The sequence below is a fragment of the Collimonas sp. genome (assembly GCF_035566375.1).
Lineage (GTDB): Bacteria > Pseudomonadota > Gammaproteobacteria > Burkholderiales > Burkholderiaceae_D > Collimonas.
In genome coordinates, this window is record NZ_DATMRK010000047.1 from 114,334 (window position 1) to 172,004 (window position 57,671).

Consider the following 57,671-nt stretch of genomic DNA (forward strand, 5'->3'; position numbering starts at 1 on the left):
GAACGGCGTTTTTTTACGTCTGGACATTGTGCGCTGCACTCCGGCTGAAGTGCAGCACGCGCCCTTATTTCTTCTTCGGGATGAACAGATCGGTAATCGTGCCCAAGCCCATCTCGGCCGCAAACATCGGCGTCTCCGACAACGTCGGATGCGCATGGATGGTCAGCGCCAGATCTTCCAGGTCCGCCCCCATTTCCATCGCCAGCACGGTTTCCGCCAACAGTTCGCCGGCGTTCACGCCAACGATGCCGGCGCCGATGATGCGCTTGGTGGTCGGATCCCACAACAGCTTGGTCATGCCGTCGTCGCGGCCCATTGCCAATGCACGGCCGCTTGCCGCCCATGGGAAATTAGCTTTTTCGAAAGGAATGCCTTTGGCCTTGGCTTCGGTTTCAGTCAATCCCATCCAGGCGATTTCGGGATCGGTGTACGCCACTGACGGGATCGTCATCGCGTCGAACTCGACCTTATGACCGGCGATCACTTCAGCGGCAACCTTGGCTTCGTTGGTGGCTTTGTGCGCCAGCATAGGATCGCTGCAGATGTCGCCGATCGCAAAGATGTGCGGGACGTTGGTGCGCTGCTGTTTGTCAGCCGGGATGAAACCGCGCTCGTTGACGATCACGCCAGCTTTTTCGGCTGCGATATCCTTGCCGTTAGGACGGCGGCCAACGGCCATCAGCACCATATCGTACAGTTGCGGTTCCGGCGCGGCTGGCGAACTGCTGTCGGCGCCTTCAAACGTTGCACGCAAACCTTCTTTCAGGGCCTCCAGCTTGGTGACCTTGGTTTTCAGGTAAATCGCTTCGTAGCGTTTTTCGATGCGTTTTTGCAGTGGCTTGACGACATCGCGGTCGGCTGCCGGAATCAAGCCGTCGGCAAATTCGACCACGGTAACTTTGGAACCCAGCGCGTCATACACACAAGCCATTTCCAGGCCGATGATGCCGCCGCCGATGACCAGCAGTTTCTTTGGAATCTGGCGCAATTCCAGCGCGCCGGTGGAATCGATCAAACGTGGATCGTCGTAAGGGAAACCGGGAATTCTGGCGACCGAGGAACCGGCGGCGATAATCGCATTCTTGAAACCGACCACTTTCGGGCCGTCGGCGGTTGCTACCGTGATGGTGTTGGCCGAGCTGAATTCGCCCTTGCCGGTCAGCACTTGCACTTTGCGGGCCTTGGCCAGGCCAGTCAAGCCGCCAGTGAGTTTCTTGATGACGCTTTCTTTCCAGCCGCGCAAGGCGTCGATATCGATTTCGGGCGCTGACATCTTGACGCCGAAATGCGCCATTTCCTCGGCTTCGGTAATCACCTTGGCCGCATGCAAGAGCGCTTTGGATGGAATACAACCGACGTTCAGGCAAACCCCGCCGAGGCTAGGATAGCGCTCGATCATCACCACGCTTTGGCCCAGGTCGGCAGCGCGGAAAGCTGCGGTGTAACCGCCAGGGCCCGCGCCCAGCACCATGGTGTCGCATTCGATATCGACCTTGCCGGCAAAACTGACGGCGGCCGGAGCGGCGACAGCAGGGGCGGCAGGAGCGGCAACTGCTGCGGTGGCCGCTGCCGGCGCGGCTGCTGCACCTGCGGTTTCCAGCAATACGATCAGCGAACCTTCGCTGACCTTATCGCCTACCTTGATCTTGACTTCTTTAATGACACCGGCGTGGCTGGATGGAATTTCCATGCTGGCTTTGTCGGACTCGACGGTGATCAACGATTGGTCGACCTTGACAGTGTCGCCCGCCTTGACCATCAATTCGATGACGTCGACTTCCTTGACGTCGCCGATGTCCGGCACTTTGATTTCGATGGTGCTGACAGCGCCGGCAGCTGCAGGCGCCGCTGCCGGGGCGGCGGCTGGAACCGGAACCGCAGTCGCTGCTGCGACCGGTGTCGCCGCTGCAGCGGGCGCGGTGGCCGCGGCGCCGGCTGCTTCCACCACCAATATCAACGAACCTTCACTGACTTTGTCACCCACCTTGACCTTAATTTCCTTGATGACGCCGGCCTGGCTGCATGGGATTTCCATGCTAGCCTTGTCCGACTCCACGGTGATCAACGACTGATCGACCTTGACGGTATCGCCCACCTTGACCATCAGTTCGATGACTTCTACTTCTTTGACGTCGCCGATATCCGGGACCTTGACTTCAACCATACTCATAGCGTTTGCTCCATGCTCGCTCCTCCGCTGGGAGGAATAAATGTGTGATGTGGTGTGCTTGCGCGACGCGCGGTTTAGGACTTCATTTCAAAACTGTGAATCCGCATCGGTGTGGCAGAGCTCTTGTCGAATTCAACGCCGGCATGAATCCCGACCTCGGCGATACGTTCGGCGTTGACGTCCTGGTCATACACCGCGTACATCGCGCCCAAGGCAAAATTGCGGCCGCTGCCGATGCCCCAGAAACGATCGAAACTGAAAACTTCGCGATACGAATACACACCGAAGATACCGTAAGGATTGGCGACCAAAGCAGTGATCTGCGATGACTCGTAAGGATCGTCTTCATCCTCTTTGGTGTTCAGGAAATACTGATCCTTGAGGATGGTGTGCACCTTGGAAAAAGTTTCAAACACCTCATCGCGATGATTCAGCTTGCAGTCTTCCCCCATCGCCGTCAGCAGCTTGCGCATCACTGGAAAATGGGCGGCGGTGCCGGCCAGCGTGATATACGATTCGCCAATCTGGAATATCTTGTTGTTGACCTCGTAAGCATGCGACAAACGGGTATCGCCGAAAGTCACCAGCGAATCCGATGCAATCGCAATCTGCCTATTTTTTTTGACGACAACGCAGGTAGTCATAATTGCTCTCCATCTGTATGCCAATTCACAGCAAGCGGCGCCGGGCGAAAGAATTTCCTTTCATCCGGCGCCGCCTGGCATTACAACAAGGTCTTGCGCATGTCGGCCAGGACGTCGGCCAGATAGACGCTGAAGCGCGCGCCCATGGCGCCATCGACCACGCGGTGATCGTAGGACAAGGAGGTCGGCATCATCAGGCGCGGCACGAATTGCTTGCCGTCCCAGACCGGTTTCATCGATGCTTTCGACAAGCCCAGGATCGCCACTTCAGGAGCGTTGATGATCGGCGTAAAGGCAGTACCGCCGATACCGCCCAGGGAGGAAATCGTGAAGGTCGCGCCTTGCATGTCGGCCGGCTTCAGCTTGCCGTCGCGCGCCTGGGCAGACAACTCACCCATTTCCTGAGCGATCTGGCCAATGCCCTTTTTATCGGCATCCTTGATCACCGGCACGACCAGGCCGTTCGGCGTGTCAGCGGCAAAGCCGATGTTGTAATACTGCTTGAGGATCAGGTTTTCACCCTTGCCATCGAGCGAGGCGTTGAATGCCGGGAATTTCTTCAGCGCCGCGACGCTAGCCTTGATCACGAACGCCAGCATGGTCAGCTTGACCGGCGATTTGGCCTTGGCGAAACTATCGTTGGCTTGCTTGCGGAATTCTTCCAGCTCGGTGATATCGGCTTCGTCGAATTGCGTGACGTGCGGGATCATGACCCAGTTGCGATGCAGGTTCGGACCGCTGAGTTTTTTGATGCGCGACAGCGGCAGCAACTCGGTCGGTCCCTGCTTGCTGAAATCCAGCGATGGCCATGCCAGCAGATCTAGTCCGACGCCGCTACCGCCCTTGCCGGCTGAAGCAGCGGCGCTGCCGTTGGCTGCGCCGGAGATCACGCCCTTGACGTAATTCTGTACATCTTCGTGGGTGATGCGGGCTTTGATGCCGGTGCCGGCGACTTTACTCAGGTCAACCCCCAGCTCACGGGCGAATTTGCGTACCGATGGCGATGCGTGCGGAATGCTGCCGCTGGCATGGACCGGCGCAGCCGCTGGCGCGGGAGTTGGCGCAACTGCCGGCGCCGGTTTGTTTTCTGCTACCGGTGCCGGGGCTGGTGCCGGAGCGGCTGCCGCCGGCGCACTGGCTGGCGCCGCTGCAGCGGCATCGGCTTCCAACACCAGCACCAAAGTGCCTTCCTTGACCTTATCGCCCAGCTTGACTTTCAATTCCTTGATCACACCCGCATGACTGGATGGGATTTCCATGCTGGCCTTGTCGGATTCAACTGTGATCAGCGATTGATCAACCTTTACCGTGTCACCGACTTTCACCATCAATTCAATGACTTCAACTTCACTGACGTCGCCGATATCCGGGACTTTGACTTCCACCATACTCATCGCTTAGCTCCATTCATTCTGCCCGCTGCACATGCGAATCTGGCGGGCCTGAGTTTCTTTTCAGAAAATTCAGGTCCGCCAGACCCGTATATGTAGCCGTGGAAATTTTAATACTGGCTTGGTTACGTACTTTTGTTTGTTATTAAACTATCAAAACCAATATCTTATTGCGTGACCGGATTCGGCTTCTCCGGATTGATACCATACTTGGTAATGGCATCGGCGACAACCGAGGCTTTGATCTTGCCTTCGTCCGCCAACGCCTTCAATGCCGCCACTGCCACATAATAGCGATTGACTTCGAAGAATTCACGCAATTTGGCGCGGGTATCGGAACGACCGAAGCCATCTGTGCCCAACACCTTGTAAGTACGGCCTGCCGGAACGAAAGCACGCGCCTGCTCAGCGAAAGTACGCATGTAATCGGTAGAGACGATGATCGGGCCAGTGCTGTCTTTCAGGCATTGGGTGATGTGCGCCAGACGTGGTGTTTCGGTCGGATGCAACATGTTCCAGCGTTCCACATCCTGGCCATCGCGGGCCAGCAAGGTGAACGACGGCGCTGACCAGACATCGGCGTCGACGCCCCAGTCGCTGGCCAGCAAGGCAGCGCCTTCGATGACTTCGCGCAGAATCGTGCCGGAACCCATCAGTTGCACATGCAACTTGCTCTTCTTGCCACCTTCCTGCAGTAGATAGAGACCCTTGATGATGCCCTCTTCCTGGCCTTCCTTGAGACCCGGATGGCTGTAGTTCTCATTCATCAGGGTCAGATAATAGAACACGTCTTCCTGATTGGTGACCATGCGCCGCAGGCCGTCATGCATGATGACTGCCACTTCATGCGAGAAGGTCGGATCGTAAGGAACGCAATTCGGAATGGTCGACGCCAGCACATGGCTGTGGCCGTCTTCGTGCTGCAAACCTTCGCCGTTCAGCGTGGTACGACCGGCAGTGCCGCCCAGCAGGAAGCCGCGGGCGCGCATGTCGCCTGCTGCCCAAGCCAGGTCGCCGATACGTTGCAGGCCGAACATCGAGTAGTAGGTGTAGAACGGAATCATGACCCGGTTATTGGTCGAGTACGAGGTTGCCGCAGCAATCCACGAGCTCATGCCGCCGGCTTCATTAATCCCTTCCTGCAGGATCTGGCCAGCCTTGTCTTCACGGTAGTACATCACCTGGTCTTTATCGACCGGCTCGTACAACTGGCCGACCTGGCTGAAAATACCGATCTGGCGGAACAGACCTTCCATACCGAAAGTACGCGATTCGTCGACCATGATTGGCACTACGCGCTGACCCAGGCTTGGGTCGCGCAGCAGGGTGTTGAGGATGCGCACGTAAGCCTGGGTCGTCGAAATTTCACGGCCTTCCGCGGTCGGTTCCAGCGCGCCCTTGAATGCCGACAACTCCGGCACCACCAGCACTTCGTCAGCTTTCTGACGGCGTTGCGGCAGGTAACCGCCCAGCGCTTTGCGGCGGGCGTGCAGGTATTGCATTTCCGGGGTGTCGTCGGATGGCTTGAAGAACGGCACGTTTGGCAACTGGTCGTCGGAAATCGGCAATTGGAAGCGGTCGCGCATGGCCTTGATAGCTTCATCGTCCAGCTTCTTGGTGTTGTGCGCCGTGTTGCGCGCTTCGCCCGACTTGCCGAAGCCATAGCCCTTGATGCTCTTGACCAGCAGTACGGTCGGCTGGCCCTTGTGTTCCTGCGCCACTTTGAAGGCAGCGTAAATCTTGTGCGGATCGTGGCCGCCGCGGGTCAGGTGCCAGATGTCGTCGTCCGACATCTTGCTGACCAGCTCCAGCAATTTCGGATGCTTGCCGAAGAAATGCTTGCGTACGAACGCGCCGTCCTTGGCCTTGTAATTCTGGTATTCGCCGTCGACGGTTTCCATCATCACGCGTTGCAGGATGCCTTCCTTGTCGCGCGCCAGCAGATCGTCCCAGCCTGCGCCCCAGATGACCTTGACCACGTTCCAGCCGGCGCCGCGGAAATCGCTTTCCAGTTCCTGGATGATCTTGCCGTTGCCGCGCACCGGGCCGTCCAGGCGCTGCAGGTTACAGTTGACCACCATCACCAGGTTGTCCAGGCGCTCGCGCCCGGCCATGCCGATGGCGCCCATCGATTCCGGTTCATCCATCTCACCGTCGCCGCAGAAAGCCCAGACCTTGCGGTTGGCAGTATCGGCGATGCTGCGTGCGTGCAGGTACTTCAGGAAACGCGCCTGGTAGATCGCCATCAGCGGGCCGAGACCCATCGATACGGTCGGGAATTGCCAGAAATCCGGCATCAGCTTCGGATGCGGATAGGAGGACAAACCGTTGCCGTCGACTTCGCGGCGGAAATGCAGCAGTTGATCTTCGGTCAGGCGGCCTTCGAGGAAAGCGCGGGCGTAGATGCCTGGCGACGAGTGGCCCTGGATGTACAACAGGTCGCCACCGTGGTTTTCGGACGGCGCATGCCAGAAATGGTTGAAGCCGATGCCCAGCATGTTGGCCAGCGAGGCAAAGCTGGACAGATGGCCGCCGAGGTCGCCGTCGAGGCGGTTGGCCTTAACCACCATCGCCATCGCATTCCAGCGCATCCATGAGCGCAGGCGCTCTTCGATCTCCAGGTCGCCCGGGCAAGGCTCGCCCATGTGGGCCGGGATGGTGTTAACGTAAGCGGTGTTGCTGGAAAACGGGATCTGGGCGCCGCGACGGCGTGCCAGATCGACCATTCTTTCCATCAGGTAATGGGCGCGCTCAGGGCCTTCAGTTTCAATAACAGCTTCGAGTGCATCAAGCCACTCTTGGGTTTCAATGACATCTGGATCGTTGGCGGCTTGGGCCAAAACCTGGTCGAGCTGGGCTGACATGCTGAGTCTCCTGAATTTGTGCGCTTGTCCAATTTGTCATCGGACTGGCGGGTTGGGTCGCAAGCATCTACGTCACTTTGTAGAGGGCTGCCAAATTCTAACAGGAGTTTTTTTGATTTCCAAATAGCGATATTCGATTTCACAATATGAAAATATGCTGCATAGCAAGGCAAAATCCTGTTAAAAAATACGGATATTCAACTATTTCATGGAGCTGAAAAACAGAATATCGCACTCAATTTCAATGACGCATTGCAACAATAATTACATATAAACATCGCCTAGATACGACTTATAGCTAATTCGATATAACAACTGCCGTAAATCTAAATAAAAAAGCGCTGCCCCGGAATTGGTCAGCGCTTTTTTCATGCCTGGATCGATTCAGCTCCTGCTTTGCTTAAGCCGTTTTGCCACCCTTTTTCTTGGCGCCGATACGGCTTTCCTTGCCGGCCAGTAAATTACCGATGTTCTTGGCATGGCGATAGATCAGCAATGCTGTCATCACCACAATAGCCAGCAAAATCATGTCCGGCCCTTCCATCAAGGCGTAAAAGAAAGGTGCGAACACGCTGGCAATCAGGGCCGCCAGCGACGAGTAGCGGAACGCATAAGCCACGACCAGCCAAGTCGCTACGGTGGCCAAACCCAGCAAAGGATTGATGCCAATCAGAATGCCGAACAAGGTGGCCACACCTTTACCGCCGGCAAACCGGAAAAACAGCGGCCACAGATGGCCCAGAAAGACCGCCACTGCGGCTAGCGCAACGGCGCCGTCGCCGAGGCCGAATTGCGGCCCGAATTTTTGTGTCAGCCACACCGCCAGCCAGCCCTTGAAGCCGTCGCCGAGCAAAGTCAGGGCTGCCGCGGTTTTATTCCCACTGCGCAGGACATTGGTGGCGCCCGGGTTATTCGAACCATAGGTACGCGGATCTCCCAGCCCGAACAATTTGCTGGTGATGACGCCAAACGAAACCGAACCGATCAGGTAGGCGGCAATCGCGAATAACAATATGTACATGCGTGTCTCTTTCTTTGGTCTTAATTGATTTTAGCTTAGCGCTTATTCGTCCAGCGCACACTGGACCGCCTTTGCCTGCAACAGATCAGCCACGCTTTGCGGCGCCATACCGATCAGGTAACCACGCCGGCCACCGTTAATATATATCTTCTGCAGGGCCAGGATGCTCTCTTCTATATATACCGGCAACGCCTTGCGGGTGGCGAATGGGGAGGTACCGCCGATCAGATAGCCGGAATGGCGATGCGCCACCTCCGGCTTGCAAGGCTCGACCGACTTGCAGCCGATTTGCCGCGCCAGGTTTTTGGTCGACACCTTGCGGTCGCCATGCATCAGGATGATCAAGGGTTTGGCCGCCTCGTCCTGCATCACCAGCGTCTTCACCACATGATGCTCCTCCACACCCAGAGCCCGCGCCGACACCGTGGTGCCGCCATGTTCTTCATATGCATAGGGATGTTCGGAAAAGACCGCGCCATGCTTGCGCAAGAATTGCGTCGCCGGGGTCTCTGAAATATGTTTTGTCATACTGGGTATTTGAACGCAGCGCCCGATGCAGGAGCGTCTGCTTGCAAATCATGTTTTCGTAAAACTTGATGCAGCGACAATCCCTGCCGCTGATCCACGCTGATCGGACTGACAGCGCTTAAGGCTGCCTACGGCTGCTTAGGCTCATCGGAAGCAGGTTCGCCGCTTGCAGGCAGTTCGGACTCTGCCGCATCTTCTGTCTCAACGTCGGTGGAAGAGCCTTTCTCCAGCTTGCGCTTCAGCTTTTCTTCCTTCTTTTTTTTCTTTTCTAATTCCTTTTGCCGTTTTTCATACTGAAAATTCGTTTTTGCCAATTGCGCCCCCTAAATAGACTCTTGAATGATGTGATACAGGATACAGGAGAATAATTGAGAGGATGCAGAATTCAATTCTAAGAAAATTGCTTAAATATCAATCAAGCAAGGCGATTTCATCGGCATTGACCAAATCCGGCCTCGAAAATTCAGCCGCGCGGATGATGCGCCGCATGCAGTGCCTTCAAGCGTTCGCGCGCCACATGGGTATAAATCTGGGTGGTCGATATATCGGCGTGCCCCAGCAGCAGTTGTACTACGCGCAAATCGGCGCCGTGATTCAACAGGTGAGTGGCAAATGCATGGCGCAAGGTATGCGGCGACAAAGGCGCATTGATAGCTGCCTTGGCTGCGTACTTCTTGATCAAGGTCCAAAACATCTGGCGCGTCATGGCGCCGCCGCGTGCCGTCACGAATAAAGCGTCGTCCATCTGACCGTTCATGATCTGGCCGCGCGCGTCTTTCAGGTAACGTACGATCCAGTTCCTGGCCTCCTCGCCAAACGGCAGCAAGCGGGTTTTATTACCCTTGCCGGTAATCCGCAACACACCTTCGTTCATGCCGACTTCCAGCGATTTCAGCAACACCAGTTCGGATACCCGTAAGCCGCTGGCGTACATAAGCTCCAGCATGGTGCGGTCGCGCAAGCCGAGCGGCGTGGCGACATCGGGGGCCGCCAACAGCGCTTCCACCTGGGCTTCCGACAAAGTCTTGGGAAAGCGCGGCGCTTGCTTGGCGGAGCGCAAATGCAGGCAAGGATCGGTGCTGATACGGTTTTGCCGCAAGGCCAACAGATAAAACCGCTTCAACACCGCCAGGCGGCGATTCGAGGAAGTTGCCTTGCTAGTGTCATGTTTGGCCAGGAAATAAGCATTCAGATCGCCGGCATGGATCGCAAACAAGGACTTGGCGTCCGGCTGCGCCTGCAACCACAAGGCGAATAGCGTCATGTCGCGGCGATAAGCCTCCAGCGAATTTTTGGCAAGGCCGTCTTCCAGCCACAAGTTGTCGCAAAATTCGTCAATCGCGGTTTGATGTTCGGTGCTTAGCGCCGGTTTGGCCGGTTCGGCCGGTTTGACTTGTGTTACATCAGCCTTGGATCTCCTCACAAGCCGGCCACGCCTTCGTGCTCCAGCAGCCAGCGCTTGACCCGCAAATGGAAACCATCCGCTTCGTCGTGATGAGAGAAGCCGCCTATGCCGCCAGCCGCAGTCACGCGGTGACAGGGAATCACCAGCGGAAACCAGTTGGCGCCGCAAGCTTGCCCCACCGCGCGCGGCGCCGATTCCACCAGCTTGGCAACCTGACCATAGGTCAGCACCTCGCCGCGTGGGATCGCCGTAATCGCCTTCCACACCTTGTGCTGGAAAGCGGTGCCCAGCGGCGCCAGCGGCAGGTCGAAGCGAAAATCCGCTTGCTCGAAATAACGCTGAATCTGCTCGACGGCGCGTGCCGCCAAGGCGTCTGTGGCGTCTTTTTCGTGAAATGAAGGGGGCAGATAGACCAGTTCGTGCAGCAAACCGGCTTCCGTGCGAATCCCCATCGCACCGAATGGCGCGGCGACTACTGCGGTGAAATGTTGCGCGGGAAGCTGGCCGCCAGCGCGCTTCAACGGATTATCGGAAATTATATTCATGCGTAAGCATAAAATAAAAAAGGCGCATCTGTCGATGCGCCTCAAATTACTTCGTATGCACTCCTGGCTGTTTAGACAGCTTCATTTGGAACGCACGGTCTCCTCAGTATCCCCGGTATCAATACCGTTCTTTTATGCACCACCACCTATAAATCCTGTTGATTCAACCTCGCAGTTTGTTTCTGCTGCTTAAAAAATCTGAATTCTGTGCCACATAAAACCACTTATCGGAAACCGTAGCTGCTTCATTACAGCTGTTTTCAGGTCCGGCAATATCAAATTGTGGTCGCACTGTAACAGGTGTTAACGGGATTTAACAAATAATTTATATGAATCATTTTGACTAAACAACATAGGTTTTCACTAAACCATTGTCAAATCAATATTCATAAAATTGCCCACCAGAAATACACTTAACAGCTTCCTTATCTACTTCCTTATCAGCTGAGACGGGGCAACAATCATCCGTTCGGTAAAATCCATCCGGCTGACTCGCGATGCCACATACTGATTGACTCCAAGCGGCGGATGGCTCATTTCAGCAATACCTTAGCGGGCTGTTTACCACGAACGCATGCACCTCTGCCATTGCCGCCGGCGTTATAGAATCTCGAACGCGCCGCAGTGCACCTCACTTTCATCCACCACGCCATGTATATCCTCAACCTGCTACTCCCCGATTTTTCGCTGATCCTGCTAGGAACAGTCTTACACCGCATCAGCAACTGGGGTGATGAATTCTGGACCGGAGCGGAAAAGCTGGTGTATTTCCTACTTTTTCCAGCGTTGCTTTTTTACTCAACTGCGCGCACCCCGCTCAGTTTCGACACCAGCGGCAAAATGCTGGCGGTCGGCATGAGCGCGCTGTTCGGCGCCATCATCCTGACCTGGCTGGGCAAACCGTGGATCAAGGCAGCGCCCATGGATTATGAATCCGGCATGCAAACCGGCTACCGTTTCAACTCATACATGGCGCTGGCTCTGGCGGCCAGGCTGGGTGGCGAGCAAGCTACCGGCATGATGGCGTTGCTGATCGGCTTTGGCGTGCCCTTGTGCAATCTGGCGGCAGTACATGCCTTGGCGCATAAAAGCGGCGGCTTGTTCAAAGAGCTGGCGCGCAATCCCTTGCTGATCGCTACTGCTTGCGGGCTCTTATATAGCCTGTGCGGATTGCCGATGCCGGAAGTAGCGGGAGCAGTCCTGTCGCGGCTCGGCAATTCCGCGCTGGCGCTCGGCTTGCTGTTGGTTGGGGCTGGTCTGCGCTTAAGCGGCGTGCGTCACGCCAAGGCGCTGACCGGATATTTCCTCGCGATCAAGCTGCTGGCGCTGCCGACCATAGCCTGGCTGCTCGGACAGTGGCTGCGACTGGCGCCATCGCAACTGCAGATCGTCGTCCTGTTCTGCGCGCTGCCTACGGCATCCAGCGCTTACATTCTGGCGGCCAGAATGGGCGGCAACGGCCCCTTGGTAGCATTCATGATTTCTGCCGGCACCATGTTGTCGGCCTTGACCCTGCCGTTCTGGCTGTCGCTGTTGCAACATTAATTGGCTGATGCGTCACACGCCGTGTTGCTGTAACGCCCACGCCACATGCTCGCGCACCAGTTCGGAAGAATCGTCCCTGCGCAGTTGCAAGGCAGCGATGATCTCCGGCGTACTGACGCCTGCCGCTGCAGTATTGCCAAGACCGACCGCCATATTGCGCAACCAGCGCTGATAACCAATGCGGCGGATCGGGCTACCTTCCATGCGGCTATTGAATTGCTCCTCGCTCCAGCCGAATAATTCCACCAGGGTGGCCTGATCCAGGCCATTGCGGACGTCGAAATCGCCTAATGTGGAAGGCTGCGCAAACTTGTTCCATGGGCAGAACAGCTGGCAATCGTCGCAGCCGTAGACGCGGTTACCGATCAAGGGCCGCAGCTCCAGCGGAATGCTGCCTTTCAACTCGATCGTCAGGTAAGAGATGCAGCGGCGCGCGTCAAGGCGATACGGACCGATAATTGCCTTGGTCGGGCAGACATCGATACAGGCGCTGCATTGCCCGCAGTGCGAACTGATGGGCTGGTCGACCGGCAACGGCAGGTCGGTCAGGATTTCACCGAGAAAGAAAAACGAGCCGGCCTCGCGATTCAGCAACAGCGTATGTTTGCCACGCCAGCCCAGGCCAGCCTTCTGCGCCAGCGCCACCTCCATCACCGGCGCCGAATCGGTAAACACCCGATAGCCGAACTCGCCGATTTCGCCTGTGATGCGATCCGCCAGTTGCTGCAAGCGCGAGCGCAGCACCTTGTGATAATCGCGTCCGCGCGCATACAGCGACACGGTGGCAGTGCCGGCCGCGGCCGGCGCCAGCCGCGCTTGCTCGCGCGGCCGCCAACTGCCCTGGTCATCCTGGTATGCGCGCGGCAGATAATCCATGCGTACCGCAATCGCCCGGATCGCCCCCGGCACCAGTTCGGCAGGCCGGGCGCGCTTCATTCCGTGCGCTGCCATATAATCCATGTCACCGTGATAGCCAAGCTCCAGCCATGCCTCGAACCCGGCCTCCTGCTGCGCCAGATCGACGTCACTGATGCGAATATCGGCAAAGCCAAGCTCCCGCCCCCAAGCTTTTATGGTGGTGGCTAGCTCTACTAAATTGTGTTCCGTGACAACCATGGCGGGGCGATTCAAGAAGACTAAAGATTAAATAAAAGATTAGATACAAAGGACTATGTGACGAGATGCCCCATTTTACAACCCACCTGCACGATGAAGCTGGAACCAACGCTCTCGGCGCCGCACTGGCCAGGGCCTTGCTGCCCGGATTGGCGATCCATTTGCATGGCGACCTGGGCGCCGGCAAAACCGCGCTGACCCGCGCCTTGCTGCACGCCGCCGGCTACCAGGGCCACGTCAAAAGCCCTACTTACACCTTGGTGGAACCTTATGCCATTCAGATAGACAAACAGGCGGTCGAAGTGATGCATTTCGACTTGTATCGGATGGCCAGCCCGGATGAATTCCTGGACGCCGGTTTCCGCGAATACTTCAACCACAGCACCATCTGCATCGTCGAATGGCCGGAAAAAGCCGCCGCCGCGTTGCCGCCGCCCGACATCAGTGTATTACTCAGCGTTTCCAGTGTTTCCGATAGAGGACGTGATGTAGAATTGCAGGCGTTATCTGATAAGGGTAGTCAATGTCTCGCTCGACTGAAATTTGCACCAAATCTCTAAAATCAAGAATCCGCCGCACTGTACTCAAAGCCGGCGGCACCTTGCTCATTTCAGTGCTGGTTCCACTCTCGGCGCGCGCCGCACAGATTGTCGCGGTGCGGGTCTGGCCGGCAGAAGATTACACCCGTGTCACGCTGGAAAACGATTCTGAACTGAAAACCACCCACTTCCTGGTGCAAAATCCGGATCGCATGGTGGTCGACATCGAAGGCATCGAACTCAATCCGACCTTGAAGGAACTGGTCGCCAAGATCCAGCCTAACGATCCCTATATCAAGCAAGTCCGGGTTGGCCAGAACCGTCCTAACGTGGTGCGGCTGGTGTTTGACCTGAAGGAAGAAGTCAAACCACAGGTGTTTACCCTGGCGCCGGTGGGCGGTTACCAGCACCGCCTGGTATTCGATTTATATCCAGTCAATCCGCCCGACCCGATCGCGGCGATGATAGAAAAAGGCGAGTGGCCATCCTCCACTCCGGGGGAAATCACCCCGCCCGTTGCGCAAACCAAACCGCAGGAACAGCCTGAAGCACCGCAGATCGCCCGGGTCGATCCTAAACCAGAGAAAACGCCGGACAAGATGCAGGACAAGACCCCGACCCTGACGCGCATGATCACGATTGCGCTCGATCCTGGCCACGGCGGCGAAGATCCCGGCGCCACCGGACGCGGCGGCAACCGCGAAAAAGACGTGGTGCTGTCGATCGCCAAGCGGCTCAAAGCCAAAATCGAGCAACAGCCGAACATGCGGGTGATGCTGACCCGCGACGCCGATTTTTTCGTACCGCTTGGGGTACGCGTGCAAAAAGCCAGGAAAGTACAGGCCGACCTATTCGTCTCGATCCATGCCGACGCCTTTGTCACACCGACCGCGCGCGGCTCCTCAGTATTTGCCTTATCGGAAAAAGGCGCCAGCTCAACCGCTGCGCGCTGGCTGGCCAACAAGGAAAACTCGGCCGACGATATCGGCGGCATCAACATCAGGAGCCACGATCGGCAACTGGCCAGCGTACTGCTGGATTTGTCGACCACGGCGCAAATCAACGACAGCATGAAACTCGGCAGCGCAGTCTTGAGTGAAATCGGCGGCATCAACAAGCTGCACAAGGGTGCGGTGGAGCAAGCCGGTTTTGCAGTGCTGAAAGCGCCGGATATTCCGAGCATCCTGATTGAAACCGCCTTCATTTCCAATCCCGAAGAAGAAGCCAGGCTGACCGACAACGCTTATCAGGATCAAATGGCGGATGCGGTATTGAAAGGCATCAAGAAGTATTTTGCCCACAATCCGCCGCTGGCAAGGAATCGCCTGACCTGAGCGGCCGACTGAACGGCGAACTACAGGCCGCAAAATGATAAGGGCGCGCTGCAAAACGTTGCAGCGCGCCCTTGTTTCATTTTCTCATCCGGCCTCGGCAGTACTTATGCGCTGTTATGCGCTGCGCATTTTCTTGTAGAACTTCCACAATCCACCCAGCGCTACCGGCACCACCGCGGCGCCAACCCCAATCAACACAATCGTGCTCAGGTGATCGCGGATAACAGGGATATTACCGAAGAAATAACCCGCCGAGACCAGGCCGACTACCCAGATCAAGGCGCCGGTGATATTGAAGAACTGGAATTTGGAGAAAGTCATTTCGGACACGCCAGCCACAAACGGTGCGAAAGTCCGCACGATAGGCACGAAGCGCGACAGGATGATGGTCTTGCCGCCGTGATGTTCATAAAAGGCATGGGTCTTTTGCAAGGCCTTCTTGTCCAGCCATCGATAATCATGGGTGTAGACTTTATGCCCGATCAAGCTGCCTATCCAGTAATTTAGCGTGTTGCCGGTGGTGGCAGCGATAATCAGCAAACCCATCAGCGCCCAGATGTTCATCTCGCCGCTTGCGCAAAATGCGCCACCGATGAATAACAGTGTATCGCCGGGCAAAAACGGTAGCACCACCAGGCCGGTTTCGCAAAAAACGATCAGGAACAGCACTATGTAGATCAGGCTGCCATATTCCTTAATCAAGAAACCAAGGGATTTATCGACATGCAGGATGATGTCGACGAATTGCATAAAGTCCATAGTCCGTGTTCCTCAGTTGACCGCTTTTATGTTTGGAAAGTCTTATGCACACTGACTTTCTTTTGTTGAATAAAGTTCACCTATCTGGCAACAATGCCACCAGGAAGCCCGGACCGTTTTTCCCCAGGTGCGCCGGAATAATACACTACCGACGACAGCACAAAGGCAAATTTGGCAATTGTCTGCACGCCAGTTGGGGGCAAAGCCGGCCCCGGCTTCGGTATAATCGCGGCATGAATCCACCGCTCTCCCCTATCCGCGCTATCCAGCAACTGCCCGACAACCTGATTTCGCAAATTGCAGCAGGCGAGGTGGTCGAACGGCCATCCGCCGTGGTCAAGGAATTGCTGGAAAATGCGCTGGACGCCGGCGCCACCCAGGTCACCGTGCGGCTGGAACAAGGCGGCGTCAAACGCATCGCCATCACCGATAATGGCCGCGGTATTGCACCCGAACAATTGCCGCTGGCGCTGGCGCGTCATGCAACTTCAAAAATCGCTTCGCTGCATGATCTGGAAAATGTCGCCACGCTAGGATTCCGCGGCGAAGCGCTGGCGTCTATCGCCTCGGTGTCGCAACTGACCCTGACCTCGCGCACTGCCGACGCCGGTCACGCCTCGGAAATCGACGGCAGCACGCTGGCCGTGACGCCGTCATCCGGCGCCCAAGGCACCACCGTCGACGTCCAGGACCTGTATTTCAATACCCCGGCCAGGCGCAAGTTCCTCAAATCGGACCAGACCGAATTCGGCCATTGCGCTGAAGTAGTAAGACGCATAGCGCTGGCGCGGCCGGACGTGTCTTTTTCGCTGACGCATAACGGCAAGACCGTCGACCATTGGAACATCACTGAAATCGCCAAGCGCAGCGCCAGCATTCTAGGCAACGAATTTGCCAACGCCCGCCTGGCGCTGGATGAAGCCGCCGGACCGCTGCGCCTGCATGGTTTTGTCGGCTTGCCGACCGCCTCCAAGGCGCGCGCCGACGCTCAGTATTTCTACGTCAACGGCCGCTTCGTGCGCGACAAATTGCTGGTGCATGCGGTGCGCGCCGCCTATCAGGACGTGCTGCACGGCGACCGCTACCCTTCGTACGTATTAGGACTGGACCTGGACCCGGCGCTGGTCGACGTCAATGTGCACCCGTCGAAAATCGAAGTGCGCTTCCGCGACAGCCGGGCAGTTCACCAATTTGTATTTCATGCGGTGAGCCGCGCACTGGCGCAAACTTCCGCCACCTCGTTTGGCGCGACGCCAGCGCCGTTGGCCTCGCCCAGCAGCGGCATGCCGTGGATTCGCGGTTCGCAAGAACATCTGCAGGCGATCCTGCAACCCAGCCTGCAAGTGCCGCAGCAGCAAACCTCGTTCGGCGCCCAATTTGCCCCCGCGACCAACGGCGTGGCGCAAAGCACCGCCAATTACGGCGCATTGTTTACCGATAATGAACGCGCTGCCAGCTACCCTGCAACCCCGCAACTTGCCAATCAAACCTTGCCGAGCGATGACTTCCCGCTAGGCTTCGCACTGGCCCAGTTGCACGGCATTTACATCCTTGCGCAAAATACCAAGGGCCTGGTGCTGGTCGACATGCATGCCGCCCATGAACGGATTCTGTACGAACAACTCAAAGGCGCATTGGATGAAGACGCGATGCAAGTGCAGCCGCTGCTGATCCCAGTCACCTTCTTTGCCGACGCGGTTGAAGTCGGCACCGCTGAAGAAAATCAAGAAACCCTGCAAGCGCTGGGTTTCGATATCGCCGCGATCTCGCCCACCACGCTGGCGGTACGCTCGGTTCCGGCACTGCTGAAAAATGCCGATGCGCAAACGCTGGCGCGCGATGTGTTGCGCGACGTCCGCGAATTCGGCGGCTCGCGCGTCCTGGTCGAGCGTCGCAATGAATTGCTTGGCACCCTGGCCTGCCACACTGCAGTGCGCGCCAACCGCAGCCTGACAGCGCCGGAAATGAACGCCTTGCTACGGCAAATGGAAGCCACCGAACGCGCCGACCAGTGCAATCATGGTCGCCCTACCTGGAGCCAGCTGGCGCTGTCGGACCTGGATAAATTATTCTTGCGCGGCCAATAGGACAATACGAGGACAATACCAGCAGCATGTCATCACAATCAGCAACATCCACAGCCAAACCGCTGGTGGTCGCCATCATGGGGCCCACCGCTTCTGGCAAAACCGCCGCCGCGCTGGAAATCGCCCGCCGTATTCCATCGGAAATCGTCTCGGTCGATTCAGCGCTGGTGTATCGCGGCATGGACATCGGCACCGCCAAGCCCAGCCGCAGCGAACTGGCCGCAGCGCCGCACCACCTGATCGACATCATGGAGCCGACGCAATCGTATTCGGCCATGCAATTCCGCGACGACGCACTGCGCCTGTCGGCTGATATCCATGCGCGCGGCAAGCTGGTGTTGATGGTCGGCGGCACCATGCTGTATTTCAAGGCCCTGCGCGACGGCCTCGACGCCTTGCCGCAAGCCGATCCGCAACTGCGCGCCCGGCTGGATGCGGAAGCTGCCCTGATCGGCGTGCCCGGCATGCACGCCAAGCTGGCGCAACTGGATCCAATCACCGCCGCCCGCCTGAAACCAAACGACAGCCAGCGCATCCAGCGCGCCCTCGAAATCATCGAGCTAAGCGGCCAGACCATGTCCTCGCTGCTGACTGACCGGCCGGCGCCGGAATTGCCGTTCGATATTCTGCCTATAGCCTTGGAACCGTCGGACCGCAGCGTATTGCATGAGCGGATCGCCCGGCGCTTCGATCTGATGCTGGATTTGCAAAGCGGCGGCTTAAAAAGTGGTGGCTTAATACGGGAAGTAGAAGAACTGCGCGCCCGCGGCGACCTGCACCTCGGCCTGCCGTCGATGCGTTGCGTCGGCTATCGCCAGACCTGGGAATATCTGGATGGCCAGTACGGCTACCAGGAATTGCGTGAAAAAGGCATCGCCGCTACCCGTCAGCTGGCCAAACGCCAGTTGACCTGGCTACGCTCGATGCCGGAGCGGATCGTGATTGACTGTATCGGCGATCATGTTTCCGAGTCAGTGTTGGAGACTGTAGCGGCGGCCCTTAAGCAGCGATAACACCACACAATTACCCTTAAAAAGCATCGCAAACCTGTTTTTCTTGACAGCATTTAGCGAAATGCTTCATAATTTAGGGCTTCATTGGTGATATAGCTCAGTTGGTTAGAGCACAGCACTCATAATGCTGGGGTCGGTGGTTCAAGTCCACCTATCACCACCAAGAACACGTTTCAAGAAGTCCGGTAACGTACAGAAACCCGCCTCTAGCCTAGTGCTGATGCGGGTTTTTTGTTTGTTGAACGTTGATGAAATCACACCAACAAAGAAAACAGCGCGATTATTGCACTTACTACAGCACCAATGAGTGCGACAAATTCCCCCCCCGTCCAGACGGCTTGCTTCGGTTTTTCTATGCGGCCCCTTGATGTCGGACATGAAATTGCCCTTTCTAGTTCGAGCACAACTCTACCGGCCCCCAGCGCTTGATAAAAAAAAGCCCGCCAACCTTGCGGCTGCGGGCTAAATCCAAAACTTAGGGAGAGTTGGAGGAGACTCAACCGATATTGCGCCGTTGAATCAATTTTCAATACCCTTTTACAATTATTTGTATCAGCGAAATACAAAAAGCCCCGAACCGGTGAAGTTACAGGGCTTTGAAATCTGGCCGCAGCGATAAAGGGTGGCCCTTCACGCATTACTGATCAGGATTTCTTATTTTTTTGTCGACGCCACATAACCTGGCCTCAAACTGTTTGCTTTTGAATTTTCGCCCGCTCAGGACGCGGCATCCAAAAGTCTGAAACCAACCTTGAGTGTGACCTGATAGTGAGCCACCTTACCATCCGCTATATGCCCACGTGTTCCAATGACTTCAAACCAGTCCATGTGTTTTACCGTGAGTGCCGCCTTGGAAATCGCGTTATGGATTGCGTCATCAGTGCCGATCGCGGACGATCCAACCAGTTCGACTATCTTGTAAGTATGTGCGGACATACGAATCTCCTTTGTTAATTGCTGTTTTAAGGAAGATACTGCTGCCCGTTCACTTTACTCCTGCCATGCAGTAAAGCAATCCGCAACCATAACAACGACTACTTTTTTAGCTTGGCCTGGTCCGCTTGAACAAAAACGCCCCACCGGCTGGTGAGGCGTTGAATAGCGATATTGCGCCGGTGCGTGATACAGCGCGCCTAGGATGGCCTGTTTTAGCCAGGGAATGCGTGAAGGTCGCAGAAGTTGGTCCGAATTTTAGGTTCCCTCTGTTTTTCGTCTTCCAACAGACGACTTCTATGCAGCTCGTTTTTCCTGATTCTGTTCACTGATCCAGCGCTGTAGAAACTGGAGCGGCGATTTATAACCGAGGGTCGAATGCTGCCGCTTGCGATTGTAAAACACCTCGATGTATTCGAAGCTGGCCGCCCTCATTTCAGCCTGGGTGGTGTAGCGCAGGCCATGGTAGCGTTCGTTCTTGAAACTGTTGAACCAGCTCTCAGTCGGCGAATTGTCCCAGCAATTTCCCTTGCGGCTCATCGAACACGTCATACCGAACTCACGCAACTTGTCCTGGTAGGCCTGACTGGCGTACTGGCTGCCGCGGTCCGAATGATGCAGCACGCCGGGCGCAGGACGTCGGCGAAACCATGCCATCGTCAGCGCGTCTGCCACCAACTCAGTCGTCATGCGCGGCTTGAGCGACCAGCCGATCACTTCCCGATTGAACAGATCCAGAACGATGGCGAGGTACAGCCAGCCTTCATCGGTCCACAAGTAGGTGATGTCCGCCGTCCAAACCTGATTCGGCGCCGCCGGCGCGAAATCGCGGTCAAGCAGGTTTCTCGCCACTGGCAAACCGTGCTTCGATTCGGTCGCAGCCCGGTAGCGCCGCTTGTGGCGCGCATGAATGCCGTGCGTTCGCATCAACCGCTCCACGCGTCCCTTGCTCGCCGTGTAGCCCCGCCACCGCAACTCGCGGATCATCCGAGGACTGCCATAAGCACCTTTTACCTCGGCGTGGATGGCGCGGATCATGGCCAGCGTCGGCCGGCCGTCAGGCGCTTGCGATCGGGCGTGCCGCCACGCTTCCAGGCTCGGTAACCGCTGATGCTCACGTCGAGCGTATCGCACATTTCCCTCAGCGCGAATCGATTAGTCTGCGCATCGATCCAGGCGTACTTCACAGAACATCCTTCGCGAAGTACGCCGTTGCCTTTTTTATGATTTCGTTCTCCCGCTTGAGCTTGGCATTCTCGGCGCGTAAGCGCGACAATTCCATCTCTTCCGGTGTCACGACCTTGCTACCCGCGCCGTTCAACTGCCAGCCTTAGCGGCCTTGCCCCCGTTGCGCAGCGTTTGTTCGCTTAGACCAAGTTCCTTGGCTGTCGCCGCGAAGGATTCGCCGGCATTGACCCGTCTGACTGCCAGTTCCTTGAATTCCGCCGTGTATGAACTTCTTGAAATCTTCATTTCTTGCCTTCCCAAAGTAACGTCAATTTTACGTCACCTGTGGAAGACGAAATTTCAGGGGAAGCTCAATCTAGCCCCACCTGCATACTGATCAACCAAATTGGCCAAATCAATTCCGAGAATGTCGATATCCATGACAGACCTCCACACGTAAATTGGATGAAACGTTAGTCTGATCCTATTGGTGGTGTCGGGTCCATCTCAGTAAATCAACAAACAAATCAATTGTCGGGGGGAGCGTTTGCAGGGGCTGGGGTGTTGTTGTCTGCTATCTCCCGATCTTGAGATGTATGGCGCTTTCTACTCGCACCATAACAAACAAGAACTATCAAACAACAAGAACAATCTTGCACATTGGCAGGCGGCGGGAAGGCATCTTCGGAAGTTTTCTGCGCTCGAAAATCGCAGATTCCATCTCTATAATAGAGCCATCTGAGTGCCGTCTGTACGGGCTAGGGAGAGCTCAGAGAAACAATAATTTCTAAATCTGTGCATACACGTACATTTCGCTATCAACAGGAATCCCGTCAATTTCTCCTGGTCGATAAGTTGCCCGATAAAATTGCATGACAATTTGGCCTTCAATTTCTCGCGGTAGAGTTGAGCGCAACGAAGTCACAGAACTAACATGACCGAATCGATCAATAATCAATCTTAGCAACAGTGATCCCGAAGGCATTCTCTCTAGTGGAAACTCAACAAAATTCGGAGCGCCCCCAACAAGTTCCGGTTGCTTTGACAGATCGTGAAGCGAGTGATGAAGAGATAAACCCTCGGAATCATTATTTATTTTTTCAGTTGCAGCTTCCTGAGAGGTGCTTATTTTTGTCTCTGCAATTTCAGTCGGAATTGAATTGGTTATCGGAGAAATTGCCGGCTTCGTCCGATCCATTAGTATCTGCACCACGAGCGATTGCGGGATTTTATCGATCGCGCTATTTCGGTCTGTGCTTCCGCCTCCTTTCATAGCCAGAGTAGGCGGCATCAAAAAATAGTAGGTAAACACATGCAAAGATATTGAGAGAAAAGCGCAAACGACAACGATAGCCTTCGCGCGAATATTGCCCTGCTGCTGATCTTCCCTCGAGCCTGCCCAGTTCACAACAATCTTCCAGTTCCGCTGCGACACACGTTTCTTCCAAATTGCGCGCAGCTCACGCTATTCAGATACTTGCAATTAACATGAACAGCAATCTTCATATTGATAAACTTGTGCAACCACATGCACAAATTTTATGGAACATCCCGCACGGAGGCCGAAGGCAGGGGTTACATGGATGCCTGCGAATTCGAAGGAAAAAATACTCGTGCGCAGTGAAAACAGACATTTGAAGCTTATTAAATTACCCGATAGTGCATTCCCCGTTCGACAGGATTAAGAGTTCTAACCCAAACCTTTCTCAATGCCTATATGGGCAGTTTTCCTCCGTTGCAGCTACGTTCTTTGTCCGCGCCACGGACATTGTCTACGATTAAAACGTGACTCAATTAGCGCAATATAGATATGGCCCGGTGGCTGGCCACCTACTACTTTCCTTGTTGCGAAAAACCGTGGGTACGCTATTCACTACGCCATCATTCCGAACGAATTACAAAGAAAGATACATCTTTGTGGCGATACACTTACCAACAAGGTGATGCATTGCCTTTGGCACTTCCTTTTGCACCAGTACTATCAAGCGTTAAGGTAGTGCACGTTGTGTCACTATAGCCGTTTGACGGCGTAGCACTAACCGTAAACGATGTACTGATCGATCCTGTCGGGCCCGCAGCAACCGTGATGTCGTATTTTCTTGCAGCGGAGCTGCCGCCAGAATAATTCTGAAATCCGGCCAGTGGTGCTGTGGGGGGAGCGGCTACGGCAACATACGTACTATTGTTTGTAAAGTACCGTTCCTGCGTCTGTGCCATATTCAGCATATCGCCCTCCGCCGCCGACCGCGCTCCCCTTTTCACATAGTTCGTATAGGAGGGAATTGCAACTGCGGCAAGGATCGCGATGATTACCATCGTGATCATTAGCTCAATCAGGGTAAAGCCCGTGGCATGTCTTTTCATTCATCCTCCTAACGATTGATCTGTTTCCAATCCAGCCTGCCGAATTGACCTGACTTAATTTTTGCTTCGCAAATGGGTGTCCCGTTGCCGAATTGTGGCGGGTGACAACTCCAAACGTATTTGCTAAATCTTGACGTCGGCCCCTGCAAATTCATGATGAAACCCCACCCCGGTACGTAGTTCGGGCATGTTCCGGCCGCACACGCTGCTGTTGGCGGAGTAGGCATGCCTGACGGCAGTGAGATGCCAGGTGGTTGTTTGATATTAAAAGTCACAGGATTGTCGCTCGCGCCACCTGCGATTACATGGCCGGCTGCCGGCACCGAGACAACTTGTCCGCCAATCGTTGTTGAAATTAGCCCACTCGAATTGTTCGTGAAAACAAAGACGGGTTGCGAAAGTGCTCCACCGGACAAAAAGCTCACGTCATATTCTTGACCGACAGTATTTCCTGAACAAGGATCGGTAGATGGCATAAGAGTAGTAAACGTCAGCACTGAGCCTGAAAGTTTTGGCACAGATGAATGGACTCGCTCACCGCTGCCAGGTAGATCCAGGTACCAACCAAGTTGTTGTCCGGTGTTTGCGGGGGCAACAAGATCAGACGGACACAGCACCGTTGCACTCGTGGTTTGCGCTGTAGTTGAGTAATTGGGCTGACAGTTCGACATTATAGGAAAGCAGTTTGGACTAGCTGCAGTACATGTGTTTCCACTGCTATCGATATAAGTGATAATCCGTTGCTGCTGTAATGAGGAACGACTGCTCACTGTCGTCGAGCCGTCATCTTTATCCCAAATGCCATAAAAGGTATCAGTATTAAAAGGGGATTGCGCGTCCGTTTGATCTATCCATGATCCAGTGCCGAACACGACCAGGAATCCTCCGTTCGGATGCCTTGCCACTTCAACGCCAGTCGTGATTTGCTGTGCCTTGGCCGGTGTATCAGCAGTGACTGCAGTGAATAGTGGCTGCGGCGCCGTTGCAGAGCCAAACGAAGATTTCAGATTGGTTGGATCTGTCACATCAATTTTCCAGAGATTGCCGAATCGATCGCCTGCGTAGACGATATCCACTGTGCCGTTCTGATCCCGGTCGACGCCGGCGATCGAACCCAATCCGTTCGGCGGAGCCAGAGGCAGTGTGCCTTCATTGGGAGAGATCAAGGCGACCTTGAAGTAATTGGTATTTAATTTCCATGGCTGCCCGGCGCCAGGGCCATCAACGTACAGGACATAAAGATAGGCGCGTCCGGTTGTACTGACGCTGCCATCAGCGTAGGTGTTGTTATAGCCGCTGCCAAAAATAACCGCCCATTTACCATTATTCAACTTGCGAATGATGGGTTGACTGAAAGTAAAACCGAGATCGCTATCGTCTTTATCGGTAAATTCCCATAACACTTTCGAAGCGTCAAATGCAGTTGGATCCGTGACGTCCAGCGCATACATACCTTGACCACCGGCGTTCATGCCGCCGACCAGCATTGTTTTCCAGCCACCGGTGGTGAAATTAGCGTCGCCGACAACAGGACTGCCGTCGACGAAATACTTGTGGCTGTAATTCGGCGACATTAATTGACTCAGCTTTTGATAATTGGCGCTCGGTACATAGGCAAACAGTTCCGCGCCGCTGGTGGAAGTGACGACCGGGTTGCCATCGGTTCCAGTCGTGAACGACGCGTCGTACGCATGCAGCATGCCATCATTGCCGCCGACATAGACTGCCGGTTTGCGATTGGCGTTAGTCTGAGCAAAGGTCGAAAAGCCTGCACCGGACAAGAAAGTTGGCGCACCCACGAAGACCGGTTTCGAATTAATGATGTCGCCCAGCACGGAAGAACGGGAGCGCCATCCATTATTAGCGTTGGGGTTGGGTGTGGTGGTACCGGGTGAATTCGCTTCCTTGGACTGGTCACCGCGCAGCCAGTTGACGCGGTCGACGGCCAATCCATCAACAGTCCCGAACTCGTCTTTGTTCAGAAATGCTTGCTCCCCGGTAGATAAATTCGTCGTCAAGTTAGCCGGGTCGAAGGCTACGCCCGTGCGGGCGTTTGTAGTGGACTCAGTGGTTCCGTCCGGTTTCAAACCGTCGTTGAAGGTAAAGATCGAGCGGGCAGTTGCCGAAGGTAACTTGCTCGATGCAGTCCATGCTGGGGTGGCACCGATGGTTCCGCTGGTATCGATGCTCAACGCCTGCACATCACCCGTCCAGCCACCCGAATTGTAAATTGCGCGATAGAGATATGCGCCGGTACCGGTATCCAAGGAGCCCGCGGATTGCGCCAGCGCTGCCTCATCACCAATTTGCGCCGCAATTGTTGCGATAGCACCTTGCACCGAAGCAATCATCGCAGGGGGATTGCCTGCGTTCAGCAAATTTTTCGGCCAACTGACGTTGCCGCTTACGACCGGTGCGGGGCGTGAACTGCAAGTTGGTTGCAGGATCGTGCTCATGGCCGGATTATTACTGGCGAGCCAGTTTCCATTTGCGTCATAGGATGCCGGGTTCCCATACTTGCTGGCCAGCCAGAACTGCGACCGGTAAGCGCAATCCTGATTTTCCTGTACATCAATTACCATGCTCTGGACGGTCTGCATCCCGACTAAATCTGGCCTGATATTGTGGCTGGCCGCCCAGTAGGCCAAGCCGCCAATGTCATAGCTGGCGGAGCTGCCAGCACCCGTAACGGTAGTGGCAAGATTACTCATACCTTCAAGAGCACCGACCGCATTTGTCACCGTCGTCACATTGACGCCAGTATCACCACTCAGCGACCCGGTGTCCTTGAGATGTGCATTGCCATTTGCATCGGTATAAGCCTGGCATGCGCCGGTACTGTCTGTAGCATAAGTGCCACCCGGTAAACGCTTGTCACACCAGGTGTGTGAGTCACCCATTGTGATGATGTAGTTCTTCTGGCAGGAATACAGTACAGGATCGTCCCATTGTTTGATCACCGGAAAACCATCGCTGTTAGCTGATGTCGCTCCGTTGTAAAAATCCGTGGTCGGCTGCTTACCCCCCCGTAAATATTTTAACGACTCGTAATACAACTTGCCGATGTCATCGTAGGTTTTATAGGTATGCGATGAACTACCGAATTTGTTGATGTAATTGATAACACCGGTGTTGGTGGCGGCACCAATGTATGAATTCGCTGTTGCCGCATCGCCGGAATCTGGATTCTGGATTAGCGTTCCGTTAGTTGCAGACCATTCCGCATTGCCATTGGCAATTGTGCCTCCGGCAGGCGAGTATTTCTGCGGAGCAACGTATTTCAACTTGGAACGCATCACAGCATTATCAATATCATTGGCTTGAAAATAGGACATCACCCCGAATCGCATCTTGTCGCCATTTTCCTGTATGGCACCAGTAGGCTTCCATGCGCTGCCGAATTGCTTACAGTTGCGTTCTAGTCCGATTGTTGAGTCGCAAACTTTAACCCGGACGTTATAGGACTGCGTGCTACCAAAGCCAATATTGTATGAAGAGGTGTAATAGTATCCTGATGTGGTTGATATGCTGCCAGGATAGGACGAAACATAATAAACAGAGGCTGTTGTTTGTGGGGTGTAAGTAATACTGTAACTATTGTAGTAGGAAGTTTTCCCTATTTTGGTCGTCCCACTCCCTGGTGACGAGTCGACATAGACTTCACTGCTGCTCGAAAAGCTAAACCCGGAACAGGTTCGCGGACTGCTCCCTTTGTTAAAGGAGTTGCAAGTTGCTACATCTTTGTTCGCCAGCGTGCAAGTGACCGTGACCGGACTGCCTGAATTTACCTGGCAATTTGATGGAGTTTCCGTTATTTGAGCACCAATGACGGTCGTAACAAAATTTGAAACTGTGTTCGCACCGCCACCAGGGAAGAAGTTTTCTTGGCCAGAAAAAACACCGAAGGTTGCGCAGCTATAAGGCGAAGAACTCGTACCGCTGCCTGTCCAACTCGCGCAGCTACCGGTGTCACCATTCGGCAATGTCAAAGCGCAATCCATGGAACCACTGTAAATCTGCGGGCTGGTACAAGTTACAAGAGTGTTTGATGTGCTGGCAACAGTGGCAGTCGAAGTTGTTCCCGGCGCCACACTACTCACCGTGAGTCCATTGGCAAATGCGAACGTGGTGCAGGTGTAAGGCGAACCCGACGTGCCGTTGCCGGACCATGCAGTACAAGTACCACTGCTTCCATCCGATTTCAGAGCAATCGTAGCGCAACCGAACGTTGTGCCGTTCAGCGTCGGTCCGCTGCAATTGGCTACGTCAGATCCACTTGGATAGACCACCATCTTCGATCCATTCCCTTGATTTTTGATGGTCAACGCCGCTCCTGACGGATAGGGCGTGGTATTGCCATCCTCGGTAAATGTTTTGTCAGGGAAGTTGCCGGTGCCACCCTGCCCGCTTTGATAGCTGCGTTCCAGCACGGTCAATGTGGCGGTATCCTGGACGCGATTTCCTCCGGTCATCGCGAAACGGAATTCATCCAGCCCGGTCATGCTTACCCAGTTCAGGAAATTCCCGCTCCAGCTTGAACAAACATGACTTGTGGCAACGCCAGTCGGCGCGAACCAGCCGTTCGTCGCATCATAGCCGTAACACTTCTCAGAATCGAAATACCCGAGATACTGAGAATTGGCAGAATAATTGCTAGCCCCCTGATATGCCGCCGTATTGGCGGTCGGATATTCGACCGATAAAGCAAATATCACATTGGGTGGCACCCCGCCTTTAAGGCTGAGAGGCGTGTCCGCGAGCGTCCCAGCAAAAACAGCTGACGGAAACAGCAGCACAAAACAGAGCCATAAAATAAGGTTTCGATAGGTTTTCAATGTGATACTCCAAATCATGGATGCCGGGCTGGGCAGACTAATTTACAAAATCGGATGGCAAATAGATTTCTTGCAGAACCACTTTGGTATTTGGCAGGCGGCCGTGTGCCTGCGCGGTAATTCTGAATACCTTGCCGCAAGTTGAACCTGTCTGCGTTCCCAATGATGAGCAGACCAGCTCAATCAGGTATCGAGGTTGATCGAGAACATTGGCAATGGCGGGCGACGTTGTGGCTGTGCCAATTGCTACACTATTGGAGCCTGGTGCAGAGGCTCCAAAAAAATCGAGTAAATCAATCTGCGTGGCTGGCGGTGCGCTGGTAGAGTCGCACAAACCGTTAGAGCAAGAGGTATCGAACAAATAAAGGCTGACCGGCTTGTAGGGCCATTGATAAGCCCCGGTAATTTGTAACTCGGCATCGCGCAACGCGGCCTCTGCAGCAGCAAAAGCCACATCGGCATCACGGGCATTCCGGGCCATTTTTTCATCCGAACTGGTGGAACCGACCAAACTAATGCCGAGCAACATCAGCACAATCATAAAAATGACAGCCGTGATCAGGACGGTCCCACGCTGCCGCTGTTTGCTCTTACTGAAATTGATAGTGCGTGAATGCATTCTATCCACACCTTTCTATGGGCAGCTGTTGAAATTTCGAACAGCTATTTCGGTAGAAAGCATCTGTCGAATTCGGTTATCGGTTGGGACTGGAGGAGTAAACACTGCGCCAAGATCAGAATTGCCAGAAGCTGGGTATTGCGCATTGAAATGCTGGAAGGCTGTCGTAGGTGACGCGACGCCGACGGCGTTCGGGCTGCGCGCGACGATCGATACCTTTACACTGAGAATATGGTCAGAATTGACAACCTTGTTCCACGGAACATACTGATTGACAATACCATCGGCATCGGTATCTTCACCGTACAACAATTGCATACTCTCCACACCTGATACCAAGGCCATTGGACCAGGATGTGTGGTCCCTACTACCGGCGTTGGATTGCTGGTATTGCAAAAAAGTGTGGGCTCATTGTTGTTGTTGGGATCTTTTGCCACATACAACGTATCTTCCACAAGTTGATTTTGCGCCACCGGATAACCCTGGCAATCAAGCATAGCGGCTGTGGCAGCAGTAGAAGAAGCGATAGTGGCCCCGTTTTTGGTGAATGACTCACCGTAGAAGCGCACTCTCAATACGTCGCTCAAATTAGCAACTGCTACCTGTGTTCCCCCGGTGAAATCTGAGGAAGCCGGATTGACCTTTGTCGGATCGTTCAGACCTGACAGTGAACCTAAATTGGCGGACGTCGCCGCGCAAAGGGGAGCAGGCGTAGAACTTCCGACTGCCCATGCATTACGGTATCCGGATTTTTTCAATTCCCGGGAAAGCAGATCGAATGAGAAACGCGCCGTTTCGTTAAGTTGCGCTGTGTCCGTTTGCGCCCTTTGCACACCGTAACCACTCATGTATACCTGAGTCATCGCTAACATAATCACCAAGCCAATCGCAATCGCGATCATTAACTCGATGAGTGACATCCCGCGCTGCATCTTCATGCTCATATGTTCGTCCACTGACAGAGGAATCCGCTGGTGCTTAAGGCTTGTTGCGACGCCCCAATTCGCGACTCATTCCAGCAAATCTTGATCACGTATTGTCCTTTTCCACTGCAATTCCAGGTCGGTGGCGTGGTCGTCGTGTCTGGAGAGTTTCCGACGGGATTATCGTCCCGACATACCGTGCCGGTTCCTTGTTGCAGGACGGTCGCCAAACCTTGCTGCCACATCCCAAATGCTGTACTGACAAAATCTGTCCGCCCGCACCCGTTTGCCTGTATGCAATTGGTTACAACACTTGCCGAAGGACTGGAGAACACAGCATCGGAACCAGATGTTCCCAATGTCGACGGATTCGCCCGCAACGTTTCCGCCATCGCGTAGGCCTGCTCCGCTGCGATAGTCCTGTAATTCGAAGACGACCCAAGCTTGAGGCCATTCATGAAAACCCCCAGCATGCTGAACATGCCGAGTGAAATAACGACAATTGTTACGAGCACCTCAATTAGCGAGAGGCCGTAATTTTTAATGTTGATATAGGGTCTGGTCTTCATTGGCTTACTCACATTTACGGGCATGTTGACACCCTGGTCACCAAAGGTCTTCCGCTGGCACCTATCGCAATTTGCCGTCCGTTTTTCGACGACGCGGATGACGGAGGACAGAGCAAAAAATTACCCGACGTCCCTAATGGCATCAGCCCGCCATAGGGATTAAATGTGATGGGCGCCACACCACCGAAACCGCTGGCGGTCACTGCAGTGCTGCCGGACAGTGCAGGCGTATACTTGAGTACCACTTCCCCAGCATCCAGGACACCGTTGCGATTTGCATCGACAAATACGACACGACCTTGCGGCCATGTGGTGACAGTATTAGTGCAACTGGTGCCGTCGGTGCTTGGGCAGATGACGACCCATTGCCCGCGTGCACCAGCCTCACTGCGCGCAAGTCGCGCATCTGCCACCAAATCATTTGCTTGCGAAGTTAATCTGTTGCTACTAATGAAGGACACAAGATTCGGTGCAGCGATAGCTGCGAGGATAGCGGCTATTGTTATCGTGACGATTAACTCCAGGAGAGTGAACCCTGTAACATATCTTCGTAAAATTAATTTATTTGTCATTTTGCAAGAGGCATCAGATGCGTAAAAAGGTTACCCCGCAAGGCAAACCGAAATAAATTAAAAATTTGACATACAGAAAAATTGGAGCAACATAAATTTCCATATTGCTATAGCTGCCTTCATGGAAAAGCGCCGCAACTTCAGTCGGCCGAACTCAACATCTGTTGCACATGGAATTTTCTTTATTAATGCACCTATCGCTTCAAAGTAACCGCTTGCAAGGCTCAGATTCGAAGACGTGACCCTATTACCCGAATAACATTAACAGTGCTCTTTTTCCATTTGGTATCGATACTTATTTCACATTATTTTCCACAGTGAAATTCTTCCGATATTATAGGCAAGGCGTTTCCACAAGGTAACCATTTTGGATCCCGTCCATCGTCGCGGATATACCGCTTATCCATTTTCAATTTCCAACTTAGCAAGTTTAATTAGCAAGGCCAGCTATTGATTCATAAGGGCTTAAAACACAATACGTCTGGCTGAATGGCAAATGCTATAATCCGCGCTGCCCGCGATGGGCCGAGAGTCATGCGGAATACGGCTCAGCACTGCAGCCACAAACGCATGACGCTTCCGCGAGCCGACAATTATTGGCCGCCTTGTACCATCCGTATATACAGTCCTTGCTCAACTTCATGCATAGAAACTGCATGGTTTTCATCTAATGGAGTTTGTTATGTCGGTAACAACCCGTCTATTACGCCTGTTAACGATCTTTCTGTTTGCAACCCTTACATTCTCCGCAATGGCAATCGACCGCGATTTCCCCGCCTCGACCCTGCGCGGCAAATTGATCGTCACCGACTATCCGAACGTCACGATCAACGGCAACGCGCTGCGGCTGTCGCCGGGCTCGCGGATCTGGAATACCCAGCAACTGACCCAGACTCCCAACTCGCTGGGCAGCGATACTTATGTGGTGAATTACACCTTGAATGTCCAGGGCGATATCGACCGCGTCTGGATCCTGACTTCCGACGAAGTCGGCCAGAAAGTCGATGCGCAGCGCAATAGCCTGAAACGGTAGTGAAGAAGCAGTCATGGAAAAAACGATGCAAAAGAAAGTATTCATCAAGACCTTCGGTTGTCAGATGAACGAGTACGACTCGGACAAGATGGCCGATGTCTTGAACGCCTCCGATGGCTTGATCAAGACCGATCGCCCGGAAGACGCCGACGTGATTCTGTTGAATACCTGTTCGGTGCGCGAAAAGGCGCAGGAAAAAGTGTTTTCCGATCTGGGCCGCCTGCGTGAACTGAAGCGCAACAATCCCGATCTGTTGATCGGCGTTGGCGGTTGCGTGGCTTCGCAAGAAGGTGCGGCGATCGTCAAGCGGGCGCCGTATGTCGACATGGTATTCGGCCCGCAAACCCTGCACCGCTTGCCGGAGATGATCAGCCAGCGGCGCGCCACCGGCCATTCACAGGTCGACATCAGTTTTCCTGAAATCGAGAAATTCGATCACATGCCGCCGGCCAAGGTCGACGGTGTGACCGCATTCGTCTCGATCATGGAAGGTTGCAGCAAATATTGCAGCTACTGCGTGGTGCCTTACACCCGCGGCGAAGAAGTCTCGCGCCGCTTTGAAGATGTGCTGACCGAAGTGGCGGGACTGGCCGAGCAAGGCGTCAAGGAAATCACCTTGCTGGGGCAAAACGTCAACGCCTTCCGCGGCGCCATGGCGGATGGCGAAATCGCCGACTTTGCCTTGCTGATCGAGTACATCGCCGAGATCCCCGGCATCGAACGGATTCGTTTTGTCACCAGCCATCCGAAAGAATTCACGCAACGTTTGATCGACACCTACGCCAAGGTGCCAAAGCTGGTCGATCATTTATACCTGCCGGCGCAGCACGGTTCGGACCGCATTTTGTCAGCCATGAAACGCGGTTATACCGTGCTGGAATACAAATCGGTGATCCGGCGCTTGCGCCAGGTGCGTCCCAACATCACCATTTCGAGCGACTTCATCGTCGGCTTTCCAGGCGAGACCGATGCCGATTTCGAAGCGCTGATGAAACTGATTACCGACATCGGTTACGACAACAGCTTCAGTTTCATCTTCAGCCCGCGCCCGGGAACGCCGGCGGCCAATCTGCAAGACGACACGCCGCATGAAGTCAAGCTGAAGCGCTTGCAGCAGTTGCAAGCGGTGGTGGAAGAAAATATCGGCAAGATCAGCGCTGCCATGGTCGGCACCGTGCAGCGCATCCTGGTCGAAGGTCCGTCCAAGAAAAATCCGGCCGAATTCCAAGGCCGGAGCGAGAACAACCGAGTGGTCAACTTCGCCGCCGGCCCAAACGGTGCGCGCCTGATCGGCCAATTGATAGACGTCAAGATTACCGAGACCTACACCTATACTTTGCGTGGCGAAATCGCACTGGCAGAATAACGCTCACCAACCGCTCAAACAAGATAAACAAACCACAGCTTGAAAACTAAAACTCCTACCCAGCCGCACTACTTCATTCCCGAGCCTCTAGACAATACGCGGCTGGCGCATCTGTGCGGCCCGCTGGATGAAAACCTGCGGCAGATTTCTGCTGCACTGGATGTGTCGCTATTCCGCCGTGGCGACAGATTTATCGCCGCCGGCAGCAATGCCGAACGCGCCGTAGAAATACTCGATCAGTTTTATGCCATCGCCAATAAAGTGATTTCGGTGGATGAAATCCAGCTGGCTCTAGTCGAGCAAAGGGCCAGGCTAGGCTTGGGAAAGAAAACAAAAACCAGCAAAAGCAACGGTAAGGTCGACGGCGAAAGCGGCGATGAAACGGGGATCGATCCAGCCGACGCCGAGCTGACCGAGAGCGATATCGAAAGCCCGGTCCTGAAAACCCGGCGTAGCGATCTGCGCGGCCGCACTCCGCATCAAAGCCAATATATCCGCTCGATTCTGGAACACGACGTGACGCTAGGCATCGGTCCGGCCGGCACCGGCAAGACCTACCTGGCAGTCGCCTGCGCGGTTGACGCGCTGGAACGCGATGCGGTCAAGCGCATCGTGCTGACGCGGCCGGCGGTTGAAGCTGGCGAGCGCCTGGGTTTCCTGCCCGGCGATCTGGCGCAAAAAGTCGATCCCTATCTGCGCCCTCTGTATGACGCGCTGTATGACTTGCTAGGCTTTGACCGCACCCAGAAAATGTTTGAAAAGCAGGCGATCGAAATCGCGCCGCTGGCGTATATGCGCGGCCGCACGCTGAACCACGCTTTCATCATTTTGGACGAAGCGCAAAACACCACGCCGGAACAGATGAAAATGTTCCTGACCCGGATCGGCTTCGGCAGCAAAGCCGTAGTCACCGGCGACGTCACCCAGATCGACCTGCAACGCGGCCAGAAGAGCGGCTTGATCGACGCCGTGAATATCCTGAAAGATGTGCGCGGCATCGCCTTCACCCGCTTCAACAGCAGCGACGTGGTGCGTCACCCCCTGGTAGCGCGCATTGTCGACGCCTACGAAACCGCATTGCAAGCGGCGCCGGTCGCATCCACGCATGGCGTGATCGAAGCCGCCACGCCGCCAGCCGCTGCCGCCATGCCAGTGCCAACCGGAATTACCAAAACCGCTCGCAGCCGCCATGCCGCCAAAAAATAAACTTTCCTTATCAGTGCAATATCCCGATGCACGCCTGCAAGACAGTGTGCCGCGCCCACAATTGCGACGCTGGGTGCAGGCGGCTTTGCTGGCGCCGGCGGAACTGACGATTCGTTTTGTCGACGCCGACGAAGGCCGCGCCCTGAACCGCGACTATCGCGGCAAGGATTACGCCACCAATGTGCTGACCTTTGCTTACTCTGAAGACGAGGCTGAAGAAGATGACGGCGTAGAAGGTGGCGTGACCCAAGCCGACATCATCCTCTGCACCGACGTCTTGCAACGCGAGGCTGGGGAACAGGGCAAGAGCGTGGTGGAACATGCCGCGCATCTGGTGGTGCACGGGGTCCTGCATGCACAAGGTTATGACCATGAAGACGATGAAGAAGCGACCGAAATGGAAAGCCTGGAAATAGAAATATTAGGCAAGCTCGGCTGGCCCAATCCCTACGCCGATCGATAATTTCTCGCCTCCAATGAAACGCCGCCTCTGCGGCGTTTTTCTTTTTTGCAATCAATATTTGATATTAAGCGCTTAAAAATCAAAGACTTGCAGTAAAAACATTGCCACAAAAATATTACATTTCTCCTCTTATCTTTTTAATTAATAAGATTATGATGAAAGTCATGTAATGAACTGCTTTGGTCTGCGACTAAGCCATATGAAAAATATCATTGCATAGCAATCGGAGACAATCGTGAAACGACTCATGCTACCCCTTATGCTGCCCGTTATGCTGCTCGGATTGACCGCCCTTCCCTTTACACAGGCGGCCTAAATGTCATCCTCTACACTCAAAAAGCCTATCGTTCACCCGATCTGGCTGCGCGTCACCCACTGGCTCAACGCGCTGGCCGTGATCATCATGATCCTGAGCGGCTGGCGCATCTATAACGCATCGCCGATTTTCCCGTTTCACATTCCCAACCAATGGACCCTGGGCGGCTGGCTCGGCGGCGCCCTGCAATGGCATTTTGCGGCGATGTGGCTGCTGTTCTTCAACGGCCTGGTATATCTGCTGATGAATACCGCCAGCGGCCGCCTGTGGAAAAAATTCTTGCCGCTGCGTCCGGTCGAAGTGGTTCAGGACTTGATCAAGGCGCTGCGCGGCAAGCTGCAGCACGATCAGCTCGACCATTACAACGCGGTACAAAAGCTGGCATATGTGTCGGTCATCCTGGATTTGATCCTGCTGGTGATCTCCGGCCTGGCGATCTGGAAATCGGTGCAGTTTCCAATTTTGCGCGAACTTATGGGCGGCTTCGACAGCGCCAGGATCGTGCATTTCTTTGCGATGAGCTTTCTGGTCGCATTTATCGTGGTGCACATCGTCATGGTGGCACTGGTCCCACGCACACTGCTAGCCATGCTGCGCGGCCGCTAAGGGGAATGGAGATGATCATGTTCAAGAAAAATCTTCACTCGACGCTCGACACCGACGCCATATTGAAAGACGCACGGCGCGAGCTGGCAATGCCATCGCGCCGCCTGTTCGCCAAGCGCGCACTTACCTTGGGCGGCCTGTCGCTGCTGACCGGCTGCAACATCACCGACGAGCCCTCCGTCAACCGCATGCTGGAGCGCATCTCACGCATGAATGACGGCGTGCAAGGATGGCTGTTCGATCCGCAGAGACTGGCGCCGACTTACACCCAAGCCGAAATGACCCGTCCATTTCCGTTCAATGCGTTCTACAGCGTCGATGAAGTGCCGGAAATCGACGAGGCCGACTACCAGCTGGAAATAAGCGGACTGGTCAGCAACAAACGCCCCTGGACGCTGGCGCAATTGCACAAATTGCCGCAGAACGAGCAAATCACCCGCCACATTTGCGTCGAAGGCTGGAGCGCCATCGGCCGTTGGGGCGGCGTCCCGTTTTCTTATTTTCTCAAGCAGATCGGCGCCGACCTGAGCGCTAAATATGTCGACTTTCAATGCGGCGACGATTATCACACCAGCATCGACATGGCGACCGCATTGCATCCGCAAACCCAGCTGAGCCTGACCTACGACGGCCAGATCCTGCCGGCGAAATACGGTTTCCCTATGAAATTGCGGATGCCGACCAAACTCGGCTACAAGAATCCGAAACACATCATGTCGATCGAAGTAACGAATAAATACCCAGGCGGTTATTGGGAAGACCAGGGCTATAACTGGTTCGGCGGCTCGTAGGTGCTGATCCTGCAACCGTTTCTGTTTTTTTTGGCGCTTTTGCCACTTTTACTTGGAGACTCAAATGAAGAAAAACCTCACAACTCTGTTGGTTACCTGCCTGATGATGACTGCTGGCGGGGTCTATGCGCAAGATACGATGTCGAAGGACGCTGCGTCTAAGACTACGATGGCCAAAGACGAAATGACGAAAGATAAAGATGCCATGGGCAAGGACGGCATGGACAAACCCGGTATGGCTAAAGACCATATGAAAAAGAAAATGCACACCAAAAAAGATGCGATGAAAAAAGATGAGATGGGCAAGGACGCCATGGACAAAGATGGCATGGGCAAAGATGGCATGGGTAAAGATGAAATGAAGAAATAATTAGCGTTTTTGCATTGCCACGGATAATGCCTGCGGGCATTATCCTTTTTTTTTGTGCAAGAAAATCGCCTGCCAGGATCACAAAATGTCCTTGCCGGCACATGCGTTTCGTCGTCCTGTCACATATTTGTTGTATGCTATTGCTTCCCAAACAATGTGAAACCAAGGCTAACGCCATATGCCAGAGCACCCTAGTAGCGTCAAATCATTTGACGCTAAACCCCACCGGTCGTTATTTGAACGCCTGACCGCACTGATTTCTCCCGAACCTGAAAATCGCGCTGAACTGCTCGATGTGCTGCAAGATGCACACGAACGCAACCTGATCGACGCCGACGCTTTGTCGATGATCGAAGGCGTGTTCCAGGTCTCTGATCTTTCCGCCCGCGACATCATGATCCCGCGTTCGCAAATGGATATGATCGACGTCACCAAACCGATCGAAGACTGGATGCCGGAAGTCCTGTCGACCGCTCACTCGCGTTTCCCTGCCGTCGACGGCGAGCGCGACAAGGTGATCGGCATCCTGCTGGCGAAAGACTTGCTGCGCTACTACGCCGAAGATTCTTTCGATGTGCGCGACATGTTGCGGCCGGCGGTTTTTATCCCCGAATCGAAACGCCTCAACGTCTTGCTGCGCGATTTTCGCGCCAACCGCAACCACATGGCGATCGTGGTCGATGAATACGGCGGCGTCGCCGGCCTGATCACGATTGAAGACGTGCTGGAACAGATCGTCGGCGATATCGAGGACGAGTACGACTTCGATGAAGAAGAAGACAATATCCTCGCCATCCGCGACGGCGACCACGGCGGCCGCTGGCGGGTCAAGGCGCTGACCGAGATCGAACAATTCAACGAAACGCTTGAAACCGCGCTGGTCGACGAAGATGTCGATACGATTGGCGGCCTGGTCGCCAATCATCTGGGACGCGTGCCGCGCAAAGGCGACGAATTCACGATAGACAATGTGCGGTTTGAAGTGCTACGCGCCGATGCCCGTCAGGTGCACGTCTTGCTGGTCGAAAAATTGCCGCAATCGGCTCAGGAATAATCCTGAAAGGTCGGCCCGGCGCAATGCTGTTCCGACCCGCCCTATCTAAGAACAAGATCAACGCTGCCCATGAGTTTTCGCCCGACCTCGATTCCTAAACTCCCCCTGCTGCTCGTGCTGGCCGCCCTTACCGGCGCCATCAATGTGTTCGCCTTCGCGCCATACGGACTGTGGCCGCTGCAGCTGCTGACGCTGGCGCTGTTGGTGTTCTGCCTGATCCGTGTTCCAACCATCAAACAAGGGGCGCTGCTCGGCTGGGCTTACGGCTTTGGCTGGGTAGCGCACGGCGTCTACTGGATTTATATCTCGCTGCATGACTTTGGCGCTTTGCCAGGTTGGCTGGCAGCGCTGGCGGTAGCGCTGCTGGCAGCCATCATGGGCTTGTACACCGCCATGTGCGCCGCAGCCGGTCTCTGGCTGCGGCGCCGCTGGTCAGCGTCGCCGTTGTTGTTTGCGCTGGCGATTTTCCCGGCGCTGTGGGCGCTCACCGAATGGCTGCGCGGCTGGTTGTTCACCGGCTTTCCCTGGCTGGTTTCAGGTTATGCCCACACTGCCGGCCCGCTGGCAGGTTTTGCGCCGCTGGTCGGCGTGTATGGCATCGGCGGCATCGCGGCGTTGATCGCCGGCTGCCTGGCTTTGCTGCCGCAACATAAACTGCCGGCGGCCGCCGCCGTGCTGATACTGATCGCGGGTCTTGGCTTGCATCAGATCGACTGGACTGCGCCGCATGGCAAGCCGATTTCGGTGCGCCTGTTGCAGGGCAATGTGGCGCAAGAAGAAAAATTCGATAACGCTCAGATTGTGAATTCCCTGCGCCTCTATATCGATATGATCCGCGCCGCGCCGGCAGACCTGATCGCCACGCCGGAAACCGCGATACCGATCATGCAAACCGAGTTGCCGCCGGACTATGTGCCCGCCCTGGCAGATTTCGCTCAGCAAACCGGCAGCCACATCGCGCTCGGCATTCCTTATATCGACGGCCCCTATCGCTACTCGAACAGCGTGATCGGCATCTCGCCCCAGGCTAAGGACGCCGGCTTCCGTTATTTTCGTTACGATAAGCAGCACTTGGTGCCATTTGGCGAATTCGTGCCGCTCGGTTTCCGCTGGTTTGTCGACATGATGAACATCCCGCTCGGCGACTTTACCCGTGGGCCGGTGGTACAAGCGCCATTCGCGGTGAAAGACCAATGGGTATTGCCCAACATCTGCTACGAAGACTTGTTTGGCGAAGAAATTGCCGGCCAGCTGGCCGCTACCCACGCAGCCGGCAAACCGACCGCTACCATGCTGCTGAATATGTCGAACATCGCCTGGTTCGGGAATACGATTGCATTGCCGCAACATTTGCAAATCTCGCAAATGCGCAGCCTGGAAACCGGCCGCCCGATGCTGCGTGCGACCAACACCGGCGCCACCGCAGTGATCGATCCGCACGGTGTTGTCAGCATTCAACTGCAACCGTATAGCCGCGCCACGCTGACGGTGTCGGTGCAAGGCTACAGCGGCACAACGCCGTATATCCTGTTGGGCAATCGCCTGCTATTGGTTCTAGCCCTATCGATACTGGCGGCCAGCTGGTGGTACAGCCGCCGCAAAGCGCGCAAGCAGCCCTAAAGCCGTCAAAACCCGCTAAAATCGCTGGTTTTAGCGCTCTTCATCGCCTTCCGTATTTGACGCGCTGTGCTTGATTCGCTGTACTCAATCCGATTAACCGGCACTTTGCCGTATGGAAAAGCAACAAAACGATGCTTACATTTCAACAAATCATTCTCAAATTACAAGATTATTGGGACGCTCAGGGCTGCGCCCTGCTGCAACCTTACGACATGGAAGTCGGCGCCGGCACCTCGCATACCGCGACCTTCCTGCGCGCCATCGGCCCCGAACCATGGCGGGCCGCCTATGTACAACCGTCGCGCCGCCCGAAAGACGGGCGCTATGGCGAAAACCCTAATCGCTTGCAGCATTATTACCAATACCAGGTGGTGCTCAAGCCGGCGCCGGAAAACATTCTCGATCTCTATCTCGGCTCGCTAGCCGCGCTCGGTCTGGATCTCAAACGCAACGACGTGCGCTTCGTCGAGGACGACTGGGAAAATCCGACTTTGGGCGCCTGGGGCCTGGGCTGGGAAGTTTGGCTGAACGGTATGGAAGTGACGCAATTCACGTATTTCCAGCAAGTCGGCGGCCTCGATTGCAAACCGGTGCTGGGTGAGATCACCTACGGCATCGAACGGCTGGCGATGTACCTGCAAGGCGTGGAAAATGTCTACGACCTGGTATGGACCGAGCGGGTTGAAAACGGCGTCACCAAAAAACTCAGCTACGGCGATGTCTTCCATCAGAACGAAGTCGAGCAATCGACCTACAATTTCGAGCACGCCAACACCGAATTCCTGTTCCCGCTGTTCGGCAATTACGAAGCCGAGGCCAAGCGCCTGTTAGCAGTGCCGCTGGCGCTGCCGGCTTATGAAATGGTCTTGAAAGCTGCGCATACCTTCAATCTGCTGGATGCGCGCGGTGCGATCTCGGTGACCGAGCGCGCCGCCTATATGGGGCGGATCCGCAACCTGTCGCGCGCAGTGGCGCAAGCATATTACGATTCACGGGCAAAACTGGGCTTCCCGATGTGGGAAATCACCGAGGAAAATGCCGATCTGTTGTTGCAAGAATTTGGAGATGAATACATGGCGGCAGTTGCGCAGCGCGCGGGGGAAGCAGTATGAAGGACACGCTCTTGAATCAGACCCTGCTAATTGAAATTTTTACCGAAGAACTGCCGCCGAAAGCACTGGCCAAACTTGGCGACGCCTTTGCCAACGGCATTTTCAATGGCTTGAAAGCGCGCGATTTCCTGGACGACGGCGCCGTCGCCACCGCCTTCGCCACGCCACGCCGCCTGGCGGTTGCCATCAGCAATGTGCGCACCACCTCGCTCGACAAGACCATGCGTGAAAAAGTGCTGCCGGTTTCGGTGGCGCTGGATGCCGAGGGTCAGCCAAGCGCACCGCTGGTCAAGAAACTGGCGGCAATGGCAGCGCAAATCGGCAAGGGAGTGATCAGCCTGGCTGAACTGGAACGCGCGGCCGACGGCAAGGCTGAAAGTTTTTTCTACAGCTACACCGCCAACGGCGTGGCGTTGCCGGTCGGTTTGCAAGTGGTGCTGGAAGATACGGTAAGCAAATTACCGATCCCTAAAGTGATGAGCTATCAGCGTCAGCACGGCCACGCCGCGGGTCAGACCGTAAAATTTGTACGGCCGGCGCATAGCCTGGTAGCGCTGCATGGCGGCCAGGTATTGCCGCTGACACTGCTTGGCCTGGATGCAGATCGCCAGACCGAGGGCCATCGTTTCCTGTCGCAAGGCGGTATCGCGTTGGCCAATGCTGACAGTTATGCGGCCACGCTGGCCGGACAAGGCAAAGTGATCGCCAGCTTCAGCGAGCGCAAGGAAAAAATTCGTGCCGCTTTGTTGGCGGCTGCTGCAGGCAATCAGGTCCTGATGCCGGAAGCGCTACTGGACGAAGTCACGGCGCTGGTCGAATGGCCGGTGGTGTATGCCTGCAAATTCGAAGACGAATTCCTCAGCGTCCCGCAGGAATGCCTGATCCTGACGATGCAAACCAATCAAAAGTATTTTGCCCTGACCGATAGCGCAGGAAAATTGCGCTCGCGTTTCCTGATCGTCTCGAATCTGCAGACCGATGAACCGCAATACATCATCGAAGGCAATGAGCGTGTGGTGCGGCCGCGCCTGTCCGACGCTAAGTTTTTCTTCGAGCAAGACCAGAAAAAGAAGCTGGCCGACCGTGTGCCCCTGTTGGCCAATGTGGTCTATCACAACAAGCTCGGCAATCAGTTGCAGCGCACGGAGCGGGTCAAGGCCCTGGCAGCGGCGATTGCCGGACTGCTCGGCAGCGACCCCGCATTAGCCGAACGCGCAGCATTGCTGGCCAAGGCCGACCTGCTGACCGATATGGTAGGCGAATTCCCTGAGCTGCAAGGCGTCATGGGCAATTACTACGCACGCCATGACGGCGAAGCGGAAGACGTCGCGCTGGCTGTCTCGGAACACTATCAGCCGCGCTTTGCCGGCGACGCCTTGCCGACTACCGATACCAGTACCGCAGTAGCGCTGGCCGACAAGCTGGAAACCCTGATCGGCATCTGGGGCATCGGCCTGCAGCCAACCGGCGACAAGGATCCGTTTGCCCTGCGCCGCCATGCGTTGGGCATCTTGCGCATGCTGCTGGAAAAACGCCTGCCGATATCGCTGACGCAATTGCTGAGCAACGCCACACAGCAATTCGCCGGCAATCCCAACTTCAAGGATCCAGGCAGCGACGTGCTGCCGTTCCTGTACGACCGCTTGCGCGGCCTGTTGCGTGAACGCGGTTATGCGACTAACGAAATTGAAGCGGTGGTGGCGCAGCAACCGGATCGGCTCGACAACATCATCGAACGCCTCGACGCGGTGCAAGCGTTCGCCGCCTTGCCGGAAGCGGAAGCGCTGGCCGCAGCCAACAAGCGCATCACCAACATTTTGAAAAAGACCGAAGGTGTCGGCAACACGGTACAGCAAGATCTGCTGCGCGACAGTGCCGAACAGGGATTGTTCACAGCGATGAATGCGCTTAAACCCGAGGTTGACGCTGCCTTTGCCAAAGGCGATTTCAGCACTGCGCTAAAAGCATTGGCGCGGCTGCGGGAAAACGTCGACGGCTTCTTCAACGATGTGATGGTGATGGCCGACGACGAGCAATTGCGCAACAACCGCCTGGCGTTGCTGGCAAACCTGCATGTGATGTTGAACCAGGTCGCCGACATTTCCAAGCTGGCCGCTTAAAGTTAATTGGGGACAGAGCAACGCGCCGCAAGGTTTATTCAGGCGGCGCTCAAACTCTGTCCTGCAAATGGATAAATACCCCATGAAGCTGATCATTCTCGACCGCGACGGCGTCATCAACCATGACTCGGACGCCTTCATCAAATCGCCTGAGGAATGGGTGCCGATCAAGGGTTCGCTGGAAGCGATAGCACGTCTCAACCAGGCCGGCTACCGGGTTGTGGTGGCGACCAACCAGTCTGGCATCGCGCGCGGCTTGTTCGACATGCAGGCGCTGATGGCAATTCATCAGAAAATGCATGAGGCGGCGCAGCTGGTCGGCGCCGAGATCGACGCCATCTTTTTTTGCCCGCATGCCGCCGACGACAATTGCGATTGCCGCAAACCCAAGCCTGGCATGTTTCACGATATCGGCAAGCGCTTTGAGATCAGCCTGCGTGGCGGTGTGGCGACCGTAGGCGATTCTCTGCGCGACTTGCAAGCAGGTTTTATCGCCGGTTGCGCGCCTTATCTGGTACTCACCGGCAAAGGCGAAAAAACCCGCGACAAAGGCGGCCTGCCACCCGGCACATTGATTTTTCCGGACCTGGCTGCGGTGGTTGAATTCCTGTTGAAGAAACCGGTAGAGCTGTCGGTTTGACTGGCGGATTGAATCGGCGTCGTCCTGCAAAAGATTGTTTGTTAAAAAATACCTGGAGTCTGCATGTTGCGTTTTTCCCTGTTTTTGCGTTCCCTGTTGTTCTTCTTGTTGATGACGATCCTGACTGTAGTCTGGTCCTTGGCTTGCGTCCTGTTTGCCCCCTTCCCCTACGCCAGGCGTTATTACCTGACCGCGCGCTGGAATGTCATCGTGATCTGGATGGCTAAGGTCATTTGCGGGATTCGTTATCAGGTCAAGGGCTTTGAAAATTTCCCGGATGGGCCGGCGGTTGTGTTGAGCAAGCATCAGTCGGCATGGGAAACGATTTTCCTGCTACCGATGACGCCGCGCCCGCTGGTGTTCGTGTTCAAGAAATCGCTGACCTATATCCCGTTTTTCGGCTGGGGCATCGCCCTGTTGCGCATGATTCCAATCGATCGCAGCAAAGGCCGCGACGCCTTCGCCCAAGTGGTGGTGCAAGGACGCAAGCGGCTGGCGGACGGCCAGTGGATCATCATGTTCCCGGAAGGCACGCGGATTCCGGTCGGCCAAACCGGTAAATACAAGAACGGCGGCAGCCGCCTGGCGGTGGAAACCAATACCCCGGTAGTGCCGATCGCGCACAACGCGGGCGAATGCTGGCCGAAGAATTCTTTCATCAAGAAACCCGGGCTGATCACGGTGTCTATCGGCAAGCCGATTTATCCGGAAAACATGGATAGCAGCGAGTTGATGGCGAAAGTCGAAAATTGGATAGAATCTGAAATGCGCGTGATTTCACCGCATGTCTATTCCAAGCAAAAATAACGCTAACTTGCCAACATTGAAACTATCGCATCAAAAGCCAACTAAGCCGCGCCTGGGGCCAAATGCACGACCCCAGGGCAAGCTACCGCAGCAACAAGCGTTGCAACTGGATCTGTTTGCCGACGATTCAATCACCAGCACCCCGCCAGCCCCCAATCCAAGATCGATGCCACGCGCAACACCCGTGCCGCAGACACCGCCGGCGGGCGATACTGCCGTGCTGGCGCCCGGCAAGCGTCGCCTGCACTTTGGCGAGCATGTGCTCGATTACACCCTGTTACGCTCCAAACGACGCTCCATCGGTTTTCTGATCAGCGACGACGGCCTACGCGTCACCGCGCCCAAATGGGTCACGCTGGGTGACATCGAAACCGCCATCCGCGAAAAGAAACGTTGGATTTTTACCAAGCTGGCCGAATACCGCGATCGCTCGACCCGCCGCATGCAACCGCAAATGCAGTGGCGCGACGGCGAAACCCTGCCCTATATGGGCCGCAGCATCACCCTGCGGATTCACGCCACACAGAGGGCCGGAATCCATTTTGACCAAGCCAGCGAGCAACTGATCGTCTGCTTGCCGGCCGACGCCGGCGAGCAGCAGTTAAAGGATCGCGTACTGGGCTGGCTGCAACTGGAAGCCAAGCGCGTATTCGCCGAGCGGCTGCCGATATATGCCGAGAAACTGGGCGTCAGCTACCAGTCGTTCGCGCTGTCGTCGGCGACTACCCAATGGGGCTCCTGCACCTCAGAAGGCAAGATCCGCTTGAACTGGCGGCTGATGCATTTTGCGCTGCCGCTGATCGACTACGTGATCGCGCATGAGTTGTCGCATTTACGCGAGATGAACCATAGCCCGCGTTTCTGGGCCACGGTGCAATCGATTTTCCCCGAATTTGAAACTGCCAGGAAAACCCTGCGCGACAGCGCTCACGAAACTCTGCCGATTTTTTAGGGCAAGCGCGTCGTACTTATTACTGACTACTTTTTCCGCCGACTTAAAACATCGGCGAGGTCTGAGCAACCTCTCTCTTCCCAACTATCGAGAAAAACCATGCGAATCCTCCATACCATGCTGCGCGTCGGCAATCTGCAACGTTCCATCGATTTCTACACCAAAGTATTGGGCATGAAACTGCTACGCACCAACGACAATCCTGAGTACAAATACACGCTGGCTTTTGTCGGCTACGGCAGCAATCCCGATCATGCGGAACTCGAACTGACCTACAACTATGGCGTCGACAGCTACGACCAGGGCACGGCGTTCGGACATCTGGCAGTCGCTGTCGAGGATGCCTACAAAGCTTGCGACGATGTCAGAGCACAGGGCGGCAACGTGACACGCGAAGCCGGGCCGGTAAAGGGTGGCAGCACGGTGATCGCCTTCGTCCAGGATCCGGACGGCTACAAGATTGAATTGATAGAGCGTAAGGCCGACAATTCACCCAGCGAGAAGTTATAAGGGCGGCAGGGCGGCCTGACTCTTAGCTGGCGCGTAGCTAAGAGATAGGTAAGGGGGGAATCAGGCAGCGTTGCCAGTCCAGCGATTTGCCAGTTCGACAAAGCGCTCCATCGCAACCGCCTCGGGCCGCGCTTGCGGATCGACGCCGGCGTCGATCAGTTGGTTCTCGGTGAACATGCCGGCCAGGCAGTTGCGAATCACTTTGCGACGCTGGCTGAATGCCTTTAACACCACGGCTTCCAGTTTGCGCTGCTCGCAAACCAGAGGCTGGGCAATCGGGATCATCCTGACGATTGCCGATTCGACCCGCGGCGGCGGATCAAAAGCGGTCGGCGGCACCACGAACAGCAGCGCCATCTGGTAACGCCATTGCAGCATCACCGAGAGCCGGCCAAACGCCTTGCTGCCCGGCTGCGCCACCATCCGTTCCACTACTTCCTTTTGCAGCATGAAATGCTGGTCCTGTACTTGCGGCGCGATCTCGGTCAGGTGAAACAGCAAAGGGCTGGAAATGTTGTAAGGCAGATTGCCGACCACCCGCAATTTGCCTTCGCCGATCAAGGGAATGCTACCGAAATCGAACTTCAACGCGTCGGCGGAATGCACGTGCAAACGCGCCGGATCAAAATTCTTTTGCAAGCGCGCCACCAGATCGCGATCCAGTTCGACTACATGCAACTGCTGCAGCGATTCCAGCAGCAAACGCGTCATGGCGGCCAGGCCGGGCCCGATTTCGACCATATTGTCGCCGGCTTGCGGATCGATGGCGCTGATGATGTTGTACAGCACGGTGTCGTCAGTCAGGAAATTCTGGCCGAAGCGCTTGCGGGGAATGTGGTTCTTCATATTTTTCTTTATTTGCGAGGCGGGAAAGCTAAAACAAAGCAGGACGCTTAAGAGTCAGCGCAATATAACTGCTTACTCTTGCCCCAATTGACTCAGCCGCACCATTTGCGCAGCAACGTTCAGCGCCGCCAGCATGCTGCCGTGATCGGCTCGGCCCAAACCGGCTGCGGCGAGATCCAGTGCGGTGCCGTGATCGACCGAAGTACGGATAAACGGCAAACCCAGCGTGATGTTGATGCCGTGGCCGAAGCTGGCATATTTCAATACCGGCAAACCCTGGTCGTGATACATCGCCAATACGCAATCGGCGTCCGCCAGATATTTTTGCTGGAACAGGGTATCGGCCGGATAAGGGCCGCTGACGGCGATGCCGCGCGCCTGGGCCGCTTGCAAGGCCGGGCTGATGATATCGATTTCTTCACGCCCCAGATAACCGCCCTCGCCCGCATGGGGATTCAAGCCCGTCACCAGGATGCGCGGCTGCGCCAGGCCGAATTTTTTCTGCAGATCCGCATGCAGGATGTCAATGGTGCGGCTCAGACCATCATAGCTGAGTGCTGCAGCGACATCTTTCAATGCCAGATGGGTGGTCGCCAACGCTACCCGCAACGGCGGCGTGACCCGATCCGTGGCCAGCATCATGACGACCTGCGCAGTCGCACTTTTTTCAGCAAGATATTCGGTATGGCCGGTAAACGGTACACCGGCGTCGTTGATCGTACTTTTTTGCAGAGGCGCCGTCACCATGCCGTCGAATGTTCCCTGCTGCGCGCCGTTGATGGCGATATCCAGCGTGCGCAATACGGCGCGGCCGTTGCGCGCATCCAGATGGCCTGGCTGCACATGGGCGTCGAGAGGGCAGTCGATTACCGCAATCTGATCATGGGGGAAATTCGGCAAGCCGTTGTTGCGCAGGGCCTGTTGCGAGAGTGCCACGAGCCGGATCTGCGGATCGATCTCAGCCGCGATCATCGCCAGGAAAGCAGCATCGCCAATCAGCACGCTATTGATTTCAGCGCGCAACTGCCAAGCCGCCTTGATCGAGATTTCAGGCCCGATGCCGGCCGGCTCACCGCAGGTGACGGCCAATATCGGCCTCGGCCGCACTGGCGATTTGAGCGGATTTTCAGCCGCTTGTGCGGCCGCGGGTGTAACCGCGGGTTTAGCCGCGGGTGTGACCGACTGATCAGACATGCACTACTCTCAAAGCTGGCTTGGATACTGTATCAACGCAGCATCAACGGTCGTCGTTACGGTATTCCACATAGGTCCGGTCGCGCAATTGGCGCAACCAGTCGTTGGTGGCTTCTTCGGTTTTACGTTCACGAATCGCCATCCGCGCTGTCAGACGCTGACGCTCCTTGGACACATCGTTGGTCTTGCGCTCCACCACTTCAATCAGGTGGTAACCAAACGGCGATTCGATCGGATCGCTGATCTGTCCCGGCTTCAACGCATCCATCGCGCGTTCGAATTCCGGCACCGTATCGCCGGGATAAACCCAACCCAGATCGCCGCCCTTGGAGGCCGACAAATCGTTCGAATACTGTTTGGCCAGATCTTCAAATGTGGCGGCCTTATTATCCAGACGCTCCTTCAAGTCGGCCAGACGACGGCGTGCTTCCGCCGCGGTCACGGTTGGCGTCACCTTGATCAGGATGTGGCGCACATGGGTCTGCTGAATCGGTGCGGCTGCGGTGTCAGTCGATGCGGCGGCGGCGGCGGCGCGCTTGTTAACCAGCTTGATGATATGAAAACCATTGGCGCTTTTCAAAATACTCGAGGTCTGGCCCGGATTCAGATTGGCGACTGCCTCCACGAACAGCGCCGGCAGGCGATCTTGCGTGCGCCAACCCATGTCGCCACCGGTCAAGGCGTCGCTGGCGTCGGAGTAAGCGGCGGCAACTGCGGCAAAATTTCCCCCCGACTTGATTTGCTGCATGGCTTCTTCCGCGCGTTTGGCACGCTGCGCAATCTGCTCGGCCGAAGCATTTTCCGGCACTCGGATCAGGATCTGCGCCAAGTCCAGTTCCTGGGCTGTTTGTTTGTTGCCGCTTTCGGCGGCGATGTAGTTGTCGACTTCCGATTCCGAAATCTGGATCTTGTTATCGACTTCGCGTTCACGCAGGCGCTGTAACAACATTTCTTGTCGAATCTCTTCGCGGAAAGCCGGGTATGGAATTTGATCGTGGGCCAGCTGCTTTTGGAAATCCGCCATCGACAATTTGTTTTGTTCGGCAATCCGGCTGATCGCACGGTCCAGCATGGTGTCATCCACCGACAAGCCGTTTTCTTTCGCCAGCTGTACTTCGGCGCGCTCAAGAATCATGCGCTCCAACAATTGTTTTTGCAGCTCGGCAACCGGCGGCAACTCGATCTTCTGAGCGCGCATGCGTTGCACCACGTCGTTCATGCGCTTGGCCACTTCCTGTTGCGTAATCACATCGGTGTTCACCACGGCAACAATGGCGTCGACTGTCTGCGGAGCTGCTTTGCTGGCAGCAGGCTTGACTGCTGGCGCAGGAGCAACAGCCGGGGCGACGGCAGGCGGCGCCGACTGATTCGACGCGGCTTGAGCCCAAGCACCACCGGCAGTAGCAGACAGCAACGAGAATGCGATTGCGGCGAGTTGGATTTGATTGGTTTTACGCATAATTGGACGAACGTTCATAAGTAAAAATGACGGATTCAACGGCTAATGAAAGAGTCGGGTTGATTAACATTCTGATAACCTGGAACACTGCTACGCAGGGCTTGCATCGGATTCGACCCGAAGCTTGACAAACCATTCAACTCAAGTTGCACGAATATACCCGTAGTCGAGCGGGTTGACGATGTCGGCGTACGCTGCCCGACGACACGGAAAACCCAGCAATCCGCTTTGTATTCAAGCCCAAGCAAGCTTTGGCCGACGGTTTTTTCCTGCAAAGAGTAGCTGACGCGGCCAACCCCGTACCAGCGACGGCTCAACGGCCATTGGGCGGATACGTCAAACTGCTTCAGATATTTACTATCCAGCAGCAGCGGATCAATGTTGTTGTGATCCAGCTGGTAGGAAAAATTGATGACTTTTTTCGGACCCGGCTGCCATTTGATGTTGGAACTGGCGCGTACCCATTGATTGTTACTCTGGCTATATTGGATAGTATTGTCGATGCCCAGCGTCGGCGACACCTGGCCGCCCGCCGTCAGCAGCAAATCCGAACGGCTGCTGGTGATGGTATCGGTAGTTCCTCCGAGTGACACACGCGGCGGGGTGAAGTAAAAACGCTGGCCGATACCCAGGCGCAAACGTTCCACACCGGACTCCTCGATGAAACGCGAAATCACCGCAGCTGTCAGTTGATTGGCGTCACCGATACGGTCATGGCCGCTATAACGGTTTTCGGTGAAAATCTGGGCAAAATTAAAATCCGCCACGCCACTGTCGAACAGTGGATATTGTCTCTGATCACGGAAGGGCGTACGCACATAGAACAGGCGCGGCTCCAGTGTCTGCGTCATCGGATTGCCAAAAAACTTTGCATCGCGCTCGAAAATCAAACCGGTATCGAAAGAAAAAGTCGGCAGCACCCGGTTAAAACTATTCCCCAGCGGCGTTTGATCCGCCGAGCTTGGAGGATTCGTGATGCCAAATTTATTCGGCGTGATGTTATAGGAGGTTGCGTCCAGCTGGATCTTTGGCGTAATGAAATAACCCGGGCGGATAATCGGGTAAGACAGCTGCGGATTGATGTAGATGCGATCGCCGCCTAAGGGCAGCAAAGTGCTTTGTGAAAAATCGTATTGGCTATTTCTGAAGCGGGTATATTGCGCGTTGACGGTCCAGTCAAAACCATAAATATCCTGCTTGCCGGCGGTCACGGTAACTTGTGGTAAACGATCGTAAGGACGACTCAGGGTCGGATTTCCATTGGCGTCAAAATCCTGCAATACCTGATAACGCGAAGCCAGCGCTGCCACGCTCCAGAATGAACCGCTATAGTTCAAATCGAATTCCCGATTCAATATCCGCGCCGAACTTTGGGTGATCGAACGCGAAAAATCGTCGGGATAATGATCATCCGAGGCAAAGTTGACATTCCAGCCCATCGTCAAGCCGGGCATCAATGTCTGCGTATGAATCGACTGCAAGGCGTAACGGTTGCTCTTGGTCAGCCTGTCGTCGGGCAGGAATTCGATTTTGGTTTGACCACGGTAGCTGTCCCCTAAATAGCGCGCGTCAGCCCCCATTTGCAAACCGCGCTGAGTGATGATGTTGGGGTAGAGCGTCAAATCGCGATTAGGTGCGATATTGAAATAATAGGGAAGATTAAACTCAAAACCGCCGTTGTTAGTGGACCCTATAATCGGCGGCAATACGCCCGACTGACGATCGTTCGTTAGCGGGAAAGACAAAATCGGCGAGCCAAGAATCGGCACGCTCTTGAAATAGAGAACGCCGTTATGGGCCAGGCCCTCACCCAAACCGCTATCAACGTCCAGCGTACTCGACTTGATATACCAGTCCGGCTTGGTGCCGGGGCAGGTCGTGTAAGTACCGGTGATAATTTTCGCCTTGTCTTCATCGATAAAATCGATGCGTTCGGCCTTGCCGTGGCCTTCATTGGCCTGAAACCAGTAAGTCGGATTGGTCAGGAAACCCTGCCCGGAATCCATATTCAGCTTGAGATCGTCGCCGGTGTATTTGTCGCCATAGCGATTCATTCGCACGCAACCATGTGCCCCCACCTCGTTCTCGATAATCCGGTAAGTTGCCTTATCAGACTTGACCTCGGTCTGGCCGCGGGTCAGATCGACATCGTTATCCAGATTAATCAGCCGATCCGGGCGGCCAGTCATCTGCTCGGCCTCCACCGTGGTCGGTGCATTGCTATCGTTGACCCGCGGCGCCCTAGCGCCTTGGGTCCCTTGCGTGGTAGGAACGGTCGGGACGGCCGCATCGGTCGATTGTGCCCATACCCAGATTGGCATGGTCGCCGCCGCGACGACCGAAGCCACCAGGACGGTCATGCGCCGCAAGGCAGGCAATTGGGACGCAGCCCGACCTGAACGTGACTGGAATTGCTTAGGGAGCGCTGAGGAGGACCGGGTCATGAAATGAATTTGGCAAACACCATAGCAGGCGATTTTTTGAAATTAATCCCTTATTATATGGGAACTCACTACCGACAACCGTATTACTGGAACGCTTAATGTCTTTATCACAGTCTGCCCCCGCCCTGCCCGATCTGCGCCAGACCCAAATTGTCGAATGGCTAACTGCGCTTAGCGCCATTCCCACCCTGCCTGCAACCCTCCGCCCAGCCTCCGCCGACGCCAGTTTCCGGCGCTATTTCAGAATCGATGCGGTCGATGGCAGAACCCTGATTGTGATGGATGCGCCGCCGCCGCAAGAAGATGTGCGGCCATTCATCGAAATTGCCGGACTGTTTGCCGGCATCGGCCTGTCGGTGCCTGAAATTCTGGCGCAAGACGTCGAACGCGGCTTTCTGCTGCTGTCCGATCTGGGTTCTACCACTTACCTGCAGCAATTGAATGACGACAGCGCGCCGAAACTGTACATGGACGCCATCGACGCCCTGGTATTGCTGCAAACCAAAAGCCAGCCAGACGTGTTGCCCGAATATGATCGCGCTTTTTTGTTGCGAGAATTGCAAATATTTCCGGAATGGTATCTCGGCAAGCATCTGAAGGCTACGCTTACCGACCAGCAAACCACGGACTTGAACCAGGTGTTCGACGCCATCCTGGCCAACAACCTGGCGCAGCCGCAAGTGTTTATCCATCGCGATTATCACTCGCGCAACCTGATGGTGCTGCCAACCGGCAATCCCGGCGTACTCGATTTCCAAGGTGCACTGTTCGGGCCGATCACCTACGATATCGTCTCGCTGTTGCGCGATGTTTATATCCAGTGGGACGAGGCGCAAGTGCTCGACTGGATGATCCGTTACTGGGAGCGCGCCAAACGCGCCGGCCTGCCGGTCCATCCGGACATCGACGCCTTCTACCGCGATTTCGAATACATGGGGCTGCAACGCCATCTCAAGATACTCGGCTTGTTCGCTCGCCTGAACCACCGCGACGGCAAGGAAGCCTATCTGAAAGATATCCCGCTAGTCATGGAGTACGTCCGCAAGACCGCGCTGCGTTACCGTGAACTGATTCCACTGGTGCGTTTACTGGACAAGCTGGAAGATAAAGCGGTGCAGGTCGGCTATACGTTCTAATTGCAACCAGAAAAAAATCCATGAAAGCAATGATTTTTGCCGCCGGCCGCGGCGAGCGCATGCGCCCGCTGACCGACACCACCCCCAAGCCCTTGCTCAAGATCCGCGGCCGGCCGTTGATCGTCTGGCACATCGTCAACCTGGTGCGCGCCGGCATCACCGACATCGTCATCAATCACGCCCACCTGGGACAAATGATTGAAGATGCCTTGGGTGACGGCAGCAAATTCGGCGCGACGATTTCCTACTCACCGGAAACCGTCGCGCTGGAAACCGCAGGCGGCGTCGCCAACGCCCGCCATCTGCTGGGAGAGGAACCGTTCGTGGCGATTGCCGGCGATGTCTACTGCCCGCATTTCGACTTCGAACAAGTCAAGAATACGTTGGAAGACAAGGATATCTGGGGCCAGCCGTATGCGCTGGACCAGCGCGACAACGCCTGGCTCTACCTGGTGAAAAACCCGGCGCATCATCCGCAGGGCGATTTCGGTTTGCACAGTTTTTCCGTCAGCAACGACGGCGAACCCGGCCACACCTACACCTTCTCCGGCATCGGCGTTTACCGGCCATCGATGTTCGACGCCGTCAGCCCCGGACAATCGGAAAAGCTGGTGACCTTGCTGCGCGAATACGCCGCGCGCGGCCAGATCGGCGGCGAAGTGTATCGCGGCGAATGGACCGACGTCGGCACCATCGAACGCCTGAATCAACTGAACGCACCGCTGTAATCGGCAACCATCGACTACAACCGACAACACCCAGCGCCAGCAAATCAACCCATTCCAGAAAGACGCCAGCATGACTCCTTACAGCACACGCCGCAGCAAACTGATTGCGCAAATGCAGGCCATGGGTGGCGGCGTCGCCATTATCTCGACCGCGCCCGAAGCCGCGCGCAATGCCGATTCCGATTTCCCCTACCGTCACGACAGCAGCTTCTATTACCTGTCCGGTTTTACCGAACCGGACGCCGTGATCGTGCTGGTCGCCGGTAAGGATGCAAAGGCGATTTTGTTTTGCCGCGAAAAAAATCTGGAGCGGGAAATCTGGGACGGCTATCGCTTCGGCCCTGACGCTGCGCGTGAACAGCTCGGTTTCGACGCCGCGTTTGCGATCGACGCCATCGATACCGAAATGCCGAAACTGCTAGCCGATGTACCGGCGATTTTTTACTCGCTAGGTAAACAAGCCAATCGCGACAGCCAATTGCAAGGCTGGCTCAACAAACTCAGCGGCCAGGCCCGCATCGGCGTCAGCGCGCCGGCCACCATCCACAGCCTGGATCCGCTGCTGGCCGAGATGCGTCTGTTTAAAGACGCGGGGGAACACGCGATCATGCAACGCTCCGGACAAATTGCCGCCGGCGCCCATAAGCGCGCCATGCACCTGGCCCGCCCAGGCTTGCGCGAATACCACCTGGAAGCCGAATTGCTGCATGAGTTCCGCACCCAAGGCGCGGAATCGCCGGCTTATACCTCTATCGTCGCCACCGGCGCTAACGCTTGCGTGTTGCACTACCGCGCCGGCAACACCGAGCTGAAAGACGGTGACCTGGTGCTGATCGACGCCGGCTGTGAATTCGAAAGCTATGCCTCCGACATCACCCGCACCTTTCCGGCCAACGGCGTCTTCTCGGGCCCGCAAAAAACTTTATATGAAATCGTGCTGGCGGCACAGCATGCAGCGATAGCCGCAACCCGTCCCGGACAGCGCTTCATCGATGGCCACAATGCGGCGCTGCGGGTGCTGGCGCAGGGCATGCTGGATACCGGCCTGCTGGATAAAAACAAAGTCGGCACGCTGGACGACGTGATTGCCAAAGGCGATTATCGTCAGTTTTACATGCACAGCACCGGCCACTGGATCGGCCTTGACGTGCACGACGTCGGCGCCTACCGTGAACCCGGCGAAGCTGCTGCCGAAGGCCAGCAAAAACCGTGGCGCAAGCTGCAGCCCGGCATGGTCACTACGGTTGAGCCTGGCATCTACGTGCGGCCAGCCGAAGGGGTGCCGGAACAATACTGGAATATCGGCATCCGCATTGAAGACGATATCCTGGTCACCGCGGACGGCAACCACAACCTGACCAGCGATGTGCCGACATCGGTGGCCGAGATCGAAGCATTGATGCGCAAATGACGCACGCTGCTCCCACCATCGTTGTGTTCGACCTCGGCGGCGTTCTCATCGACTGGAACCCGGACTACCTGTTCCGCAAGCTGATCACCAATGAGACCGAGCGCAAATGGTTCCTCGCCAACATCTGCAGCGGCGAGTGGAATCTCCAGCAAGACGCCGGCCGCCCGCTGAGCGAGGCCACCGCTATCCTCAGTGCTGAGCACCCGGATCATGCGGAGCTGATCGAAGCTTTTTATGCGCGCTGGACGGAAATGTTAGGCGGCGCGCTGGCCGAAGGCGTGGCGATTTTCGAGGCGCTGGAAACGGCCGGCGTGCCGTTGTTTGCATTGACCAACTGGTCGGGCGAAACTTTCCCCTATGCCTGGAACAACTATCCATTCCTGCAGCGTTTCAAGGATGTGTTGGTGTCCGGCGATGAAAAACTGATCAAGCCGGATGCCCGTATATACCAACGCATGCTGGAGCGGATTCGCAAACATTATCCCGATGCGCAACCGCAACAACTGGTGTTCATCGACGACGTCCTCAGAAACGTCGATGCGGCGCGCGCACTCGGCTGGCGCGCCATCCATCACACCTCGCCGGAATTAACCGCAGCGCAATTGCGCGCATGGGGATTGCCAGCATGAACAAACCAGTCGATCAGCCGCTGCCGATAGAAGTCGACATCGCCATCTGCGGCGCCGGCCCGGTCGGCTTGAGCCTGGCTGCGCTGCTGATAAAACGTGGCGTGGCGGCGGCTCGCATTGCTCTGATCGATGCCAAGACAGTCGAACAGGCAAGGCAAGATCCGCGTTCTCTGGCGCTCTCCTACGGCAGCCGCCAGATCCTGCAAGAGATCGGCGCCTGGCCGATCGCCGCCACCGCGATCCATCAGATCCATGTATCGCGCCGTGCACATTTCGGCCGCACCCTGATTCAACGCGAAGAATTCCAGCTGCCGGCGCTTGGTTATGTGACTCGCTACGGAACCCTGGTAACGGCTTTGGCAGCACTGCCGTCTTTGGCAGATATCCATCTGCTGAGGCCGGCGCAAGTCAGCGCCAGCACCGAACAGGACGATCATGTGGAGTTGCAGTTGTCAGATGGCCGTTCCCTACGCAGCAAATTGCTGGTGCAAGCTGAAGGCGGCCTGTTCGGCGCCCAGGACGATAAGTCGCTGCAACGCGATTACCAGCAAGTCGGCATCGTCGCCCATGTCCAGAGCAGTGCGCCGATTGCACACCGCGCCTTCGAACGCTTCACCGACCAGGGACCGCTGGCGCTGCTGCCGCAGGATGACGAGCACGGCCACAACTACGCCTTGGTATGGTGCGTGCGCCCGGCGACGGCAAGCCAGTTGCTGGCGCTGGATGATGCAGCGTTCCTGGCGGCGTTGACACAGGCTTTCGGCGGCCGGCTTGGACGTTTTACTAAAATCTCGGCACGCAACAGTTTTTCGCTGGGCTTGAATGCACGCCCGGGAGCTACGCTCAGAACCGTGGCAATTGGCAACGCCGCTCAAACCCTGCACCCGGTTGCCGGCCAGGGATTGAATCTGGGCTTGCGCGATGCAACGGTGCTGGCGCGTTTGCTGGCCACCGACATAACGCCGGACGCACTGCAACGGTTTGCCGCCACCAGGCAGTCAGACCGCAGTTTGACGATCCACCTGACCGATATCATGGCGCGGATTTTTGCCAGTGCGCCCGACGGCGCCATATCGCAAACCCTGCTCGGCTTATCGCTCGGACTGGTGGATGTGGTGAAGCCGGCCAGACGCTTGCTTGCGCAACAAATGATGTTTGGGCGACGCTAAACTTCGCTTCACTCGCACCATAAAAAAAACCGCGCCGGTTTTACCTGGTGCGGCTTTTTTTTATGGGAGTGGTCAACGCTTACTTAGCCCTTACTCAATCGCCTTCGCCATATCCTCAATCACCTTCTTGGCGTCACCAAACACCATCATGGTTTTATCCATGTAGAACAGCTCGTTGTCCAGTCCGGCATAGCCGGAGGCCATCGAACGCTTGTTGACGATGACGGTCTTGGCTTTGTAGGCCTCCAGGATAGGCATGCCGGCAATCGATGACTTCGGATCCTTGGCGGCCGGATTGACGACGTCGTTGGCGCCCAATACCAGCACCACGTCGGCCTGGGCGAATTCGCTGTTGATGTCTTCCATCTCGAACACCTGGTCGTACGGCACTTCGGCCTCGGCCAGCAAGACGTTCATGTGGCCCGGCATGCGCCCGGCCACCGGGTGGATCGCGAACTTGACGGTGACACCCTTGTGCGACAGCTTTTCAGCCAGTTCCATCAATGCGTGCTGGGCACGCGCCACCGCCAGGCCGTAGCCGGGAACGATGATGACGGTTTCGGCATTCCCCAACAGGAACGAGGCATCGTCGGCGGAGCCGGATTTCACCGGGCGCTGGGCTTGTGCACCACCTGCCGTTGCGGCAGCTGCGTCGCCGCCAAAGCCGCCCAGGATCACGTTGAAGAACGAGCGATTCATCGCCTTGCACATGATGTAGGACAGGATCGCGCCGCTGGAACCGACC

The 57,671-nt window shown here is 55.8% G+C and carries 49 protein-coding genes, 1 tRNA gene and 1 pseudogene (1 of these 51 running past the window's edge); 26 read left to right on the plus strand and 25 right to left on the minus strand.

Going from position 1 to position 57,671, the window contains the following annotated elements; translation table 11 throughout:
• Nucleotides 1–64 precede the first annotated feature (64 nt).
• The 9 genes from lpdA to VNZ60_RS15445 form a co-directional block, all read right to left on the minus strand.
• Nucleotides 65–2,170, minus strand: a complete 2,106-nt coding sequence (lpdA, locus tag VNZ60_RS15405; RefSeq protein ID WP_325660592.1) for a dihydrolipoyl dehydrogenase — start codon at nt 2,168–2,170, stop codon at nt 65–67.
• Nucleotides 2,171–2,244: 74 nt separating this feature from the next.
• Entirely contained in the window at nt 2,245–2,814 is a 570-nt protein-coding gene (locus VNZ60_RS15410) for an Ntn hydrolase family protein (protein WP_325660594.1), read from the minus strand.
• An 80-nt stretch (nt 2,815–2,894) separates the two neighbouring features.
• Nucleotides 2,895–4,208: a dihydrolipoyllysine-residue acetyltransferase gene (gene aceF, locus VNZ60_RS15415; protein ID WP_325660596.1), complete on the minus strand. Its 1,314-nt coding sequence runs from the start codon at nt 4,206–4,208 to the stop codon at nt 2,895–2,897.
• 164 nt (nt 4,209–4,372) lie between these two features.
• Nucleotides 4,373–7,069 carry a pyruvate dehydrogenase (acetyl-transferring), homodimeric type gene (aceE, locus tag VNZ60_RS15420; RefSeq protein ID WP_325660597.1) on the minus strand — a complete coding sequence of 899 codons (2,697 nt, stop codon included), beginning with the start codon at nt 7,067–7,069 and terminating at the stop codon, nt 4,373–4,375.
• A 400-nt stretch (nt 7,070–7,469) separates the two neighbouring features.
• Nucleotides 7,470–8,090 (minus strand): glycerol-3-phosphate 1-O-acyltransferase PlsY, encoded by a 621-nt coding sequence (gene plsY / locus VNZ60_RS15425; protein ID WP_325660599.1) that lies wholly within the window; start codon nt 8,088–8,090, stop codon nt 7,470–7,472.
• A 42-nt stretch (nt 8,091–8,132) separates the two neighbouring features.
• Nucleotides 8,133–8,618 carry a Cys-tRNA(Pro) deacylase gene (gene ybaK, locus VNZ60_RS15430; protein WP_325660601.1) on the minus strand — a complete coding sequence of 162 codons (486 nt, stop codon included), beginning with the start codon at nt 8,616–8,618 and terminating at the stop codon, nt 8,133–8,135.
• A 128-nt stretch (nt 8,619–8,746) separates the two neighbouring features.
• Nucleotides 8,747–8,932 (minus strand): hypothetical protein, encoded by a 186-nt coding sequence (locus VNZ60_RS15435; protein WP_325660603.1) that lies wholly within the window; start codon nt 8,930–8,932, stop codon nt 8,747–8,749.
• 149 nt (nt 8,933–9,081) lie between these two features.
• Entirely contained in the window at nt 9,082–10,041 is a 960-nt protein-coding gene (gene xerD / locus VNZ60_RS15440; RefSeq protein ID WP_325660605.1) for a site-specific tyrosine recombinase XerD, read from the minus strand.
• Nucleotides 10,038–10,568, minus strand: a complete 531-nt coding sequence (locus VNZ60_RS15445; RefSeq protein ID WP_325660607.1) for a methylated-DNA--[protein]-cysteine S-methyltransferase — start codon at nt 10,566–10,568, stop codon at nt 10,038–10,040. Before VNZ60_RS15445 ends, xerD begins: the two co-directional genes overlap by 4 nt.
• Before the next feature lie 651 nt (nt 10,569–11,219).
• Here VNZ60_RS15445 and VNZ60_RS15450 point away from each other — a divergent pair.
• Nucleotides 11,220–12,113, plus strand: coding sequence for an AEC family transporter (locus VNZ60_RS15450; protein WP_325660850.1), 894 nt, complete (start codon nt 11,220–11,222; stop codon nt 12,111–12,113).
• 12 nt (nt 12,114–12,125) lie between these two features.
• Here VNZ60_RS15450 and queG read toward each other — a convergent pair whose 3' ends face one another.
• On the minus strand, nt 12,126–13,229 hold the full coding sequence (queG, locus tag VNZ60_RS15455) for a tRNA epoxyqueuosine(34) reductase QueG (protein ID WP_325660609.1): 1,104 nt from the start codon (nt 13,227–13,229) through the stop codon (nt 12,126–12,128).
• Nucleotides 13,230–13,294: 65 nt separating this feature from the next.
• Between queG and tsaE the strand changes: the two genes are divergently transcribed.
• Nucleotides 13,295–13,789: a tRNA (adenosine(37)-N6)-threonylcarbamoyltransferase complex ATPase subunit type 1 TsaE gene (tsaE, locus tag VNZ60_RS15460; RefSeq protein WP_325660611.1), complete on the plus strand. Its 495-nt coding sequence runs from the start codon at nt 13,295–13,297 to the stop codon at nt 13,787–13,789.
• Nucleotides 13,753–15,102 carry an N-acetylmuramoyl-L-alanine amidase gene (locus VNZ60_RS15465; RefSeq protein WP_325660614.1) on the plus strand — a complete coding sequence of 450 codons (1,350 nt, stop codon included), beginning with the start codon at nt 13,753–13,755 and terminating at the stop codon, nt 15,100–15,102. Before tsaE ends, VNZ60_RS15465 begins: the two co-directional genes overlap by 37 nt.
• A 114-nt stretch (nt 15,103–15,216) precedes the next feature.
• On the opposite strand, the gene VNZ60_RS15470 is transcribed toward VNZ60_RS15465, so the two are convergent.
• On the minus strand, nt 15,217–15,861 hold the full coding sequence (locus VNZ60_RS15470) for a VTT domain-containing protein (RefSeq protein ID WP_325660616.1): 645 nt from the start codon (nt 15,859–15,861) through the stop codon (nt 15,217–15,219).
• A 233-nt stretch (nt 15,862–16,094) separates the two neighbouring features.
• On the opposite strand from VNZ60_RS15470, the gene mutL reads away from it, so the two are divergent.
• The 3 genes from mutL (at nt 16,095) to VNZ60_RS15485 (ending at nt 19,124) form a co-directional block, all read left to right on the plus strand.
• Nucleotides 16,095–17,948, plus strand: coding sequence for a DNA mismatch repair endonuclease MutL (gene mutL / locus VNZ60_RS15475; protein ID WP_325660618.1), 1,854 nt, complete (start codon nt 16,095–16,097; stop codon nt 17,946–17,948).
• A gap of 26 nt (nt 17,949–17,974) precedes the next feature.
• Complete coding sequence (miaA, locus tag VNZ60_RS15480) at nt 17,975–18,961, plus strand: tRNA (adenosine(37)-N6)-dimethylallyltransferase MiaA (RefSeq protein ID WP_325660620.1); 987 nt, start codon at nt 17,975–17,977, stop codon at nt 18,959–18,961.
• Between the two features lie 86 nt (nt 18,962–19,047).
• Nucleotides 19,048–19,124 (plus strand) — tRNA-Met (locus VNZ60_RS15485).
• A 554-nt stretch (nt 19,125–19,678) separates the two neighbouring features.
• Here VNZ60_RS15485 and VNZ60_RS15490 read toward each other — a convergent pair.
• From VNZ60_RS15490 to VNZ60_RS25265, 9 genes and pseudogenes are all read right to left on the minus strand, one after another.
• Complete coding sequence (locus tag VNZ60_RS15490; protein WP_325660622.1) at nt 19,679–19,897, minus strand: dodecin; 219 nt, start codon at nt 19,895–19,897, stop codon at nt 19,679–19,681.
• Between the two features lie 294 nt (nt 19,898–20,191).
• Nucleotides 20,192–21,367: pseudogene (locus VNZ60_RS15495) on the minus strand (IS3 family transposase).
• Between the two features lie 481 nt (nt 21,368–21,848).
• Entirely contained in the window at nt 21,849–22,469 is a 621-nt protein-coding gene (locus VNZ60_RS15500; RefSeq protein ID WP_325660624.1) for an energy transducer TonB, read from the minus strand.
• A gap of 521 nt (nt 22,470–22,990) precedes the next feature.
• Nucleotides 22,991–23,425 carry a type IV pilin protein gene (locus VNZ60_RS15505; RefSeq protein WP_325660626.1) on the minus strand — a complete coding sequence of 145 codons (435 nt, stop codon included), beginning with the start codon at nt 23,423–23,425 and terminating at the stop codon, nt 22,991–22,993.
• Between the two features lie 8 nt (nt 23,426–23,433).
• On the minus strand, nt 23,434–28,260 hold the full coding sequence (locus tag VNZ60_RS15510; RefSeq protein ID WP_325660628.1) for a pilus assembly protein: 4,827 nt from the start codon (nt 28,258–28,260) through the stop codon (nt 23,434–23,436).
• A 37-nt stretch (nt 28,261–28,297) separates the two neighbouring features.
• The gene (locus VNZ60_RS15515; RefSeq protein ID WP_325660629.1) at nt 28,298–28,879 is read right to left on the minus strand and encodes a pilus assembly PilX family protein; all 582 of its coding nucleotides are present in this window, start codon (nt 28,877–28,879) and stop codon (nt 28,298–28,300) included.
• Between the two features lie 15 nt (nt 28,880–28,894).
• Nucleotides 28,895–29,824 carry a PilW family protein gene (locus VNZ60_RS15520; RefSeq protein ID WP_325660631.1) on the minus strand — a complete coding sequence of 310 codons (930 nt, stop codon included), beginning with the start codon at nt 29,822–29,824 and terminating at the stop codon, nt 28,895–28,897.
• Nucleotides 29,821–30,372 carry a type IV pilus modification protein PilV gene (gene pilV, locus VNZ60_RS15525; protein WP_325660633.1) on the minus strand — a complete coding sequence of 184 codons (552 nt, stop codon included), beginning with the start codon at nt 30,370–30,372 and terminating at the stop codon, nt 29,821–29,823. Before pilV ends, VNZ60_RS15520 begins: the two co-directional genes overlap by 4 nt.
• A gap of 14 nt (nt 30,373–30,386) precedes the next feature.
• Nucleotides 30,387–30,944, minus strand: coding sequence for a GspH/FimT family pseudopilin (locus VNZ60_RS25265; RefSeq protein WP_414648856.1), 558 nt, complete (start codon nt 30,942–30,944; stop codon nt 30,387–30,389).
• Nucleotides 30,945–31,626: 682 nt separating this feature from the next.
• Here VNZ60_RS25265 and VNZ60_RS15530 point away from each other — a divergent pair.
• The 15 genes from VNZ60_RS15530 to gloA all read left to right on the plus strand — a co-directional run bounded on the left by VNZ60_RS15530 (nt 31,627) and on the right by gloA (nt 45,910).
• Nucleotides 31,627–31,977: a hypothetical protein gene (locus VNZ60_RS15530; protein ID WP_325660635.1), complete on the plus strand. Its 351-nt coding sequence runs from the start codon at nt 31,627–31,629 to the stop codon at nt 31,975–31,977.
• Nucleotides 31,978–32,002: 25 nt separating this feature from the next.
• On the plus strand, nt 32,003–33,343 hold the full coding sequence (gene miaB / locus VNZ60_RS15535) for a tRNA (N6-isopentenyl adenosine(37)-C2)-methylthiotransferase MiaB (protein WP_325660637.1): 1,341 nt from the start codon (nt 32,003–32,005) through the stop codon (nt 33,341–33,343).
• Nucleotides 33,344–33,382: 39 nt separating this feature from the next.
• Nucleotides 33,383–34,549, plus strand: coding sequence for a PhoH family protein (locus tag VNZ60_RS15540; RefSeq protein WP_325660639.1), 1,167 nt, complete (start codon nt 33,383–33,385; stop codon nt 34,547–34,549).
• On the plus strand, nt 34,533–35,012 hold the full coding sequence (ybeY, locus tag VNZ60_RS15545; protein WP_325660641.1) for an rRNA maturation RNase YbeY: 480 nt from the start codon (nt 34,533–34,535) through the stop codon (nt 35,010–35,012). Before VNZ60_RS15540 ends, ybeY begins: the two co-directional genes overlap by 17 nt.
• Nucleotides 35,013–35,328: 316 nt before the next feature.
• Nucleotides 35,329–35,934 (plus strand): cytochrome b/b6 domain-containing protein, encoded by a 606-nt coding sequence (locus VNZ60_RS15550; protein WP_325660643.1) that lies wholly within the window; start codon nt 35,329–35,331, stop codon nt 35,932–35,934.
• Between the two features lie 17 nt (nt 35,935–35,951).
• Nucleotides 35,952–36,725 carry a molybdopterin-dependent oxidoreductase gene (locus tag VNZ60_RS15555; RefSeq protein WP_325660645.1) on the plus strand — a complete coding sequence of 258 codons (774 nt, stop codon included), beginning with the start codon at nt 35,952–35,954 and terminating at the stop codon, nt 36,723–36,725.
• Between the two features lie 64 nt (nt 36,726–36,789).
• The gene (locus VNZ60_RS15560) at nt 36,790–37,095 is read left to right on the plus strand and encodes a pentapeptide MXKDX repeat protein (RefSeq protein ID WP_325660647.1); all 306 of its coding nucleotides are present in this window, start codon (nt 36,790–36,792) and stop codon (nt 37,093–37,095) included.
• 178 nt (nt 37,096–37,273) lie between these two features.
• Nucleotides 37,274–38,149, plus strand: a complete 876-nt coding sequence (locus VNZ60_RS15565; RefSeq protein ID WP_325660649.1) for an HlyC/CorC family transporter — start codon at nt 37,274–37,276, stop codon at nt 38,147–38,149.
• A gap of 69 nt (nt 38,150–38,218) precedes the next feature.
• Nucleotides 38,219–39,769, plus strand: coding sequence for an apolipoprotein N-acyltransferase (gene lnt / locus VNZ60_RS15570; protein WP_325660651.1), 1,551 nt, complete (start codon nt 38,219–38,221; stop codon nt 39,767–39,769).
• A gap of 131 nt (nt 39,770–39,900) precedes the next feature.
• On the plus strand, nt 39,901–40,881 hold the full coding sequence (gene glyQ, locus VNZ60_RS15575; RefSeq protein ID WP_325660653.1) for a glycine--tRNA ligase subunit alpha: 981 nt from the start codon (nt 39,901–39,903) through the stop codon (nt 40,879–40,881).
• An 11-nt stretch (nt 40,882–40,892) separates the two neighbouring features.
• The gene (gene glyS, locus VNZ60_RS15580) at nt 40,893–43,001 is read left to right on the plus strand and encodes a glycine--tRNA ligase subunit beta (protein WP_325660852.1); all 2,109 of its coding nucleotides are present in this window, start codon (nt 40,893–40,895) and stop codon (nt 42,999–43,001) included.
• Nucleotides 43,002–43,083: 82 nt separating this feature from the next.
• Entirely contained in the window at nt 43,084–43,641 is a 558-nt protein-coding gene (gmhB, locus tag VNZ60_RS15585) for a D-glycero-beta-D-manno-heptose 1,7-bisphosphate 7-phosphatase (protein WP_325660655.1), read from the plus strand.
• A gap of 63 nt (nt 43,642–43,704) precedes the next feature.
• A complete protein-coding gene (locus VNZ60_RS15590; protein ID WP_325660657.1) occupies nt 43,705–44,448 on the plus strand; it encodes a lysophospholipid acyltransferase family protein in 744 nt (247 codons plus the stop codon).
• On the plus strand, nt 44,426–45,400 hold the full coding sequence (locus VNZ60_RS15595) for a M48 family metallopeptidase (protein WP_325660659.1): 975 nt from the start codon (nt 44,426–44,428) through the stop codon (nt 45,398–45,400). Before VNZ60_RS15590 ends, VNZ60_RS15595 begins: the two co-directional genes overlap by 23 nt.
• Before the next feature lie 99 nt (nt 45,401–45,499).
• Nucleotides 45,500–45,910: a lactoylglutathione lyase gene (gene gloA, locus VNZ60_RS15600; protein WP_325660660.1), complete on the plus strand. Its 411-nt coding sequence runs from the start codon at nt 45,500–45,502 to the stop codon at nt 45,908–45,910.
• Nucleotides 45,911–45,970: 60 nt separating this feature from the next.
• Here gloA and rsmA read toward each other — a convergent pair whose 3' ends face one another.
• The 4 genes from rsmA to VNZ60_RS15620 form a co-directional block, all read right to left on the minus strand.
• Nucleotides 45,971–46,756 (minus strand): 16S rRNA (adenine(1518)-N(6)/adenine(1519)-N(6))-dimethyltransferase RsmA, encoded by a 786-nt coding sequence (gene rsmA, locus VNZ60_RS15605; RefSeq protein ID WP_325660662.1) that lies wholly within the window; start codon nt 46,754–46,756, stop codon nt 45,971–45,973.
• Nucleotides 46,757–46,828: 72 nt separating this feature from the next.
• Nucleotides 46,829–47,950, minus strand: a complete 1,122-nt coding sequence (pdxA, locus tag VNZ60_RS15610) for a 4-hydroxythreonine-4-phosphate dehydrogenase PdxA (protein WP_414648859.1) — start codon at nt 47,948–47,950, stop codon at nt 46,829–46,831.
• Nucleotides 47,951–47,993: 43 nt separating this feature from the next.
• The gene (locus VNZ60_RS15615) at nt 47,994–49,409 is read right to left on the minus strand and encodes a peptidylprolyl isomerase (RefSeq protein ID WP_325660664.1); all 1,416 of its coding nucleotides are present in this window, start codon (nt 49,407–49,409) and stop codon (nt 47,994–47,996) included.
• 35 nt (nt 49,410–49,444) lie between these two features.
• Nucleotides 49,445–51,730 (minus strand): LPS-assembly protein LptD, encoded by a 2,286-nt coding sequence (locus VNZ60_RS15620; RefSeq protein ID WP_325660665.1) that lies wholly within the window; start codon nt 51,728–51,730, stop codon nt 49,445–49,447.
• A gap of 221 nt (nt 51,731–51,951) precedes the next feature.
• On the opposite strand from VNZ60_RS15620, the gene VNZ60_RS15625 reads away from it, so the two are divergent.
• The 5 genes from VNZ60_RS15625 (at nt 51,952) to VNZ60_RS15645 (ending at nt 56,926) form a co-directional block, all read left to right on the plus strand.
• Entirely contained in the window at nt 51,952–52,989 is a 1,038-nt protein-coding gene (locus VNZ60_RS15625) for an aminoglycoside phosphotransferase family protein (protein WP_325660666.1), read from the plus strand.
• A gap of 20 nt (nt 52,990–53,009) precedes the next feature.
• Nucleotides 53,010–53,717, plus strand: a complete 708-nt coding sequence (murU, locus tag VNZ60_RS15630) for an N-acetylmuramate alpha-1-phosphate uridylyltransferase MurU (protein WP_325660668.1) — start codon at nt 53,010–53,012, stop codon at nt 53,715–53,717.
• A 70-nt stretch (nt 53,718–53,787) separates the two neighbouring features.
• Nucleotides 53,788–55,128, plus strand: coding sequence for a Xaa-Pro aminopeptidase (pepP, locus tag VNZ60_RS15635; RefSeq protein ID WP_325660670.1), 1,341 nt, complete (start codon nt 53,788–53,790; stop codon nt 55,126–55,128).
• The gene (locus VNZ60_RS15640; protein ID WP_325660671.1) at nt 55,125–55,757 is read left to right on the plus strand and encodes an HAD family hydrolase; all 633 of its coding nucleotides are present in this window, start codon (nt 55,125–55,127) and stop codon (nt 55,755–55,757) included. The genes pepP and VNZ60_RS15640 overlap by 4 nt, the downstream gene beginning before the upstream one ends.
• Nucleotides 55,754–56,926, plus strand: coding sequence for a UbiH/UbiF/VisC/COQ6 family ubiquinone biosynthesis hydroxylase (locus VNZ60_RS15645; RefSeq protein WP_325660673.1), 1,173 nt, complete (start codon nt 55,754–55,756; stop codon nt 56,924–56,926). The genes VNZ60_RS15640 and VNZ60_RS15645 overlap by 4 nt, the downstream gene beginning before the upstream one ends.
• A gap of 90 nt (nt 56,927–57,016) precedes the next feature.
• Here VNZ60_RS15645 and VNZ60_RS15650 read toward each other — a convergent pair whose 3' ends face one another.
• Nucleotides 57,017–57,671, minus strand: the 3' end of a protein-coding gene (locus VNZ60_RS15650; RefSeq protein ID WP_325660675.1) for an NAD(P)(+) transhydrogenase (Re/Si-specific) subunit beta. It continues 782 nt past the right edge of the window; only the last 655 of its 1,437 coding nucleotides appear in the window; its start codon lies beyond the right edge, outside the window; it ends in the stop codon at nt 57,017–57,019.

Bases quoted from the DNA above. Each gene is read 5' to 3' on its own strand.
- lpdA (WP_325660592.1), bottom strand. From the start codon at position 2,170: ATGAGTATGGTTGAAGTCAAGGTCCCGGATATCGGCGACGTCAAAGAA.
- VNZ60_RS15410 (WP_325660594.1), bottom strand. From the start codon at position 2,814: ATGACTACCTGCGTTGTCGTCAAAAAAAATAGGCAGATTGCGATTGCA.
- aceF (WP_325660596.1), bottom strand. From the start codon at position 4,208: ATGAGTATGGTGGAAGTCAAAGTCCCGGATATCGGCGACGTCAGTGAA.
- aceE (WP_325660597.1), bottom strand. From the start codon at position 7,069: ATGTCAGCCCAGCTCGACCAGGTTTTGGCCCAAGCCGCCAACGATCCA.
- plsY (WP_325660599.1), bottom strand. From the start codon at position 8,090: ATGTACATATTGTTATTCGCGATTGCCGCCTACCTGATCGGTTCGGTT.
- ybaK (WP_325660601.1), bottom strand. From the start codon at position 8,618: ATGACAAAACATATTTCAGAGACCCCGGCGACGCAATTCTTGCGCAAG.
- VNZ60_RS15445 (WP_325660607.1), bottom strand. From the start codon at position 10,568: ATGAATATAATTTCCGATAATCCGTTGAAGCGCGCTGGCGGCCAGCTT.
- VNZ60_RS15450 (WP_325660850.1), top strand. From the start codon at position 11,220: ATGTATATCCTCAACCTGCTACTCCCCGATTTTTCGCTGATCCTGCTA.
- queG (WP_325660609.1), bottom strand. From the start codon at position 13,229: ATGGTTGTCACGGAACACAATTTAGTAGAGCTAGCCACCACCATAAAA.
- tsaE (WP_325660611.1), top strand. From the start codon at position 13,295: ATGCCCCATTTTACAACCCACCTGCACGATGAAGCTGGAACCAACGCT.
- VNZ60_RS15465 (WP_325660614.1), top strand. From the start codon at position 13,753: ATGTCTCGCTCGACTGAAATTTGCACCAAATCTCTAAAATCAAGAATC.
- VNZ60_RS15470 (WP_325660616.1), bottom strand. From the start codon at position 15,861: ATGGACTTTATGCAATTCGTCGACATCATCCTGCATGTCGATAAATCC.
- mutL (WP_325660618.1), top strand. From the start codon at position 16,095: ATGAATCCACCGCTCTCCCCTATCCGCGCTATCCAGCAACTGCCCGAC.
- miaA (WP_325660620.1), top strand. From the start codon at position 17,975: ATGTCATCACAATCAGCAACATCCACAGCCAAACCGCTGGTGGTCGCC.
- VNZ60_RS15490 (WP_325660622.1), bottom strand. From the start codon at position 19,897: ATGTCCGCACATACTTACAAGATAGTCGAACTGGTTGGATCGTCCGCG.
- VNZ60_RS15505 (WP_325660626.1), bottom strand. From the start codon at position 23,425: ATGAAAAGACATGCCACGGGCTTTACCCTGATTGAGCTAATGATCACG.
- VNZ60_RS15515 (WP_325660629.1), bottom strand. From the start codon at position 28,879: ATGCATTCACGCACTATCAATTTCAGTAAGAGCAAACAGCGGCAGCGT.
- VNZ60_RS15520 (WP_325660631.1), bottom strand. From the start codon at position 29,824: ATGAGCATGAAGATGCAGCGCGGGATGTCACTCATCGAGTTAATGATC.
- pilV (WP_325660633.1), bottom strand. From the start codon at position 30,372: ATGAAGACCAGACCCTATATCAACATTAAAAATTACGGCCTCTCGCTA.
- VNZ60_RS25265 (WP_414648856.1), bottom strand. From the start codon at position 30,944: ATGACAAATAAATTAATTTTACGAAGATATGTTACAGGGTTCACTCTC.
- VNZ60_RS15530 (WP_325660635.1), top strand. From the start codon at position 31,627: ATGTCGGTAACAACCCGTCTATTACGCCTGTTAACGATCTTTCTGTTT.
- miaB (WP_325660637.1), top strand. From the start codon at position 32,003: ATGCAAAAGAAAGTATTCATCAAGACCTTCGGTTGTCAGATGAACGAG.
- ybeY (WP_325660641.1), top strand. From the start codon at position 34,533: ATGCCGCCAAAAAATAAACTTTCCTTATCAGTGCAATATCCCGATGCA.
- VNZ60_RS15550 (WP_325660643.1), top strand. From the start codon at position 35,329: ATGTCATCCTCTACACTCAAAAAGCCTATCGTTCACCCGATCTGGCTG.
- VNZ60_RS15555 (WP_325660645.1), top strand. From the start codon at position 35,952: ATGTTCAAGAAAAATCTTCACTCGACGCTCGACACCGACGCCATATTG.
- VNZ60_RS15560 (WP_325660647.1), top strand. From the start codon at position 36,790: ATGAAGAAAAACCTCACAACTCTGTTGGTTACCTGCCTGATGATGACT.
- VNZ60_RS15565 (WP_325660649.1), top strand. From the start codon at position 37,274: ATGCCAGAGCACCCTAGTAGCGTCAAATCATTTGACGCTAAACCCCAC.
- lnt (WP_325660651.1), top strand. From the start codon at position 38,219: ATGAGTTTTCGCCCGACCTCGATTCCTAAACTCCCCCTGCTGCTCGTG.
- glyQ (WP_325660653.1), top strand. From the start codon at position 39,901: ATGCTTACATTTCAACAAATCATTCTCAAATTACAAGATTATTGGGAC.
- gmhB (WP_325660655.1), top strand. From the start codon at position 43,084: ATGAAGCTGATCATTCTCGACCGCGACGGCGTCATCAACCATGACTCG.
- VNZ60_RS15590 (WP_325660657.1), top strand. From the start codon at position 43,705: ATGTTGCGTTTTTCCCTGTTTTTGCGTTCCCTGTTGTTCTTCTTGTTG.
- VNZ60_RS15595 (WP_325660659.1), top strand. From the start codon at position 44,426: ATGTCTATTCCAAGCAAAAATAACGCTAACTTGCCAACATTGAAACTA.
- gloA (WP_325660660.1), top strand. From the start codon at position 45,500: ATGCGAATCCTCCATACCATGCTGCGCGTCGGCAATCTGCAACGTTCC.
- rsmA (WP_325660662.1), bottom strand. From the start codon at position 46,756: ATGAAGAACCACATTCCCCGCAAGCGCTTCGGCCAGAATTTCCTGACT.
- pdxA (WP_414648859.1), bottom strand. From the start codon at position 47,950: ATGTCTGATCAGTCGGTCACACCCGCGGCTAAACCCGCGGTTACACCC.
- VNZ60_RS15615 (WP_325660664.1), bottom strand. From the start codon at position 49,409: ATGCGTAAAACCAATCAAATCCAACTCGCCGCAATCGCATTCTCGTTG.
- VNZ60_RS15620 (WP_325660665.1), bottom strand. From the start codon at position 51,730: ATGCCAATCTGGGTATGGGCACAATCGACCGATGCGGCCGTCCCGACC.
- VNZ60_RS15625 (WP_325660666.1), top strand. From the start codon at position 51,952: ATGTCTTTATCACAGTCTGCCCCCGCCCTGCCCGATCTGCGCCAGACC.
- murU (WP_325660668.1), top strand. From the start codon at position 53,010: ATGAAAGCAATGATTTTTGCCGCCGGCCGCGGCGAGCGCATGCGCCCG.
- pepP (WP_325660670.1), top strand. From the start codon at position 53,788: ATGACTCCTTACAGCACACGCCGCAGCAAACTGATTGCGCAAATGCAG.
- VNZ60_RS15640 (WP_325660671.1), top strand. From the start codon at position 55,125: ATGACGCACGCTGCTCCCACCATCGTTGTGTTCGACCTCGGCGGCGTT.
- VNZ60_RS15645 (WP_325660673.1), top strand. From the start codon at position 55,754: ATGAACAAACCAGTCGATCAGCCGCTGCCGATAGAAGTCGACATCGCC.